Here is a 43,163-nt window from a genome sequence, read left to right on the forward strand (position 1 = left end):
AACGTCATGAATCGTCAATTAGATCGCCTAGCTGCTGAAATGCTTCAAGAGGCACTTGAAGCACGTGGAGTGAGGTTCCTTCTGAATAAACGAACCAAGGAGCTAATAGGACAATCAAGCGTAGAAGGAATACGATTCTCAGATGGTAACTCGTTAGAGAGCGACTTGGTTCTCATGTCGGTAGGGATAAGACCAAACATTGAGCTTGCTAAGAAAGCGGGACTTGATGTTCACAGGGGAGTTATTGTGAATGATCATCTTCAAACAAGTGTACCGAACATATTTGCTATAGGAGAATGCATTGAACATCGTGAAGTCACTTACGGTGGAATTGATCCAATTTATGAACAGGCCGACTACCTTGCAAGGTTGATGACAGGAATACAGGTGAATGGTTATATGGGTTCAACAGTCTCAACGCATCTTCATATTAAAGGAATTAAGGCTTTCTCATGTGGTCAGGTACTTGAAACAGAAGAAACTAGAACCTTTCAGTGGATTGATCCTATTCGGCATATCTACAAAAAAATTGTCACATTCAATGGACGAGTTATAGGGGCTATTCTGTTTGGAGATACATCGGAATCAAAGAGGATCGCAACACTTGTGGAAGAATGGGCTCCGGTATCAGAGATTCCTTCGAATCACCTTTTTCATACAAAAGATGTCAACTCTCAACCTCATCTTAAGATCGTAACGAACAAGCAACCTTCAAGAGTTTCACAACACCATTCATAATCAACACCTAATCTTACCTTGGGAGGATCGTCGACATGCCAGTTCAGGCAGTTAAAATCAATATAGGAAGAGAACGTGATTTTAAAAAAGGAACAGGTACGAAAGTGGATTTATTAAAATTATCGATTGCTGTATTTCATTTGTCAGATGGAACCTTTCGAGCGATTCATAATCATTGTCCAGAAGGGGATGAACTAGTGAGTGGTGTGCTTATTGGTGAGTATGTTTTCTGCCCTTTCCACGATTGTAAAATTCATTTAAAAAGTGGGAAGTTGCAAGGAGAGATTGAAGGTGTTGAAACCTTTTCTGTTGAGCTGCAAGATGGTTTTGTTTATCTTACGTTAGAGTAGGAAGAATGGAAAAACCGCTGTTGTCCTCATATGAGGACAACAGCGGTTTTGTGTCGTGATTTAGTTTGTTTCAGATGCTAGCTTCACAAGTACGTGAGCCATATGCTCGCGTTCTTCTTTGTTCGCCACATTCCATAGCTCGTTAAGTACCTTTTCTTCACGGTTACGTGGCTCTTCGTGATCTGCTAGATAATCCGCTACGCGCTTAGCACCCTTAGAAAGACCTTCTTCACCAAGACCAAGTTTCTCACCTTTATGAACTTGATCGCCTAGATAGTCTTTAAATGATTGGAAATTCTGCATGATATCATCTTTCTTGTCCTCGCTCATTTTTGCTACTGCTTGTTTTGCATCCTTCTCTGCCATTTTACTTCATCTCCTTTGTTTTTGTGTATAGTGAGTATGTTTCCGAAAATGGAAAGTGTTAAACCCAATTAATAACGAATTAGCCTATTGGAGGATAGATGAAACTACATTGTAAGATTTGAGATAAAACTGAAATCTGCATCTATTTTTACCGATAATGGAAATTAAAGGTACGAAACGAGGGGATGAATGGTATGTTATGGGTAGTAAAACGTTAGGAAAGGATGAACTTAGATTGAACCAAGTAGATTATGAAACATTTTATAACAGAGTAGGAAAAAAGAACGGATGGGATTTCAGTTCTTTACAGCTCACGTCAGAAGGAGTTAAGTGGGACTTCTATAATGAAGTTGCGAAAAGAGTGAAGGAAACTGATTTATTATTAGATATTGGAACAGGTGGTGGAGAAAATCTCTTGGAAATAGCCTCTTGTTTACATCTACTAGTAGGGATTGATCTTTCAAAAGGTATGATGGAAACGGCTGAAAAGAATCTACATAATTCTAATGTAAACAATGTGCGTTTTGCTCAGATGTCTTCGAATGCTTTGCAATTTCCTGAGAGCTTTTTCGATGTTGTTTCTTGCAATCATGCTCCTTTTAATTCAAGGGAAGTTTCAAGAGTGCTAAAAAGTGAAGGACTATTTTTAACCCAACAAGTAAGTGAGGCGGATAAGTTTAATATTAAAGAAGCATTTGGAAGAGGCCAATCGTTTGGAGAAGAAGATGGCTCACTAAAGGAAAAATATATCCGTGAATTACAAGAAGCAGGATTTTCAGACGTTCAATCTTTTGAGTACGATGCAACAGACTATTTTCAAAGACCAGAAGATTTGATTTTTCTTCTTACCCATACGCCGATCATTCCTCATTTTGGAGAAGAAAAAACAGACCTCGATAAGTTGAATTGTTTCATCGAAGACAATCTTACCGATAAAGGGATTCGTACGAATTCGAAAAGGTTTATGATACTAGCGAAGAAATGATTAAATTCAAAAGCGACAACGTCCTTATGAGGGGCATTGTCGCTTTTCTAATTAAAAATTGATAAATTCTCCAACTTTTATTGAAGAGTTTTTAATCGATCCAACAGGTAATTCAAGAACCGCATGAGCACCTTTAACTGGGGCAACAAAACGCCAAGGTTTTAGGTTTTCTACTACTTTAATGATTTCATGATTTTTGGTCAGGAATACGACATCAATGGAGATAGACATAAAACACATATGAATAGAGTTGCATGGAATAATTAACAGCCCTTCATCTTTTAGAGGTGTCCGACGAAACATTAATCCTTTAAATCTGGTTAGAAAGGTATCCGCTCTTAGAATGGTATAAGGAACTGTTCGATATAGTGTGTTACCTTCTTCTCTTAACATGACAATTCTCCTAACTTATGACGTTATCTTTACTATAATTGAAGTCCGTTTAATACTCAATAACGAATATATGACTAGTTTATTTGTAAAAAGAAGAAAAAATTTGAAAAAAAGGTATTTACAAATTCTTTATAACGAACTATTATTAACTCAAGGGATGTTCTATAAAAAGAACAAAGTAATCGAAATCGAATACTATATTGAACAATTCCTCAAGCTAGAGATTATTTTGGAACACCTTTGAAAGGGGGAACGGATGGGGAGAAATTTAAATGCTTTTTCAGAGAGATTAGAGGTTAAGTTAGAGTTAAAATCGTTGTCTCCATGATCCTTATCTTGTTCCAACTAGAAACACCTTACTTCAGGTAGTAAATATTCATCATACATGTTCTCCAAAACACAATAACCACAAAATACGAGGAGGAAACAATTATGTTAGAAAAAATGGCGCGTTTGGCAAGAGAAGAAGAAGGACAGGGAATGGCTGAGTATGGGTTGATTCTTGCAGGAGTAGCGGTGGTAGCGATTGTTGGTTTTAAAGCTCTAGGAGTAGAAGTTGATAAGCTAATAGACACTGTAACATCTAAGTTATAAAAGCAAGAATCTCTAGCCCCACTTACCCAAGTGGGGCTAAATTTAAAAACAAAGAGGTACTAAGATGACATACAGTATCCTGGGTATTACCTTACTTATTTCGTTTATAACTGACATTCGAAGCAGGCGTATTCTGAATATCGTCACGTTTCCAGCAATGGCAATTGGATTACTTTACTACACCGTTACACTCGGTTTTCAGGGCTTCCTTTATAGCGGTGCAGGGCTTCTTATTGGATTCTCTCTTCTTCTTATTCCTTACTTACTTGGCGGAATGGGGGCAGGGGATGTTAAGCTCCTTGCAGCTGTAGGAGCACTTACAGGTACTTCATTCGTGCTACATTCTTTTTTCTATACTGCACTTATCGGTGGAGTCATTGGTCTAATCTTACTTATGAAAAGAAGCGGGATTTGGAATGTGTTTAAATCTCCTACTTATACACTTTACTCACTGTTGAATGTTAAAGGGGTCAGCAAAAACAGTGGAGTAACGTACCCTTACGGCGTGGCGATCACACTTGGAACAGTATGTGCTGCAATACTAGGAGGGATAGGATGAAATCTGAAAAGGGACAATCGATGGTTGAGTTCGCTCTTGTCCTTCCGGTTCTCGTGATGCTGTTGTTTGGAATCGTGGATTTTGGTCGTATCTTTCATGCTTACATCACAATTGATCATGCGAGTCGAGAAGCAGCTCGAGTAGCAAGTATTGGTGAAAGTGATTCAAAGATTGTGTCCACGGCCGTTACGAGTGGTTCTAGTATTCACCTTTCTTCAGGTCAGGTTTCTGTTTCTCCAGGAGGGACGAAAACAGCTGGTAGCGATGTTAGGGTGACCATCACTTATCCTATTACGTTCCTAACACCAGTTATCTCCTCGATAAGTGGTCCAATCACCTTATCAAGTTCGGCCGCGATGAGGGTTGAGTGATGAAGGCACTGAGGTCGTTACTAAAAAGCGAACGTGGAAATGTAGCAGTCATGTTTGCGATTAGCATGACTGTTTTGTTAGGAGCAACCGCAATGGTGGTCGACATTGGCAGGCTCTATCACGAGAAAAGAATACTCCAAAATGCAATGGATGCGGCAGCACTAGCTGGGGCACAGGGCTTACTAACTAGTCAAGCGAGTGCTTCGACACTTGCGAAAGAATATGCGAATAAGAATGAATTTCCAATCGGAAGTGGAGATATAACGATTATGGGTAAGTCAATCAAAGTAGCGAAGGAATCAACTGTACCAATGACTTTCGCACGGGTATTTGGTTTCCAGCAAGCATCAGTTAGTGCCACTGCAAAAGCTGAAGTAGGTTTATTAAAATCTGTCAAACGAATAACGCCGATCGCAATAGAGTATACAGCGATCCCAAATGAAACTGAACTTAAGTGTGAGAATACGGGCGTAAACCATGGTAATTGTGGTTATCTCGACATCAATAGCAATGGCGCGAGCGGTTTAGCTACAAATATCGTAAACGGTGTGGAGCTTGCACCTGGAACGAAATTTGTACAAACAGAACCAGGGCAGAATTGGGGACCAGTGAAGAGTGCGTTTCAAACGTTGATTAATAATGATGCTTCAAAATCTCATTGCCAGAGTGCTGCTACAGCGGATAAATCATGTGATCGAATCATTATTATTCCCTTAATTAAAACGTGGGCTGGTGTAAATGGGAAGTCGACAGTTGAAATCGTAGGATTTGCCTCTTACTGGCTTGATCGACTTGATGAACCTAAGCGCATTGTTGGGAAATTTAAAGAAACTGTTTCTTCTGGAGAAATAGGAGGATCCGGTCCTGGAAATGTGTACGGTGTAAAGCTTGTTGAATAATTTTATGGAAAAAAGCAGGGGGTGGGCACATGAAAACCAAACGTATTTGGATGTGGTCGCTTATTTTTGGGGTATTCGCTACGCTAATTGTTTATGTAGGATTATTCACAAATTTAACGGCTGTAACAACGAGTTCAGAGTCAGAAGTGAAAGAAGCAGAGAAAACAGAAGTTCTAACGGAAGCTGAGGAAACCATCGCAGGGCGTGAGATGGCAAACCCTATTGCGAAGGTAAGTGAAGGAAAACGTGCTATCTCGATTAACGTCGATCTCGCTAGTGGGGTTTCAGGATATATTGAACCTAATTCACATGTAGATGTGGTTGCTTATGAACGAGAGGTAGATGAAGAGAAAGAGAAAGAATATAAAGCAGCAGTACTCGTGCTACAGAACATCAAGGTACTAACTTCAGGTAAAGCGCCAGATAGTGCAGGCGAAGCCCTACACTATGAAACAGTGACGCTTGAAGTGACGCCAGAAGAAGGGGTTATGCTTAGCCTTGCTGCGAAGGATGAAAGTGGATTCTATTTAATGTTACGGAATAAAGAAGATGATGGGGTAAGTAAGAAAGCGTTGAAAGAAAAACGTCAGGTCTATAAGGAGAGTAATTAAATGAGCTTACAGTGGTATTTTTATTCAGATACAAATGCTAGAGCTGATGAAATTGAAACGATTCTGACAGACAAGAATCAAACGTTAACGAGCTTTTACCGTTTAGAAGATCTCCTTAAACAGCTTGAAAGCACTCCAAATGCCGTTCTTTTTCTAAAAGCACATGCTACTTACAACGTCTATGAGCTTTGTCAGGAAATTTCGTTTAAATATCCGCACATTTATTTAATTGTTATTTCTCCTGAGAATTTAGAGAATACGAAAAAAGCGATGCAAGTTGGTGCTTCCGATATGCTCACTTACTCCTCAACAGCTGATGAAATAACAGAAGTTGTTTTCCAAGCTCAGGCTTATATGAAGCAACGAATAAGCAGAGAACCTTCCCTTCAATTAACGAAAGAGAATAGTCGAGTGATTGCAGTATGTAGTTCTAAAGGTGGAAGTGGCAAAACGTTAGTTACGGTGAATTTAGCTTCTGAATTGGCCAGGGAAGGAAAGGAAGTAGCTATTATCGATGCCAACTTTCAATTTGGTGATGTGGCTATGTACATTGACATTAAGCCGACAAACTCGATCTATGAGTGGGTGAAAGAAGGGGTTGAGCGAGGGAACTATGGGATTGAGTCATACTTATCTCATCATAAAAGCGGTGTTTCTATTCTAGCAACGCCTCCTAGACCTGAATTTTTTGAAATCATGACAGAAGAACATTTAGAGATTGCTGTGACTGAACTTCGTAAAAGTTATGATGTGATCCTGATTGATGCACCGACATATATCTCGGAAATCCATTTAAAGAGTCTTGCTCTAGCAGACGAGATCCTTCTTCTAACAACAAGTGAGTTGCCTGACCTTCGGAATAGTAAGCTCTATCTGGATATGATCGAAACGCTCCATTTCGATGAGAAGGTCAAAGTCGTCTTAAATCGAGATTCGAAGCACCGAACGGTTGAAGAAAAACGGATGGAAATGATACTACAGAAGCCAATATTTGCAGTATTACCGGATCAAAAGCTGCTTGCCGTTTCTTCAATTAATGAAGGAATGCCACTTGTCATCAAGTCTGCGAGAAGTCCATTTGCTAAAGGAGTCCAAACGCTTGCAACGAAATTGATGCCAACAGTTGAGCAACCGGTGAAAAAGTTGAGACGCCTTGCTTTACTAAGTAGATGAAGGAGGGATTCGGTTGTCACTGTTTAAGCGTTATGTTGACGAAGACACGTCTTCACAAATGGTTGAACGAAAAGAACTGAAGGTTGTTAAAACCGCTGATTACAGTAAATTAGAAGAGAGCTTACAAAGTTATTTACTAGATGAATTAAAGAAGCAACAATTTAACAAGGAAGAAGAATCCCAGAAAATCAGAGACTGGGGAAAGGGGTTTCTAGATAAGGAAGGCGAGCGTTTTACGTTTGAGGAGAAGAAATTGTTACTGGAGACGGTAGAGTACGAATTGCTTGGTTACGGGCCGATTTCTCCCTTATTAGATGATCCGACTGTATCGGAGATTATGGTTAACGGACCAAAGGATATTTACTATGAGCAATACGGTAAATTGAAAAGAAGTGCATCAACGTTCCGTGATGATTCTCATGTAAGTCGAGTTATTGAGCGAATTGTCGCACCGCTTGGAAGGCGCATTGATGAAAGCTCTCCAATGGTAGACGCTAGATTACCTGATGGTTCCCGTGTTAACGCCATTATACCACCGCTCTCATTGAAAGGGCCGTCGCTCACAATTCGTAAATTCTCTGATACGCCTTTTCAAATGAAGGATTTAGTTAGTTATCATACGTTAAGCAGCGAGATGGCTGAGTTTCTTGAGATGTCAGTAAAGTCCAGACTAAATATTTTTATTAGTGGTGGTACTGGTTCTGGAAAGACCTCTTCACTCAATGTCCTATCTTCCTTTATTCCAAATGATGAGCGGATTGTAACGATTGAGGATGCAGCCGAGATCAATCTTTCACAGGACCATATTGTTTCACTCGAGGCACGCCCTCCTAATATAGAAGGGAAGGGTGAGATTAATATTCGCGATCTGGTACGTAATGCACTTCGAATGCGTCCCGATCGGATTGTTGTAGGGGAGGTTCGTGGTGCTGAAGCGCTCGATATGCTTCAGGCAATGAACACTGGACACGATGGGAGTCTAAGTACCGGTCACGCCAATTCCCCAAGAGATATGCTTTCGAGACTTGAAACAATGGTTCTAATGGCTGGTTTCGACTTACCATTACGAGCCATTCGTGAACAAATTGCGAATGCGCTTGATCTTATCGTGCAACAAGTAAGGATGAAAGACGGATCAAGGAAAATCACACGCATTACGGAAGTGTTAGGAATGGAAGAAGACATTATCGTGCTACAAGATTTGTTCGTTTTTAAAGAAACAGGAAGAGGTCCAGATGGCAAAGTTCTAGGGGAATTCCAGTCGACTGGTGTTCGACCGCATGTTTCAGAGTTCCTTGAACAAAACGGCTATCAAATCCCTTCATCCTGGTTTAAAGAGGTGTGGTAACATGAGCGATCTTATTATGATTGGAGCGCTTTTGCTCACTTTTACGATCATTTTCTATTTTGTATCAATGCGCTTTGTAAGAAGGAAGCAGACGAATAAGCGAATTCACACCTTTATTCCACTCTCCATTTCAAGTGAACAGGTTGAGAAGGTAGAAAAAAATAATCTTATAAAAAAATCTGTTTCGTCGGTATCTCGCTTTTTCGAAGGAATGCAGTTAAGTTCTAAAACGAAGCAGATGTTAGAGCAAGCAGGAAGTCCTATGAAAGAGGAAGAGTTCCTGGTTGTTCGACTATTTAGTGCATTGGGTGCTAGTGTCAGTCTTTTCCTAATAGGTATTCCGTGGTATGGAGCTATACCGGCAGCATTCATTGGCTTTGTCATCCCCAGTAGTTATATGAAAAGCAAAGGGAGAAAGCGAGTAAAACTCCTTTCCTATCAGCTTGTCGAAGCGCTTGGAACGATGTCTAATTCAATGAGAGCAGGGTTTAGCTTCCTGCAAACGATGCAGTTAATAGGGAAAGAAATGCCTGATCCGATCGGTCCAGAATTTGATCGCGCTGTTCGAGAAATTGGTATGGGTTTTCCAATGGAAGATGTTTTCACTAGTCTACTAGCCCGCTTGCCAAATAAAGAGCTTGAAGTAGTCGTACAGGCGATTCTCGCTCAGCGTAAAAGTGGAGGCAATTTAGCACAGCTCATGGATACGATGGAGGACACCATCAGGGGGAGGATTCGAGTGCTAGAAGAGCTGAAAACCTTGACAGCACAGGGGAAGTTATCATCCGTTATCATTACGGGTTTACCGTTGGTTATGGCGCTTTATTTATTCTTCGTTAGTCCCGATTATTTTGAACCAATGTTAACCAATTCGCTCGGTATGTTTCTACTTGTTTCTGGGTCGATTTCACTCCTGATTGGCTGGGTTCTTATCCAAAAGATTGTTCGAATTGAGGTGTAGTGATGATACCCTTTTTATTTATGATTTGTGCCTTTCTATTCTTCGTGTTACTGTTTTCCGCCGTTCTTAATACAATCTATCGAAAAGAAATAGCCGTAGAATTTCGTTTCGAACAGTACTTTGGAAAAAGAGAAGAAACGAGTTCAAAAACTAGGAAAAAAGCGAGCCTGTTATCAAGCCCATTAGTCCAGAAATACTGGGAGATTGGTGTAGAACAGGTAAACAAAACCTTCGCAAAGAAAAACCAGAAAAAGTTAGAAATTCTTCTCCATGAAGCTGGATACGGAAACCGATCTCCGGTTGAGTTTCGACTGATTCAAATTCTGATTAGTATCACGGGTGGTTTTCTAACTTTTCTACTGATACCTTTCTCAGAAGGGAACAGTTCCTTTACGCTTTTATTAGTATTCGCAGTTGTCTTCTTATGTTACCGTTACCCACTATTCTATCTTGCTAAGAAAAAAACGAAGCGAATTAAGGTGATCGATAAGGAGATGTCAGACTTCTTCGATATGGTTAGCTTACTTCTTGAAGCAGGGGTAGGACTTGAGGGAGCAATTTCAAACGTTTGCTCAAGAAAGCCAGGCCCTTTGGCAGATGAATTCAAACAGGCACTTGATGAAATGAGACGAGGTAAGTCACGACGTGAAGCTTTCTACAGTCTTAAGAAACGAGTTCCTTCAGAACGTTTTCAAGGTGTTATGATGTCCATCATTCAGGCAGATCACCTTGGAGTTGGCATGGCGAAGGTTATCAAAAACTTAACGAACCGTATTCGAGAACAAAGACGTGAGGCAGCTCGTGAACTCGCAATGAAAGCACCGGTGAAAATGCTCATCCCTATGATTCTCTTTATTTTCCCACCACTTTTCATCGTTATTATTGGCCCTATGGTGGTGAAAATTATTGTGGATGGTTTAGGGTGAATGGGTACGTATAGATTATTTACTGAACATAATCGAAGCAAATGGAAGACACCTTCAAAAGGAGGTGTCTTTTAACATTGACTACAAATTCCAGATCTAATTAGTGATAAGATGAAAAGAAAAGAATAGATGACAATCTAGTCTAATTAGGAGGATATGATATGCAAGTGATTAAAAAAATTGGTGAACGATTCTGGTATCAAACGCCTGTTTCTGAAACGGATCGTCCGATTCTTGGAATGGTTGTTGGTGATAAGCAATCCCTTATGATCGATGCTGGAAATTCAGAAGCACATGCTAATTATTTTCTGGAAGAGCTTAAGAACAGAGAAGTTCCTAAGCCGACACTACTTGCCCTAACACACTGGCACTGGGATCATATTTTCGGTTTATCTGCTCTAGATGTTGTTTCAATTTCATCTAAAGAAACAAAGCAAGAAATGGAGAAGCTAGTTCATCTCGATTGGTCAGATCGTGCGTTAGATGAGCGGGTAAAAGAAGGGACAGAAATTGAATTCTGTGCAGCCGCTATTAAGAAAGAATTCGCGAATCATCGTGATGTTACGATCTCACTACCTGACATGACGTTCAAAGGCCAAATGGAAATCCATCTTGGTGGCGTTACCTGTCTATTGCAACAAGTTGGTGGGGATCATGCTTCAGATTCAACGGTTATTTATATAAAAGAAGAAAAAATCCTTTTCCTTGGTGACTGCTTCTATCCAGATATTTTCTCACCCAAAACGAATTACACTGTGAGTACCACACTCACATTATTAGATAAGCTAGAGGCGTTCGATGCAGAATGGTATATCCTTTCACATGGAACCGCGATTTCGAAAGAAGAATTCATGAAAGAGGTCGCTTTGCTAAGAACAATGGCTTCTTTAACAAAACAATGCAATGGAGATTGTTCTTGTATGAAAGAAGTGTATAGTAATCAAATGGAAAGAGATTTGAATGAAGATGAAACGGAATTGATTCAGGAATTTGTGAATGGGATGGAGATTGAGAACGAAGTAAAATAGTTAACGTTTCAAAAGAAAAGCCTCTCTTATTGGTAAAGTGGAGGACTGGACAAGGTGTGTCACGAAATGATTAATAGACTACTACTTTGTTGTGGTTCTATTATGGAGGTGCTCTAATGACATATAGTATGATTTCTCATCTCACGTGTCCAAAATGCAAAGAAACGTATTCATCAGATTCGATTCAACAACTATGCGCGTGTGGATCGCCATTACTCGTTGAGTACAAGCTAGATGAAGTAAGGAAAAGTTTAACGAAAGAAGCATTAATCGGCCGTCCGTCGTCTCTTTGGCGCTATCATGAACTGCTTCCTGTAAAGAAAGAAGAAAACGTGATTAGTTTCGAAGAAGGTATGACTCCTTTATCGAAACTGCCAGTCCTGGGTAAACAAATGGGAATTTCAAATCTGTACATAAAAGACGAGGGAATGGTGCCAACCGGTTCCTTTAAAGCAAGGGGAGCTTCAGTTGGTATTTCAAAGGCAAAAGAACTAGGCGTGAAGCACCTGGCTATGCCCACAAATGGAAATGCCGGAGCTGCATGGTCTCTATACGCTGCAAAAGCCAAAATTGAAGCCTACATTGTCATGCCAGAAGACGCGCCAGAAATAACGAGAAAAGAAGTGAGTATTTCAGGGGCAAATCTATTTCTTGTAAATGGATTGATCAGTGATGCAGGTAGAATTGTAGCTAACTTAGTGAAGGAGCAGGGCTTTTATGATGCTTCAACTCTGAAGGAACCGTACCGAATTGAAGGAAAGAAAACGATGGGGTATGAAATTGCCGAACAATTGAATTGGGAATTACCTGATGTCATTCTTTACCCTACAGGTGGAGGAGTTGGGTTAATCGGGATATATAGAGCTCTTCTAGAACTTAAGGAACTCGGTTGGATTGATGGACAAAAGTTCCCTCGCTTAGTAGCAGTTCAATCAGAAGGCTGCGCGCCACTTGTGAAAGCCTACCAGGAATGGAAAACAGAGTCAGAGTTCTGGAAGAATTCCGAGACGCATGCGTTCGGAATCAATGTGCCAAAAGCAATTGGTGATTTTCTAGTCCTTGATGCCATCTATCAAACTGGTGGATGTGCGGTTGCTGTTTCAGAAGATGAAATTAGAGCATCACAAGGTGAGATAGCGAGGGAAGAAGGACAGTTTATTTGTCCAGAGGGAGCTGCAACGTTTGCAGCAGCAAGACGCTTAAGGGAAACGGATTGGATCAATGAAAATGATCAAGTCGTTTGTTTAAATACAGGGCTTGGTATTAAGTATCCAGATGCATTTGATGTGGAAGCTCCCTTATTACAACCTTATGACAGACTTTCTTTTTCGGAAAAGAGATAAGAAGTACTAGAAAATTGGTGAAATGTCCTATCCATCTGAATAAATTCCTCCACTTAGGGTAATGGAATAACATAAGTATTTTGAAGTGGAGGATGAAAACAAATGCAGAAAATGAACAGAGGAATTTTAACTGCGATCTCATCGATTGCAATTGCTCAAGGGTTAAAAATTCTAACACATAAAAAAGTGACAGGAGAGTGGGATGTTAAACAGGTTGCGACAACAGGTGGGATGCCAAGTTCCCATTCGGCAGGCGTGTCAGCACTTGCTACATATATAGCCTCAAATAAAGGATCCCGACATACTGAGACAGCACTTGCAGCGATATTTGGTGTTATTGTTATGTATGATGCGCAGGGCATTCGTCGTCATACTGGTGAAATAGCACGTCTCGTAAATGATTTAGAAGATAGTTTTGCTTCTCTATCAGGAGATTTCCCGAGTTTTGAATTTGTAGAAAGAGAGAAAGAGTTGAACGAGATTCTAGGACATCAACCGATTGAGGTTCTTGGTGGAGCTATTCTGGGTGCTGTACTAGGGTTTGTTTCTGCTAAGGTTGAGAATAGAGAAGGTTGAGCACTTAGCTATAGACATGAGAAGGTGTCGAGGAATGAAGATTCCTCGACACCTTCTTTTGTTATTCTAATCGATCGGATCAGCAGATTTCCCGTACCGTAGAACATCGAATACAGCCATACCATCACTTGGACGACCATCGTCGTTTCTGAAAGGCAAAAGAGAAAAGAAAATAAAATAGATTGAGAAATACGTAAACTGATAGAAAAACAATGTGACGGGCATCATTTGAGAAATAATTAAATAGTTAATGACTAGAATGACGATGAGATTAAATAGACTTCCGCCTAAATAAATCGCGATATGAGCCCATGTTTTGTTGTATTTTAATTCCTCATACTGGCACCAGCCTTCCATAAAGTACTTTCTTCTAACTTCTAACGGGCCTATGTGAAACAGGGTGCGCCCTGTACCTATACAAAATTTAACTTTCCCGCCGAAAATTCTCGCAATTAACACGTGACCAGCTTCATGAACTAGCGTTACAATCGGTAAAATAATAAAAAAGTTCACGAGAAACATTGGGATATCATTTAAGGTAAACATGGTTAACCTCCGTGATGTTTTATCTTTTGTTGATGTTGACTCTTGAACAGAACGTTCCCGATTTGGTTTGATAAAAACTCATTTGGAGCAAGAAACATGAAACCGTAATAAAAGAAATAAACTAGATACATTTTTAGTGCTTTTTTTTACAATTGTGGTAAGAGCATTTTGTGCTCCTCTATTTAAAGGAATTGAGTTGTTAACGTGGTAGTGTAAAGTAATAAGGTAGAAAAAATGAAAGGGGATAATAGTCCATGTATGAACTGAAAACAAAGGAAACAGATAATAGTGTCATTGAATTCATTGAGAATGTGGATTCTCCTAAGAAGCGTGAAGATGCGTACCGCTTATTGGATCTTTTTGCTGAAACGACGGGGCATGAAGCAAAGATGTGGGGACCTAGTATCATAGGGTTTGGATCTTATCATTATAAATATGATTCCGGTCATGAAGGGGATGCGCCACTTGTAGGATTCTCACCACGTAAAGCAAAGATTAGTTTGTACTTTGCAACTGGGGACTCAGAACGAAGTAAACTGTTGGAGAAATTCGGTAAACATAAAGCTGGAAAGGCATGCGTGTATATTAATAAAGTAGCTGATGTTGATGAAGAGGTATTGAAACAGTTAATAGATCAGTCTATTACCTTTCTAAACCGTACCTATCCTAATCAAGAAAAATAGGATGAATAAGTTGCTATAAGCTAGACAAGAATATTGTTTAAAAGGATTGATCTGCGACCATTGGTGAACAGCGTAAGATCTTCCTTCAATTGAAGGTGAAGCAATGAATTTATCAGAACTATGCATACGACTCACGTTGACGTTTATAACGCTATTTATTCTCACTAGAATTACCGGGAGGAAAGAAATTAGCCAGATGACTTTCTTTAACTGGGTATCTGGCGTAGCCATTGGGTCTTTAGCTGCCAATATTGCAGTAAATAAGAATCTAAGTATTACTCTTGGCCTTATTGCACTCATTGGTTGGACATTGCTGACTCTTATAGTTGAGTTTCTTGATATTAAAATTAAGAAAACTCGACAGTTAATCATTGGTGATCCAATGGTAGTCATTAAGGAAGGTAAATTAATGGAGGACATCCTTAAGAAAGCGCGATTAGATATCGACACGTTAAGAGCTCTTTTACGAGAAAAAAATGTGTTTCAGTTATCTGATGTTGATTATGCCATTTTTGAGACTAATGGAAAGCTTTCAGTGATAAAAAATGCCGAGAAGCAAATGGTAACGAAAGAGGATATGAATCTGTTTAGTAAACCTAAACCGTTTCCTTTAGCTACTGAAGTCATTTCAGATGGCACAGTTCATACTAAAAATTTGGAAATGATCAATCGAGATGAGAGTTGGTTAGTTCAACAACTACAACAAGCAAATGTAGCATCAGTGTCGGATGTTTTTTATGCAGAAATTCAACAAGATGGAAGTCTCTATATTGATCAGAAAAGGGATCAATCAATAAATACTTAATAAAGAAAGGAGCAGTCAAATCGCTTCTTTTTTTGTATCAGACTACAACTAATTCATTCATTAGTCATAATCGGAATTAAGTTCCAATATACTTTTTGTTCCATTTTGTAGAAATATTTTCCACCTTTTTCACTTCTTTTGTGATTTAATAGATTTGTATATTGAATCTATTAAATGGAGGTTAGGAATGAAGAAGGTTAGTAGCGTCTTAGTTGTCGTTATGATTTTCACATTGCTTTTCAGTCAGTTACCAATGAAAGAAATACAGGCTACAGCTGGAAATGTACCAGAGAATGAGGTCAAATTAACAAGTACTTTTCCTATTGAAGGAAATTTTGACGACAGTGAGCAAGTTCACTGGTACAAAGTCCAACCTTCAGAATCTGAAATTAGGGATTATACTCATTTAAGAATAAAGCTTCAGTCCGAACAGGAGTTAAACGTTACAGTTTACTCAAGCCTTGAAAATGCTGTAGACAATCGTGCGTTTGATCGTTACATGGGATTTTCTTATGAAAATGAACCTGCGATGATTGACTTCCCATTAGCATGGATCGGCCCTTATTACATAAAGGTTGAACACTACGGCGAAGAAGGATATCCAGTAGAAGAGTATGAGGAAATAAATAGTGAAGAAAGGGCGTCATACACGATTTCTTATGACGGTGTTTCGCTTGCTCCATTCGACTATGTGATGACAGAAGAGTGTCCAGCAGAGCTAAGTACGAAAGAACGTGAGAATGGCAAGCTAATTCTGAAAGATCTCCGGTCAATTCGTGAAAACGTACTAGCCAAAACCGACAAAGGTAAGAATCTTTCAGAACTTTATTATAAGAGTGCGCCATTTATCAGTGCGAAAATGGTTTTTAGTCAATCGATGAGAGAAAGTGTTTATCAAGACTTAATTCAATTAAAGGATTTATTTGCTGATGTAGCAGAGAATGGAAGTGCAAGTAGCTATAAAGTAACTCAGCAAGATCAAAAAGCAATTGATCGATTATATGAAACAGCGTATGACTCTGTACCTGCTTTCCTTCAAAAGCAAATCGAAACAACAGGGAAGAGCGTTGGCATCTCTAATCTTACTCAATCAACTATCTCTTCTATCCTCACGAAAGCTGGTTTTGCAGCACCAAAGGCTGGCAATCGTGTAATTGTTAAATTGAAAGACAATCAGAAGGTTTCAAGTATTACCTCTAAAGCACAGTCATATGGTGTTAAAGCAATTGACCCTTCAAAGCGAATGGGGCAGGCTTTGCTAACATGTATGTGATGGAAGTAGGAGTGAGCGCAAAGGATTATCAAGCATCGGCAAAAACGCTTGAATCCGCATCTAATAACATTGCAAAGCTTCCAGAAGTAGACTTTGTTGAACCGGTTCAACAGTATACCGTCTTTACTGAAGATACTCACTATCCTTATCAATGGTCACTTAATAACAATGGGGATGACGGTGGAACAGCTGGAGTTGACATTCAATTCGAAGAGCTTCAAAAATGGACGAATGGAAAGAAGTTAAAGGAAACCGTCATTGCTGTTGTTGACACAGGAGTAGACAACACGTTAGCTGATTTAAGTAAATCTGTTGATACTAGCAGTGCTTATAATTATATCGACCGTAACTCTAATGCGTTGGATGACAATGGGCACGGTACTCACGTTTCGGGCATTATAGCAGCTGAAGCAAATAATCATTATTCCATGGCAGGTCTTAGTTCACATGCTACGATTATGCCGGTGAAGGTGCTTGATGCTTCAGGGTATGGAGATACAGAACAAATCGCTTATGGTATTAAATATGCAGTAGACCACGGTGCACAAATCATTAACCTTAGCCTTGGTGGCTCGTATAGTCGTGTGATTGAATATGCCCTTAAGTATGCAAATGATCATGGTGTAACGATTATCGCAGCAAGCGGTAACGATGGATTCGAGGAGATTTCCTATCCTGCATCGTCAAAGTATACGATATCAGTAGGTGCCACTAATCGACTTGATATTGTCTCGGACTACTCTAACTTTGGTGAAGGTCTGGACCTTGTTGCACCTGGGACAGATATCCCATCTATTATGCCTGATGGTAATGTTTCTTACATGACCGGGACATCTATGGCAACCCCACACGTATCAGCCGTTGCAGGAATATTGCTTTCACAAAACCCTGAATTAACACCGGCTCAAATACATGGGATATTAACTGAAACAGCGATCGACGTTGTATTTGATGAACAAGATAATCCATACAGTGATTATGAAGACTACTACTATGAAGAGGAAGAGCCTTATCCGATTGAGGAGCCAGTTCCTGGATACGATCTTGTTTCCGGATGGGGAAGATTGGACGCATATGGCGCTGTTCGTGCTCTTGATGGAACAAAAGCAACAATGGAACGAATTTCAGGTGCCAACCGATATGAAACAGCGGTGAATGTTTCAAAGAAAGGCTGGAAAAAGTCAGACGTTGCCATTATTGCAACAGGACGGAATTATCCAGATGCACTTAGCGCCACACCGCTTGCTCATCAAAATAAAGCACCACTTCTCTTAACAGATACGAGTACATTACCGGATGCTGTATTGAATGAACTTGATCGACTTGACGTGAAGCAAGTTATTCTAGTAGGTGGTAAATCTGCTATTACAACAAATGTTGAAAAACAGCTAAAAAGCCTAAACATTTCGTTTAAGCGAATTAGTGGAAGTGATCGTTATGAAACTTCTGTCAATGTTGCTAAGCAGCTAGCGAAATCAGAGCAGGCAGTCGTTACAACAGGAGAAGGTTTTGCAGATGCGCTTTCGATTGCTCCTATTGCCGCATCACTTAACATGCCGATTCTATTAACAAAGAAAAGTTCGCTTCCACAATCGGTCGAAAGCTATGTGAAAACAACAACGATGAAGGAGTTCTTCGTAATTGGTGGAACTTCAGCAATTCCGAACAGTGTTGCGAAAACCCTAGGCAAATACGAGAGAATCAATGGAAATGATCGCTATGAAACAAATAGTAACGTCATTCACTACTTTGCAAATAAGCTGAACATGTCTACACCTCTTATTGCTATAGGGAGTAATTATCCAGACGCACTTTCAGGATCTGCTTTAGCTGCATCTAAGGGAACTCCAGTTCTTTTAACACATGCTAAACAAGCTCAGGTGACAACAAAGAAAACGATTTCGAAGTATGGTGCTTTCGCTAACAAATACTACATTGTTGGTGGAAAGAGTGCCCTATCTGATGAGCTAGTTCAATCATTATTTGAGTAATTCAAACGAGAGTCCTGATTATCCAGGGCTCTTTTTATATAAATTGAATTTTTATTATGGAGATAACTATCTGTTATTTGTTTTAAATATTCTAAAAAATGAAACTTTATTCCATTTAAAAACGTAGAAATAATTAGCGTAGGAGGGATATTTTGAAAAAAGTCATTGGTAGGTCATTGTTATCAACGATCATACTAGGTTTAATAGTATGGGCTGCAAGCGCACTCTTTTCTTTTTCGTATCTTGAATGGAGTTTTCTAATTGGTCTCGCGATATCTGTGGTGTTATATTTTTTTAATAGTAGTGGAGGCTTGCTATCAAAAGGAACAAATTTTGAAGCCAGTCAAGCGGGGTGGAAAATTCAAAGCGACAACGAATTGAAAGTGAATGTCGGTGCCGTGTTCTATGGTGCCGTGCTATATACCATTATTAGTTTAGTTGTGACTATTATTACTTACTATTGAACTGTTGATAGACATTAGAATGTGCTTGCTTAACAAATTGTAAGTCCTCTTTGCAGGGTTAGATTAAGAATGATATTCTTCTTTTCCGCTCCCAAACCCTAAATAACAACGGCGCAATCATTATTGCGCCGTTGTTATTTATTATCCACTTATTAATGTTTAGTGCGCTAATTTACTTTGTTGTGATTCAAGCTGCACAGCCTTAATGCCTCCTTCTTTCGTATCTGAAACGAAGGAAAGCTTGTTTTCTCCAGCGTTATATACATGGAGGTATTCGTTATCAAGTTCATTGAAAACAACTTCATCTGGTTCGCCGAATTGACAAACGAGATCGTTATAAGGAACGGCTTCTCCTTCTGACAAAGCATTGTAACGAAGGTTGAATACCTCCTGATTGACTGTTAAGTACGTATACTTAGTGTCAGAGAAACCTGGCAGCCCTTCGTATAGGTCTTTCTCGTAAGACATTGATGGTTTCTCTTGTTTAAGCGCTTCTTCCGTCATTCCCAGGAAAATGGAAGCGTCTTTCAAATGACCTTGTTCCGCAAATTTCATAAGCTCGGTATGAAATGGAGAGGCAGTGCAAGATGCATCAGGCCCTGTTGATGTTAATGGTTTCTGATCCGTCATTGTAAAGCTACCACTAAAATCTACTTCCGCATCGTTTAAACAGGAATCTTCTTTAAACGTAATGACGTCACTTTCAAGTACAAATGTTCCTTTACAAGCTGGATCCTCAGCGTCCTGAAATGTTGCTTCATTGCCAGTGATGGTTGCGCTACCTGTTAGTTTACCTTCGTGACCATCATTACTTATATTGAAATCGAACTGAAAGGAATCAGGGGAAACGTTAGAAATGCTCAAATTTCCTTGTTCAAACTTAGGATCGATGTAGAGCGCTTCCTGCCAATCAGATTCTTTGCTTTCCGTATTTTCTTCAGATTCATTTGAAGTACCCACAGGAATAATTGTATAAATACCTGTGAACGATACAGCGTTGTCTTCAGTTTGACAGTCCTCACTCGTATCAATTGTAATTTGGTCTTGTTGCCATCCAAATGTCGCTTGACACTTTGCGTTATCTGGGTCAGTGAACGTAGCTGTTTCTCCATCTACTTCTGCTGTTCCTGAAAGCTCTCCAACATGTTGGCCATCGTATGCCTGAAGCATGAAGGTAAATGAGTCATCAAGAGGTTCGGTAATATCCATAGCTCCTAAAATGATGTCATTCTCTTCCCATTTGTACGTTCCTTCTTGAAACAAAGAGCTCACCTGACTGGCCGGTTCTGATTGCTTGTCCCCTGTTTCTTTCTTTGCATCTACTTCTTCAGACGAATTCGATGAAGTTAGAAAGTTGCATGACGTTACAAGAAGTAATAAGGAGAATAAGAAGATCAGACGAAGAGCTTTCATACAATTCCTCCCACTATAGATAGATTATAAAATGATTATACACAAGCTTGTTTGAAAGAAAGGACTATTGGTGTCGAGGATGAAAAATTTGCATTGTCTAGTTTAAGAGAATGTTTCTGTAAATTAGTAGACGATTTCCGGGGAAATGATTGGAAGAAGTCGAATGACCAAAATCTCCTATAAATTGACGGTGAGAAAGATCGAAATTTACTCTTTCTATTAGAATTAGAAGCAATCTCCTTATGCATTGTGTTATCATTTTCTTATTAATGTTATTCGGTTATATGAAAGGTAGATGTACTAAATTGGAACTTATATCAGATAATGTTGTGCTAATCGGAGTTTTTCTCCTGATATTTGCTTTATTACTAGCGAAATTCAACAAGAAAAAATAAGACTTGTTAAGAAAGGGGATTCAACATCGTGGGGAAATGTACAATTGATTACTCATATGGGGATGTATTAGCGAAGCTTGAAGATCAGTCAGACTTCATGCCTGATGCACTTGTTCAGAAGATCTATAAATTTCTTCATCAAACGCTTTCACAAGAAACGTTGAATGAGTTGTTTCATCTTTTGAAAAAGTATGATTTAGCTTCAAAGCCTGAAAAAGAAAAGCGAAATCATGAAATTGAGAACATGACAAAAAGATAAGGATTGATAAAGCGGTTGATGCTACATGAGTGAGTTAATTTCTGCTCCAGTCACTGAGTGTGGTTTTTCAATATTTGTTTCGAAAGCAACAATCTTTACGAAAACTGCCTTTATGTCATTGACTTAGGTTTCATTTATGTATCATTGTTTTGAATAACCTAGTATTGTAAGCGTTTTCCCATTATAATTAGATAGAAAATGTTCTGTCATATGACAAATTATTCAGTGGAGCGTATCGATTGATGGCTGTTAGTGTACCCCATTTCTATGAAGAATCATGATAATGGAGGGATATGAGATGAAGCAAGGTGCAATGGAAAAACGAATTGCTGAGCTTGAAGAAACGGTCGACTTTCTTTTGTTCAGGCAGGAGCTCCTTTTCTCAAACACGTCGATAGATCGAGTGCTGTACGAATACGGCATCAAGAGAGACCAGTATGATCGCATTATCACATTGATGACCGAATACGAGGAAAGTATTGTAGAGAGAAAACCAGTCAATCACTATGCTTTTGAACAAGCCATTTATCACATTGTTCCTGAGCAAGCAGGTAACCATCAATTTGCAGAATACTTAACAAGGGTTTTTTGGGAAAATGATTGCTGTGAAAATGTCTTTAAGGAGCTTTATGCAATGGAACTGTATTCATTGTAAAGAGTTTACTATGAATTGAAATAAAGCATAAGGCAGTTGAACATCTCAACTGCCTTTTTGCCTTTCTTTTAGGGAGCTTATTGATAATTTTATAGAAGAAACATGATACGATGATGGATATGAACAAGTACTAATAGAAAGTAGTGATGGAATATGCATCAGAAATTATTCTATGAAGATCCATACATAACAACCTTTTCAGCACAAATAGGTAAACAAACGACGGATGAAGCGGGGCGCCGTTATGTTGTCCTTAATCAAACAGCTTTCTACCCGACTGGTGGTGGGCAACCTTTTGACACAGGGACGTTAAATGGCGTAGCTGTTACGGACGTAGAGGAAATGAACGGTGAAGTTCGACACTTTGTTGAAAAAGAAGTTGAAGAAGAGGTACATGGGGAAATTAATTGGGTGAGACGCTTCGACCATATGCAACAGCATGCAGGACAACATGTTCTATCGGCTGCGTTTGAAGACACGTTTGCATACAAAACCGTTAGCTTTCATCTAGGGCAAGACGTTTGTACGATTGACCTTGATATCTCTTTATTGGACGAAGCAGAAGCAAGGGAAGCAGAAGCATACGCAAATTCAATTATTCAAACGAATCATCCAATTGAAACGAAATGGGTGAATAAAGAAGAATTAGCTCAATATAATCTTCGTAAAGAAGTATCGGTAGCTGAAGATATTCGCCTTGTTATCATTCCTGATGTTGATTATAGTGGCTGTGGTGGCACTCACCCTGCTTCAACAGCGGAGGTTGGTGCGATCAGTATTCTGAAATGGGAGAATCAGAAAAACCATATGCGTGTTCACTTTGTTTGTGGCAATCGAGTGATGGAACAGCTTCATGAAAAACAGAAGGTTGTGCAGGGGCTCACGAATATACTCAATGTCCCGCAAGTAGACCTTGTTGATGCAGCTAATCGTCTCGTCCTGCAGACAAAAGAGTACGAGAAAACGGTAGATGAATTGAATAGTCGTCTTCTTTCATACGAGGCGAAAGAGCTGTTGCAGTCGGCAGACACGATAGATAACCAAAAGGTTGTGCAGCTGATATCCAACGAATATGGGATGAAAGAAATTCAAAAGCTTGCCAAAACGATATTGAGTACAGATCCTTTTGTTGTTGTTTTTCTAATTAGTGAAAAGGAGAATAAACTTCAGATTGTATGCGGCAGAGGCGCAGAACTTGAATTGGACATGAATCGCGCTTTGAAAGAAGTGCTACCACTTATCAACGGTAAAGGCGGAGGAAAGAAAGACTTTGCTCAAGGTGGGGGAGAAGCGATCAGGTCTGCTGAAGAAATATTGATTGAGCTTGTGAAGGTGAGTCTTCAATAGAAAAACCTATAATAAACTTCTAAAATATTGAACGCAAAAAGCCACAGCATGCTGTGGCTTTTTATGTTCTTATTTATTATAGACAGCTAATCGATCAATTAACTGAGAACTTTCCTGATTTACTCCGGTTATCTCCACTTCAATATTATTCTGCCTGAACTTCGCAACAATCTTATCAACTGCTCCAACACCTGAATCATCCCAGACGTGAGCATTCGATAGATCAATTTCTACGCGTTCAACTGAGTCTTTATAATCAAAGCTATTGACTAAGTCGGTTACGGATGCGAAGAATAATTGACCATGAACATGATAGATCTTCTTTTCCGTATAGGCATCTAGCTTTTCTTCAATACGTACTTTAGAAATCTTCGATGCGAAGAAGAGGGCACTTAAGATAACACCTGCAAGGACACCTTTTGATAAATCGTGTGTTGTTACGACTGTTACGACAGTGACAACCATAACTGCTGCATCAGAGCGCGGCATTTTATGAAGATTTTTAACCGATGACCAATCGAATGTCCCGATTGAGACCATAATCATCACGCCGACAAGTGCAGCCATTGGAATCTTAACGAGAAGATCGTTCAGTACGAGAATAAGGAACATTAAGAATACACCTGCAACAAGCGTGGATAGACGACCCCGTCCACCAGATTTCACATTAATAACAGACTGTCCAATCATTGCACAGCCGGCCATTCCTCCAAAAAATCCAGCAACAACGTTTGCCGTACCCTGTCCTTTTGCTTCTCTGTTTTTATCACTATCGGTGTCTGTTAAATCATCTACAATTTGAGCTGTTAAGAATGTCTCAAGTAGTCCAACGATGGCTAAAGCCATTGAATATGGAAAAATAATCGCAAGCGTTTCAAAGTTCAACGGAATGCTTGGGATAAGGAACAATGGAAGAGCCTGTGTTAATTCACCCATATCGCCAACTGTTCGTACGCCACTACCTGTCATAATCGCAACAATTGTAATGACGACAATTGCAATCAAAGGTGATGGCAAAGCTTTCGTGAAACGTGGAACGATGTAAATGATCGCAAGCGCCCCTGCAACCATTGCGTACATCGGCCATGATTCACCAGCAAAGTGAGGCAGCTGTGATGTGAAAATAAGAATACCAAGTGCATTTACGAAACCAACCATAACCGAGCGCGGAATAAATTTCATGAAACGCGCTAATTTGAAAACACCAAGTAGGAATTGAATGATTCCGGTTAAAATCGTAGCAGCAAGTAAATACTGTAGTCCATGATCGGCGACAAGTGTAACCATTAAGAGCGCCATCGCTCCTGTAGCTGCCGAAATCATACCTGGCCTACCACCAACAAAGGCAATGACGACAGCGATACAGAAACTTGCATACAAACCGACCATCGGATCGACACCTGCAATAATGGAAAATGCTATCGCTTCTGGAATTAGGGCAAGCGCTACAACGATTCCGGCGAGCGTATCGTTTTTCACATTCCCAAACCAGTTTTCTTTAATTGAAGTTAAATTCAAAGTGGCACCTCTTTCTAAATCTAGTATAGTAGTGACTTCTAACTCTCATAGAAGTCGAGTCCGTTTACAACAAGATGAATTTTAACATAGAATCTATGAAAATGAAAATAATTATGTAAGCGTATCTCAATGTGCTTTTTCTTATTTATTCTCTATTTTACTCTTAAATACTTCGTTTTTCATTATAATGATTTCACCGCAATTTATTTAAACTTAATAGGATTAGCTAGTTTATAACCTATTTTATTATTATTTGATCTAACTCGTTATAATGAGTTATCTTATTAATGGAGATTCCTTCACAACGTATTGAATTTTGATAGACTATGGAGATAGATTGATAAGGAGCGATACAATGGATAGTGAGCATCATGATATTATGACGATCTCTCAAGTAGCCAAATACTTTCAAATAAGTGAGATGACCACATATAAGCTCGTTCAAGAAGGTAAGATACCTGCTTTCAAAATTGGTAGTCACTGGCGAATTCAGAAATCAGATCTTACAGAATTAATTCAAAAACTTAAGAACGGCGAACGGATCTGATTAGAAGTGGAAGAGACGTTACTGTGAAAAGCCCCGATCGTCTAGACGATCGGGGCTTTTCTATATTTGAGTTAAGCTGAAGCATTGCCTCTAAGGTCATTCTCAATGTCTTCAAGACTTCTTCCTTTTGTTTCAGGAACGAATTTCAATACAAAGAAGAATGCAAGAACGCCAATAATTGCAAAGAGCACGAAGACCCATGCTGTACCAATAGCGCCGAGTAATACTGGGAAAAATAATGATACAACGAGATTTGCGGCAGACAACAGTAGTGTTGTAAATCCTGTCGCCGCTCCCCTTGCTTTCATTGGGAAAAGCTCAGGAAGCATAACCCATACAACTGGTCCCCATGTTGCAGAGAAAAAGACTATGAATAATCCAAGAAAGACAACGGTAAGCCAGGCAACGGTTGTCGTTAATTCAGCAGTGAATAGAATGGTAGCCAATACAGATAGGCTGAGTACCATTCCAACGTTACCGAGCAAAAGCAGTTTCTTTCTGCCTAATTTATCGATTGTTGCAATGGCAACTAGGGTCATTAGTACATTAACGATTCCAATTCCGACTGTCCCGAGGATGGAAGCAGAGCTACCGAGGCCTGCTTTCGAGAAAATAGTCGGTGCATAGTAGATAACGGAGTTAATACCAATAAGTTGCTGAAAGATGGCAATTCCACTACCAATTAGAAGCATTGGGCGAATCCATTTTGACTTCAGCACGTCCCACGTACTTTCTTCAACTTCTTCTATTTTCTTCATCTGTTTCATTTCATTATCTATTTCACTTTGCTCTCGAGTTAACGCCATAATGCGACGTGCCTCGTCTTCACGATTTCGTTTAATTAACCAGCGTGGACTCTCTGGCATAAATAGAACGCCTATCATCAAAATAATCGCGGGTACTGATGCAAGTCCAAGCATCCAGCGCCAGCCTTCCATTGGAGCGAAAGCATAATTGACGAGATAGGCGATAACGATCCCAATCGTAATCATTAATTGATTAAGTGAAGCGAGAGCTCCTCGTGATCGTGTTGGGGCCATTTCTGATAAGTAGACGGGTACAATCGCTGTAGAACCACCAACGGCTAAGCCAAGTACAATTCGTCCAATAATAAGGATCGTCGCATTTGGAGATAGTGCTAGAACGAGAGATCCTATTAAATAAATCAATGCTATGGCAAAGACAACACGCCTTCTACCAAACCGATCAGATACATAACCACTCATTCCGGCACCAACGATTGCCCCGCCTAGTAATGAGCTAACAACAACGCCCTCTAGAAAATCAGAAAGCGGAATATCTTGGTCGATAAATAATAAGGCACCTGAAATAACGCCTGTATCATATCCATAGAGCAGTCCTCCTAAAGCTCCAAAGAAGAATATCCACCCTTTGCTAATGCTTCTGTTCATACACAAGACCACCTTTTCACTACAGTTATATCCTCAAGATTATTTCCACAATAGTAAGGAGAACAAACATCAAAACGTTCGTTTCCGTTAGTAAGTTAATCATAAGACGTTCTTTTTGACATATGACACGGTGTCGCATATAGTTGGTTTGGTGAAAGTATGACATAGTGTCACAAGATATAGAGGTGGTGTTCCCAATGCCGAAACAAACATTTTTTAATTTAAACGAAGAAAAGAAGCAAACACTAATCGATGCAGCGAAAAAAGAATTTTCAAGAGTATCACTGTACGAAGCTTCGATATCAAATATATTGAAAACAGCTGCAATTCCAAGGGGAAGTTTCTATCAGTATTTTGAAGATAAAGAGGATGCGTTCTTCTATTTGCTAAATGAACATGCAAAAGAACGACACGAGCATTTAATTTCGAATTTAAGAAAGTATGATGGCGATCTTTTTGAAGCCATTGAAGATATTTATCATTCGGTTTTGACTTCAGAAGATGCTGGGCAAAGTAATTTCATCCGGAATGTGTTACTGAATATGAATTATAAAATAGAGAACACATTCTCCAAATATTTAACAGAAGAAGCATTAAATAATCGGTATCACGAAATATATGAGCTAGTGAGTACTGAACAACTGAACTTTTCGACTGAAAAAGAATTATTTCATATCATTCAGATTTTGACGGCAATTACGTTTCATAATCTCATCCATAGTGTTTCAAATGAATTAACGATAGAGGATGCGATGAAGAAGTATCAGCTTGAAATTGAACTGCTTAAAGTTGGGTTATGTCGGTAATATCTAATGAAAAATTGAATAGAAAGAAGGGAGAATATGAACGAAACGAATCAACCAGAACAGGGCATCGGATCCTTTAACAAAAAGCCATTGTTACTTGTATTACTATCAGGTGCATTCGCTGCAATTCTAAATCAAACGTTGCTTGCGACAGCATTGCCACACATTATGGTGGATCTTAACCTTGAAGCAAGTACTGCTCAGTGGCTGACATCAATCTTTATGCTTGTAAATGGTGTGATGATTCCCATTACAGCTTTTTTAATAGAAAAATTCACCACGAGAACCTTATTCCTAACCGCTATGGGATTGTTTGCTGTAGGAACGTTAATTTGCGCCATTGCTCCTAATTTTCCAATATTAATGCTAGGTCGTATTATTCAAGCATCAGGAGCTGGCATTATCATCCCTCTCATGCAAACCATTCTTTTTCTCATTTTTCCTGTTGAGAAACGTGGAACAGCGATGGGAATGTTTGGTCTCGTCATATCTTTTGCTCCAGCAATCGGACCAACATTGTCCGGCTGGCTTGTTGAACATTATCCATGGAGGAGCCTTTTTTATGTGATTTTGCCGATTGTAATCATTGATTTTGCTATTGCTTATTTCATCCTGAAGAACGTTACCGAGCAGACAAATCCGAAATTAGATATTCTCTCAATCGTCCTGTCCTCCTTCGGTTTCGGAGGACTATTGTTTGGATTTAGTAGTGCAGGAACAAATGGGTGGGCTAGTGAGCAGGTTATCGTCGCTATGATCATTGGTGGCGTGTCATTAACATGGTTTATCTTAAGGCAGTTAAAATTAACACAGCCTATCTTACAGTTCAAAGTATTTCAATATAAATTGTTTACGCTGACGACGGTGCTTGGCATGGTTGTGTTTATCGCCATGATTGGAGCAGCTACTGTACTTCCACTTTTAATGCAAAATATGCTTGGCTTTACCGCATTGGAATCAGGATTAATGCTTCTGCCAGGGGCTCTTATTATGGGCTTTATGAACCCAATTACAGGAAGGATCTTTGATAAGTTTGGGGCAAGGTGGCTAGCGATTGTTGGACTCGTAATCGTAACTGTAACGACATTTATGTTTACAAATTTAACGCCACAAACATCATTTGCTTATCTTGCGGTCGTAAATGCTTTAAGAATGTTTGGCGTTGCCATGGTCATGATGCCGGTGACGACTGCTGGATTAAATCAGCTTCCTACTCACTTAATTCCACATGGAACAGCAATGAACAATACGATGCGTCAGGTATCAGGTGCTGTAGGAACAGCCCTACTTGTCACAGTAATGTCGACGGCAGCACAGCCTGACCGAGGCGTTGAAGGACTTGTCCACGGTGTAAATGTATCGTTCATTGTGGCGGGAATATCAGCTATTGTTGGATTGGTCTTAGCCTTCTTTATTAAAAACCCTCAGGAAGAAAAAGTGAGCACTGAACAAATCTCAAAAAACGATCCGGTTACTGAAAACTAGATTGACTGAAAACGAAAACAAGATGAAAGTGAAACGAGGCTGGGACAAAACTAAAATACATGAAGGAAATTGCGAATTTTGATTGGTAAGAGTAAGACCTTAGCGTAGCCAACATACGTAGACTCCTGCGGGAACAGCACGAGTCCGAAGCCCCCGCAGGAAAGCGAAGTATGTTGGCGAAGCGGTTGTTTCCTATCTGTAAATTACGAAAGACCCGATCTGATTCAAATGAATTGTTCGGGTCTTTCTCTTGGTTATTTACTTATGTCCCAGCCTCGTTAGTTATATCTCATAATTTCAGGATTGTAATTAAGAGAGAATACTTAAAAATGATTTCCTTTAAAAGGTAATGTTATTATTTGGGAAACTATTATCGTTATGATACGTATTAAGTAAGAGAGATATCGTACTACTTATATGATAAACGGGTATACAAAGGATAACGAATACAAGACTACGTTTTTAAGGAGGGTGAATATGCAAGAAAAGTCGATGACGTTAAGGGATGGACGGAAGCTGGGTTATTGGACTTATGGCGATCCGACAGGAATACCGGTTCTTCTTTTTCATGGAACGCCTGGATCGCGTGTATGGTTTCGAAATGATGACAAACAAGCAAAAGCTATGGGTCTCTATTTAATCACGAGTGATCGGCCGGGTTACGGTTTGTCTGAATTTCAGAAAAACAGAACGATCCTAGACTGGGCAGTAGATATTGAAGAATTGACGTCTTATCTCGGTTTAGTTAGTTTTTCCGTTCTAGGCGTTTCAGGTGGTGGAGCATTTGCCGCAGCATGTGCGTATGCCATGCCCGATCGTGTTCAGAATACAGCGCTTGTCTCATCAGCAGCACCATTTCCTGAAGGGAAAGCCCCAAAAGACATGGCAAAAGAAAACAGAAGAGCCTTTTTCCTTACAAAGCACTTTCCCTGGCTTATGAAGCAAGCGAATCTTGCTCAAAAGAAGGTTATCGAGAAAAACCCAGATAAGTATATGAAATCCATCCTAAAAGGCGATCATCCTCATCTTTCAGAATGGGACCGTGCGCTTCTGAAAGATGAAGACCTTGTGGAGCTAAGTCTCTTTCATGCGAAGGAAGCTTATCGCCAGGGAGTAGAGGGCGTCATATATGAAACCAATCTGTTAGCAAAAGAGTGGGGATTTGATCTGAAAGAAATAAGTGGTCCTGTGCGAATTTGGCACGGTGAAAGAGATACGCTTTCACCGGTGAGTGAAGTGACTAAATTAGCCCAGCAGCTTCCTATTTGTGAGGTTACATTGATTCCAGAAGGAGGTCACTTTTTAACGGAGAATAAAGAGTTATGGACTGAAATGTTAGCTTATTTAAAGGATTGGAAAGAAATTCCAGTGATAACATAGGTCATTGGGGGAAGGGCTTGTAAGAACAGCAAATAACATCTCATGATGCCATTTGCTATAGTTCTATCCCTAGTTCCCCTTGCCTGTCAGTTTTTCAGGATAATCGAAAGGAAGGCTCATCATGGGACTTACAATATTATTTTAGAAACCTACGAACGATATATTAATTAATAATGCGAAATCACTTAACCATATTTATTATATAATAATAGTATCATGTAGGCATATAGAACTAGCAGCTAACATAGAGTATCCAAGATTTATAGTTTTATGTAACTATTAACCCTATTTGATTTCCTGTTATACTTGTGACACAGAGCGAAAAAATCTTACATATATTTTGAATACTGTGAAAGGGGTGAACAATATATGGCATTACAGGAACAATTACTTGAATACTTAGATGAGAACCTCGATCGATATTTGCATAATTGGAAGTCCAAAATTCGAATATCAGAATCTGATGTTCATCAGGATAAAGTAGAAGCGAACGGTGTCATGATGTATCGCCTTGTTCAAAAAAATATAGAAGCCCCGATTAGCATGGATAGAATTGTCGCACTTGCAAAGAAAGTAGCACTCGAACGGGTAGAAGCGAACGTCAACATAGGTGACTTTATCTTTAACGTGAACGCTGGTAGAAGTGTGATGATGAAGCATATGACGTATGCAGGAATCGAAGTAAGCGAATTACAAAGTGTGTTGGACTCCATTAATGAATTGTTTGATCAATTTTCTTACCATGCTGTTACGGAATACACGAGAATGAAGAATAATGAGCTTCAAGAGAAAATCTCATTTATTGATGAAACACATCAGGAAAAACTATCAATTCTGGGACAAATGTCTTCAAGCTTTGTTCACGAGTTCAGAAATCCGTTGACGGCTATTATGGGATTTGTGAAGTTATTGCAGAAAGACCATCCAAATTTAGAATACATTGATGTTATTGATCATGAATTACAGCAACTCAATTTTCGTATTGCTCAATTTCTACATGTGTCTAAGAAGGAAATCGATGTTGGATGCGAAGAATGGTTGGACGTGAAAACTATTCTTGGGGGGATTGTTGAATTTATCTATCCAAGTATAGTGGATTGCGATGTTACGATACAAAATAATATCCCGGAGGAATTGTATATCTTTGGCCAACAGGATAAGCTCAGGCAGGTCTTCTTAAATATTATGATGAACTCACTTGATGCTCTTAAAGAAACGGCTGGTGCAAGACAAATCGAGCTGCATTGTGATCAAGGTGAGGATATGATTCACGTGCATATATCAAACAATGGTCCAAAAATTCCGAGCGAAACGTTGAAGACGATATTCGAGCCTTTTTATACAACGAAAGAACTTGGAACAGGGATAGGTTTATACGTATGTCGAAAGATCATTCAGAATCATAAAGGTACGATAAGCTGTCATTCGGTTGACGAGAAAACGACATTCACTGTGAGCCTACCGCTAGCAGATAAGGATGACATTTCGTCATCGTAACCCCTTTAGGTTTGCTACCCTTAAAGAAATCCTAATATAATAGGCATAATTGAACTAATGGGTTAGTGAGGGGAGGGAATATCATGGTTACCAAAAATGGTAGCAAGCTTAGTAAAACTTATTTTAAATCCTATATGCAGTTAGTTATAAGCTCTAGAGGATTCTCTCTAGCTGAAGCAAGAGATTATGCATTTGAAGAAATTTTTCAAAATGATAAAACGATGAACGGTGCATACTCATTCGAGCAATTCGAACAAGCTTATAAGGAAATGGCGTCTGAAGAGGGTGCAGGGAACTAAGTGAAGTAAGGTAGAAATGAGACTTTAATAGTCTCTTTTTTATTTGCAGTCGTAATGATTTTGTTTATAGGAATAAGTGAGTGGTGGCTAAGAAAATAGAGGTTATGAGAAAAGGACAGGTAAGAACCTGTCCTTTTGTGTTAGAGCATTTTATATTCTTCGTGTCTGACAACCACACGCTTTTCTTCGTCTTCTGAGTATTCTTCCCATTCTGCTACAATCGTGTTGTTTAATAGGCTACAGACTTTTGCTCTGCGATTATCGATTTCAACGACACTACCGATTTCAGGGAGAATGATTTCCTGTTCTTCCTCCATGTAAATCCCTCTTTTCTCTTTAAACTGATTTATATAATAACATAATTCATTTCGGTTTCCTAACAATCTGAAGCATTCTCCTGACATTTTTTACGGTAATTCAGAGTCATAATGAAGCGCTTACCAACATAATGTGAATTATAGCCTATTCTCTCCCCCCTCTTCTTGAGGGGATTTTTGTTGGTATCCATCTTTTTATATAGCTTGTTAGAATAGAACTGTCTAGTAGGCAGCTCTTTTTTGGTGTTTCGAAAGGTATAATGTGTAAGAAAGGATTAGAGAGGTTATAGACATGAAAAGGCTATGCCAATACATATAGAAACGAGAGGGATCACATGTGAGGGAGAACCTATTCTTGATTAATGCTTTTACGAAAGAACTATTTAAGGGAAATCCAGCTATGATCGTGCTTGTCGATGAAGAGCTGTCAGAAGAAGTAATGCATAGATATGCGAAGGAGTTTAATCAACCAATCACAACGTTTGTTAGAGTAGGCGAGGAAGTTGTTCATCTTAGATGGTTTACTCCAACTCAGGAAATTGATTTGTGTGGACACGGAACGCTTGCTGCTGCACATGTATTATGGAGCGAAGGGCATATCCCTTCTGGTCAATCCATCACCTTTTCAACGAAAGGTGGAAAACTCCGTGCAGAGCAAGTAAAGAACAAAATTCTATTAGGGTTCAACCAAATAAGAGCGGAAATGGTTAATATAACTAAGGAACTGAGAGAAGTTGTTAATGTCGATGTGAAAGCTGCGGCATGGGCGAAGGATCGTTACATTTTGGAATTCGAACAAGAGGAAGACGTTATTCAAGCTATTCCTGATTTATCTAAAATGGACCATTTGCCAGGTGCAGGGGTTGTCATAACGAGTAAAGGAACGACGTCTGATATTGTATCTAGGTATTTTGCGCCAAAAATTGGCGTGAAGGAAGATTCAGTGACAGGGTCTGCCCACTGTGCGCTTGCTTCTTATTGGAATCAGTTGACGGGGGATACAAAGTGGAGTGCCTACCAGGCATCTGAGCGGGGTGGGTTCATTGAAATGGAGCTTGATGGGGCAGATGTTACATTAGGCGGTGAGTGTATAGTACTGATGAAAGGTCATCTTCAATAAACAACACACTGAAAGAGGTTCTCTCGTATGAGGAGAACCTCTTTCAGTGTGTCGTTCTGTTTTTTACACGGATTAAGAGTCACAACAATATTTACGAAAGAGGCTTTTAATAAATAGATATAGAATATCACTCAAGAAAAGTATTAAACAGGCAATAAGCTCATTCATTGCTCATATACTGCTCGTGAAAAGAGGTGAAACAGTGGAGAGCGAACATAAAGGACCATGCAATCTTCCTAATTGCGCACAAACTACCGATAAGGCCCCTTCCTTCCGAGCGCAGGCGTTTGATCCGAAAGATAAAGAAATCAAGGAAGTAAGTCTTGAGGATTATCGAGGTAAATGGGTGATTCTCTTTTTCTATTCAAGTGACTTCACGTTTGTTTGACCAACGGAACTTGCAGCGGTCGCTGCTATTTATCCTCAGTTGAAGAGTATGAGTACAGAAGTACTTGGAATTAGTACTGATAGTGTCTATGCTCATAAAGTGTTTACAGAGGTTTCTCCTGCTGCTTCTAAGGTGAACTATCCCCTTGTGAGTGATCGAAATCATATGATAAGCAAAGCGTATCGTGTCCTTAATGAGCATGCAGGTGCTACTTATCGAGGTACAGTTATTGTCGATCCTGAGGGAGTAATTGTGACGAAGATGGTCTATCCGGTTGAAGTAGGACGGAATGCGTATGAGATTCTAAGAGTAATGCAAGGGTTACAATATAACGAGAAAACGGGTCAGGGTGTTCCGGCTAATTGGGTACCAGGGCAGCCAGGTATTGTTCGTAACACGATGTTTATAGGAAGAATTTGAAGGACAGTTGCGGAGTATGCCCGCAGCTGTTTTTAAGTTCGTAGACGGGTTACTGAACGTTCTCTTAACTACTTCAAATTAACAAAATTATACCGTAAAGAAATTTATTTCCAGTAAACGATGTCTAGTTGAGTCGATTCTTGTCTTTTTCTGGAAAGATGTTACGAGCATTAGTTTAATGTGATTTAATAGAAGTGATTGATGGTAAGGAAAGATAGGCTCAGTCCATACATAGCAATTTCGTCATGATTTGATTAAATAATAATTATGCATTAGTAAGTGGTAGGGAGTCTAAATGGCATACTATAAATAGCAAATTCCCTTCTTTTAAATGATCTGGACTGACAAACAGCCATCAGTGTACCAAGAGGTAGTTACCGTTTGGTTACAAATTTATTACAAAAGTGTTACAATACACTTATTATTCCAAATGAAAGTGTGGCTATTATTATGTGTGGTTTTGTTGGAGTGTTACGTACAGAACCAGAGAAATACGATCGTCAAGATCATTCTGATTTCGTACGAAGAAATCAAGTTATTACACATAGAGGTCCTGATGATGAAGGGTATTATACAGATCAATTTATATCTCTAGGATTTCGAAGGTTAAGTATCATTGATTTAGAAAGTGGTCGTCAGCCCTATCATTATGAGAATGAGCGTTACTGGATGGTGTTTAATGGTGAAGTATACAATTACGTTGAACTTCGAGAGCAACTAAGGAAAGAGGGTTTTACGTTTCAAACGGAATCTGACACGGAAGTCGTTCTTAGTCTTTTTGTCTACAAAGGCGAGAAAGCGTTTGCTGATTTACGGGGGATGTTTTCCATTCTAATCTGGGACAAGCATGAGAAAAAGCTGGTTGGAGCTCGTGATCCGTTTGGAATTAAGCCGCTTTATTACAAACAAGATGAGGAAGAAATTATTTTTGCCTCTGAGAAAAAGAGTATTACTCTCGTTGAAGAGTCGGAGAAGGTTAATCCAGCTGCATTGCAGCACTATTTAAGCTTTCAATATGTACCTGAACCGTTAACGATGACCGAAGGAATTAAGAAGGTAGAACCCGGCTATTATTTTGTTAAGAAACATAACGAACCGATGGTATTTAGACGCTATTTTCATGCAACATTTAAACCGATTACAACTGAACGTAACTGGACAAAATCCATTCAGGACGTCCTATATGATTCTGTAGGCATTCATATGCGAAGTGACGTACCGGTAGGTTCTTTCTTATCAGGTGGAATAGATTCTTCCATTATTGTATCAATGGCAAGAAAGGTTAATCCACAAATCAAAACCTTCTCTGTCGGCTTCGAGCATGAAGGTTATTCAGAAGTTGATGTAGCGAAAGAAACAGCCGAAAAGCTAGACGTTCCAAATTATGCTTATATGATTTCAGCGAAGGAATATGTGCAAAAGCTTCCTAAAATCATGTGGCATATGGACGACCCACTTGCAGACCCTGCATGTGTGCCGCTTTATTTCGTTGCAAGAGAAGCACGAAAACATGTGACAGTTGTTCTTTCTGGAGAAGGAGCAGATGAACTCTTCGGCGGTTATAATATCTACCGCGAGCCGCGTTCCCTTGGTCTTTTCAAAACAATGCCAACCATTATGAAACGGATGGTCAATCAAGTAGCAAGCGTACTTCCAGAGGGAATGAGAGGAAAGAGCTTCCTTGAGCGTGGCTCAACGCCACTATCGGAGCGATACATTGGAAATGCGAAAATGTTTGAAGAGGAAGAAAAGGAAAAGTTGCTCACTACTTACTTTAAGAATGAGCAATATCAGAAAATCACTAAACCATTTTATCAAAACGTAAAGCGTGAAAATCCAGTCAATCAGATGCAATATATTGATATTCAAACATGGCTTCGAGGAGATATCTTATTAAAAGCTGATAAGATGACGATGGCAAATGCTCTTGAACTTCGTGTACCATTCCTTGATAAAGAAGTATTTCGTGTAGCTCGAGAAATTCCAATACATGAGAAGATTGCGGATGGAACAACGAAGTCGATCCTTCGAAAAGCAGTTCGAGGAATTGTTCCCGATCACGTTCTCGATCGCAAGAAGCTTGGATTCCCTGTACCGATTCGACTCTGGTTGAAAAACGAGTTATACGAATGGGCAAATCAGCTAATTCATGTGAGTGAAACAGATTACTTAATCAATAAGTCATACGTGAAGGGCTTGTTGAATGCACACGCAGTTGGGAAAGCTGATTACTCTCGTAAAATTTGGACCGTGCTTATTTTTATGCTCTGGCATCAAATATACGTAGAGGAGATTTATTCGTCTGAAGAATTGCGATTAGAGGATGAAATTGTAAGTAAAGTTGCTGCGTACCGCTACTAATAAATAGAAAAGGTGACCTACGTAGGTCACCTTTTCTATGTTGAATTAGGAGTGTTGTTCTTCAATATTGAGGAGTCTCTTTTCAATTGGATCATAGTCTTCTTGGTGGTTCGTAAAGACTGCGAGATTGTAGAGCTTTTGCAAAAGATAGTCACGATCAAGATCATAAATAAATTGTTTTGGGATGTGGTCCATTGAGTTTTTTGCAAAGTCCCACACGATGTCTAGCTTGTCTTTACTAATTGATTGCGCGACCATACTAAGCGCAATAATAATCTCCGTAATGATGGGGTAGTTATCTCCTGCATAGTGTCTTAAGTAACCAAAACCTCTATATAGGTAGTAGCCAAAGTCCTCTGCGTCCATAATGACTCGAACTTGTTTGTTTTGGTCGGCAAGATAGGGAGTAAATGTGATGTCTCGTTCAACTTCGAGAAGGAGATCAGCCATCTGATGTATAACGGTGATTGTGGTCTGTGGATCATCGTTGCCAAGCGATTTTACACCGATTTCTGATAGTTTGGTCATTCCCATTTTGATATCTTGAATTTCGGTTTCTTTGTATCCTACTTCGATAAAAGCCTCGTATTTATCGGGAATTACACGTTCTGCACCTGGACCCCAGAAAGAAAAGAAGCGATTATCTTTAAGTACATAATCTCCAACTTTATTATGGAGTCTGATGATGATTTGATCTTTTTCAGCTTCATCAATCATGGATTTAAAATCAATAAGTTGAATATAACCAGATGCATTTGCTGTGATTAGCGTCTCAGTATTTTGTTCCTTTTCCATAAGGTCGTTTGGCTCTTCACAACGAAACTGTTCAAGATCATTGCGTAGTGTTTTTCTGACGATCGAGACCGATTCCTCTTTCATATGTGTTGTGATATTATGCACCTGCATCCAGCTTGTCGCATGGTTCATAAAAAAAATGAATGTAATGACCGTTACAAAAGCAAGAAATACGGTCATCCCAGGAATGGCTACGAAATATTCATTTTCTTTACTAGTAATAAATAAGAAAATGACGAGAACATACACAAAGCTAAAATGAAAAATGCCAATAAAGTGCTGGGTTGTTCTGTCTGCTACGAAATTCATTAGCATTCGAGGTGAGAACTGACCACTAAACGTTGTGAGAACAACGAGTAAGGAGTTAAGTGTAAAGGCGCTGAGAGTTAAGATACCGCCAATTAGAGCGCTAATTAACAGGCGAGTTGGTTGTGCCGTTGTGCGGAACATTTCAGGAACATATCTTGAAAGTTCTAACACAGTATCCAAATATAGTGTGATGCCCACGAAAATAAAAGAAGCGATGATATAAAGACCTGGCATATACCAAAGTGTAGACTGTAATTCATGTTTACGAATGCGTTTTGGCATTTCAAAGTATTTTCGTAGCTGCCAGGGTAGAAATTTTTTTAACACAGCAGGAGCTCCCTTCTGATTCTCTCTCTCTTTAACACTTTAGAATTACCCTTGTCATTTTGAGTTAAACCGTGAAGAAAAAAATTTTAGAATTTATTTGTATTGTTTTATCTGAAATGGAGTATCATGTCCCTGCTATTTGCTTTTTACGCTCGTTTTGATTGAAATAACTGATTGTGACAAATACTTAAAGAGAATGAAGAAATAAATAGTAAGTAGATGTAGGTGATGATAATGATGGATCAGAAAACTATGTTATGGATGTTGGCTGCAGTTGGAATCTGTTTACTCCTATTTAATCTAAGGAAACGTCCATTTAAGGATCGGCTGATCGTCTTTCTCATAACAAGTTATTATTCGTCCATACTGGGTATCATGGTTGTAGAAGAAGGGATGCTGTCTTATCCTGTTAACTTATTTAATAATCATTTCAGATCTAGCCTGACGTATGAATATATCCTGTTTCCATTACTTGGTATTTATTATTATCAAACGACTTCTTATTCAACCTGGAAAGGAATAGTAGGGTGGTCAGCTCTTTATTCAATGGGAATCACGGTTATTGAACTAGCCCTCGAGAAGTATACGGGATTTATTAAATATGAGTCATGGACGTGGACATATACGTTTATAAGCACGTTTATCTTCTTTATTATTGTTCGTTATCTAATGAAATTTATTACATTCGAAGATCACCAGGAACCATGAGCGTCATGTATGTTTTCCACCTATTCAATAAATACTATCTTCAGATATTCAATAAGGAGGTAGTAGCTTTGAAGAGAACATTTATGATTGGCTTTTGCTTGTTCATATTCTTACTTGTGCCCGTTTCTTTTGCCTCTGCACAGATCCCGTCCTACGCAAAATGGGGAAAGACAGCGATAGAAGAAACCACCAAAAAGTATCCTGAACAAAAGGTAACAGACTATCGTTATGATGGAAAAGTTTTCATTTCCGATGTGCGTGAGCAGTATGACTTTGAATTCACCCTTAAAAAAGAAAATGGTCAATTAAGAGAAATTAGAGTCTATGTTCTTGTGAATCCTAAAGCTGATCAGGTAATTGATGTTAAATATGATGAGATTGAGGAATTTCAATAATTGAGATTGAAAAGAAGGTCAGCAAGTGTGCTGACCTTCTTTTCTATGTGGGAGAGGAAAGAAGGATTTTAACGTGTTAAATCGAACCTATAGTATCTATAGAGAGAAGCGAGACCTATTTAGCAGGAGGGAGAGGAGAACCACGATGATCATTAAACGGAAACGAGATGCGGAAGCTTTTCTTTCAGATTTTCAACGCATCGCAGATTACGACAAAGCGGGAAACAAACATTACATTGTATTTGAGGATTTTGTGAGGAATGGACAATGCACTATTATGAAATATGATGATAAGTCTTTTTCGATACACGGTAAGGGTGAAAGCTATTGCGATGAGAATGAACAGTTTTTATCAACGGATGAACTAGTTTCTTTTTTATGGAAACACCGAAAAGCCGTCAACCACTTACTTAAAAATGTACAGAAAGAGAGCGTATCTTAGGGCGCTATAATCGAGAAATTCAAAGAACAGCGGAGTTCATTATGAGCTTCAGCTGTATTTTTTAGGCTATTTTCTAAAAAATTGTTGCTTTTCAAGGATTTTTTCTATAGAGAACCCCATATCATAGCTGATTAGAGCGGAAGGATGCTCGACTCCTGCTGGCTCACCACCCGCCCCGCGGAAAGCGAGCATCCTGTAGCGGAAATCAACCACTACCTTTATAGCAACAGTGTTTACGAAAAGAGCCATTTTTGTATTATGAAAGAGGTAATAGTGAGCAAAAAACAAGCGTGATGCCTGAAGTGATGTTCCATTTCATGTAGACTAGTAGAGGTAACGATACTCATCAATGATTTGAGGGACGCTTGTGATAGGTGTATTTGTAGACATTATTGTACCTGTTTTTATCCTGATAGGTATTGGAGTAGTGCTTCACCGTGTGTTTCATTTTGATTTATACACACTTGCAAAGGTAAACATTTATTTTGTAGTACCGGGATTTATTTTTCTTAAGCTTTACGAAACAGCCTTCTCCCTATCGCTATTTCTATCAGTGCTATCATTTTTCTTGATTCTTATTATTGTTCTTTATCTTATTTCTGCAGGAATTAGTCACGTGTTTGGCTATAGCAAGAGTGTACGGGCCACTTTTACTAACAGCATTTTATTCTATAACTCTGGGAATTATGGTGTACCTGTTAATGATCTCGTTTTTAAACATGATCCATATGCGATGTCAATTCAGGTAATCATTCTTACGTTTCAAAATATATTAACGTTCTCATGGGGGATCTTTGCGCTTAAGACAGTGGAGGGAAACAAATTGAGCGCGGTGCTTGGCTATTTCAAAATGCCTGTGCTTTACGCCATGGTTATAGGAATTGGCTTAAATCTACTGAACGTTGAAGTTCCAGAATTCGTCCTCATTCCAGCTAATTACATTGCAGATGCCATGGTGGCGCTAGCTCTTGTTACGCTTGGGGCTCAAGTGGCTCAGCTTCGCTTTAAGAAGAATCTTTCTGTTGTTTATGTTAGTTTAATTCTGAGATTGGTTATGGGACCTGCCATTGCACTTGCTATTATTTACATCCTTAGTCTTGATGGTGTTATTGCTCAAGCATTACTCATATCTTCCGCTATGCCAACAGCTGTGAATAGTGCGATTATTGCGCAGGAGTATGAAAATGAGCCAGAACTAGCTGCGCAAATTGTACTTGCTTCTACTGTGTTTAGTATGGTAACAGTAACGGTTGTGATATCTGTTAGCAGACTATTGTTTTAACGGGAAGTGGGAGAGCTTAATTCTACAGGAATTTGAATTGGTAACTGCATCCATTGATCTTCTGATGAAAAAAGTGTAAAGTATGATCATAAGCAACACCCATTTCCTGCAACGCACGTTTACAACGGTTGTCTCAAACCGATGCTAGTTTTCCGGGAACTCTACATCCAACTGCTGATAGCAAGCCGGCCTTCTGAGCGGGACGTTAAAGGTAGTTGTGCGGGTACCCACCTGCTTTTACGCGGGCTTTGAGACACTTATAGTGACGACGGAGCGGGTATGGGTTATATTTGCTTATTGGATTGTTTATAGAGCTTAATGGAGTTATATACATAGAAGGTGAACGTGAGAAAAGCATGTGGGCTTTTAAAAGCCCGCATGCTTTTTTTTGCATTTTCATTAAGATTCGACATCAATCGAGTTAAAGCGGGTGGTGACAGGCACCCGCGCTTTTTACGTGAAGTACTCGAGCTTGGCGTCTGGGAAGAACTTGTCGATGTAGCCACCTAGGGTGTCTTTCATATCCTGCTGCTGGTCTTTTTGGTAGACGTATTTCCCAATGCCGTATTTTCCCCATTTGTACATACGATCTTCTTCTTCCATTTCAAGTTTGGACATGGGGTAGTTCTTTTGGATAACGCGCTTCGCAGGTTTGGTGAAGCGGTGTTGAATGAGCTCAAAGGTTAGATCCTTCGTTGCGCTTTTCGGAAGTTTGTCTTCAAGCTTCTCAAATAATTCAAGGTACCCCTGTTTCCAGTCTTCATATAAATATATAGGTGCAACAATAAAACCAAGCGGATAGCCTGCAGCGGCAACTTTAGCTGCAGCTTCAATTCGTTCATCAAGCCTTGAGGTACCAGGTTCAAGGAACTTAATGACGTAATCGGCGTTCATACTAAATCTGAACCTTGTTCTTCCCTGATGATCTGCATCAAGAAGGTGGTCGACATGGGCAAACTTTGTTACAAAGCGTAGTCTACCAAGATCGGTCTTACCGAAATACTCAATAGCACGTTTGAGGGTATGCGTTAAGTGATCAATTCCAACGATGTCTGATGTACAGGATGCCTCAAATCTTGTTGGTTCAGGTGCTCGTTCTTGCATATACTTCTCTGCTGCATCAAAGATGTCTTCTGTGTTTACATACGTGCGTATGTATGGCTTACTTCCCATTGTTGTTTGCAAATAACAATAGTGGCAGTGTCCCATACAACCTGTTGCGAAGGGAATTGCATATTCAGCAGATGGTTTTGATGTATCAAATTTAAGTGTTTTACGAACGCCAACGACGAGTGTCGATTTGGCGACACGGTACTGCTGAAAATGGTTGTCGCCAGGAAGGTTGCGAACCTGGTTATGAGAAGTTGTTTCTCGAATCTCGATTCCCATTTTAGTGAATTTCTCATGTAGCTCTTTACCTAAGGGATACTCTAACGCGCGGGGCTCCATATAAACAAGCTGCGGAACAAATGGTTTAACCAATTGAAACCCCCCTATTCAGCAGAGCCGAAGTATGTGGCGTATGCCTGCTCAGCCTCTGCTTCTGATTGGTAAATCGCAATATCTGAGTCAAGTGGATAGTACGTTTCATACAGAAATAGAGCCAGTTGCCCTGGCTGGTCCGGATCATTAACGACAGCTGCTTCTTGAATATTGGCCACATTGTATGTGTGTGGATTTCGATACATGACGTACACAACATCCCCAGCTTGATAACCTTGTGGCTGTTGTAGAGAATCATAAATATCCATGCCTTATCACTCCTTTATTCGCTTCTTCCTCATTGTTCCACAATAGACAGAATTCCTTGCTGGTAATTTACGCCTGTTTTCATCATATCGAGCGAAATGCTGCATATGATGTTCTGTTGACTCAAAATTAAGGAGGTGCGTGAAGGCGTGCTAAAATATCTCATGAAACTCTTGCCTTCACAGAGCTATTGCGACAGAACTTTTTCACGTTTCAAGGTTTATAGGAAAATGAGAGGCGGCGTCTGGTATAAGGTGTCAGACCGTGTGATGCCAAAACGGAGTCTATGGGTGAGGAAGATTGTAAACCCTGAAGCCTATTATGTGTGGAAACGAGAGGTTCACTAAAGGAATAATCAAAAGCACAGGAGCATGTCTGCTTCTGTGCTTCGTTATGACATTGTTCGACATAAAGCGGGTGGTGACAGTGGTTGACCCCCTTATAATGGACACATAAGGTATCATAAAGATACGAGACAAGTGAGTCTAAGGGGGAAAAAGGTAATGGCGAGAAAACCACATTCTACATTTGAATTAAGAAAAAGAGCTGTTGAT

General features: G+C 39.4%; 46 protein-coding genes and 1 other RNA gene (1 of these 47 only partly in view). 37 read left to right on the forward strand and 10 right to left on the reverse strand.

Translation table 11 applies throughout. The annotated features are described in order from the left end of the window. Together JI666_RS17500 and JI666_RS17505 are read left to right on the forward strand one after the other, a co-directional pair. Positions 1-738, forward strand: partial view of an NAD(P)/FAD-dependent oxidoreductase gene (locus JI666_RS17500; RefSeq protein ID WP_206894248.1) — the 3' portion only. Its footprint begins 528 nt before the window's first position; 738 of the gene's 1,266 nt are visible here — the last part of the coding sequence; its start codon lies beyond the left edge, outside the window; its stop codon occupies positions 736-738. 35 nt (positions 739-773) lie between these two features. Continuing rightward, a complete protein-coding gene (locus tag JI666_RS17505) occupies positions 774-1,088 on the forward strand; it encodes a Rieske 2Fe-2S domain-containing protein (RefSeq protein ID WP_206894249.1) in 315 nt (104 codons plus the stop codon). A gap of 60 nt (positions 1,089-1,148) precedes the next feature. Here JI666_RS17505 and JI666_RS17510 read toward each other — a convergent pair whose 3' ends face one another. Then, positions 1,149-1,454: a DUF3243 domain-containing protein gene (locus JI666_RS17510; protein ID WP_136945989.1), complete on the reverse strand. Its 306-nt coding sequence runs from the start codon at positions 1,452-1,454 to the stop codon at positions 1,149-1,151. 235 nt (positions 1,455-1,689) lie between these two features. Here JI666_RS17510 and JI666_RS17515 point away from each other — a divergent pair, with 235 nt between their 5' ends. Beyond that, entirely contained in the window at positions 1,690-2,439 is a 750-nt protein-coding gene (locus tag JI666_RS17515) for a methyltransferase domain-containing protein (protein WP_206894250.1), read from the forward strand. A gap of 51 nt (positions 2,440-2,490) precedes the next feature. On the opposite strand, the gene JI666_RS17520 is transcribed toward JI666_RS17515, so the two are convergent. After that, a complete protein-coding gene (locus tag JI666_RS17520; RefSeq protein WP_206894251.1) occupies positions 2,491-2,832 on the reverse strand; it encodes a DUF192 domain-containing protein in 342 nt (113 codons plus the stop codon). A gap of 432 nt (positions 2,833-3,264) precedes the next feature. On the opposite strand from JI666_RS17520, the gene JI666_RS17525 reads away from it, so the two are divergent. The 12 genes from JI666_RS17525 (at position 3,265) to JI666_RS17580 (ending at position 13,221) form a co-directional block, all read left to right on the forward strand. Continuing rightward, positions 3,265-3,426, forward strand: coding sequence for a Flp family type IVb pilin (locus tag JI666_RS17525; protein WP_206894252.1), 162 nt, complete (start codon positions 3,265-3,267; stop codon positions 3,424-3,426). Positions 3,427-3,490: 64 nt separating this feature from the next. Then, positions 3,491-3,985 carry an A24 family peptidase gene (locus tag JI666_RS17530; protein ID WP_206894254.1) on the forward strand — a complete coding sequence of 165 codons (495 nt, stop codon included), beginning with the start codon at positions 3,491-3,493 and terminating at the stop codon, positions 3,983-3,985. Continuing rightward, positions 3,982-4,356, forward strand: coding sequence for a TadE/TadG family type IV pilus assembly protein (locus JI666_RS17535; protein WP_206894261.1), 375 nt, complete (start codon positions 3,982-3,984; stop codon positions 4,354-4,356). The genes JI666_RS17530 and JI666_RS17535 overlap by 4 nt, the downstream gene beginning before the upstream one ends. Next, a complete protein-coding gene (locus JI666_RS17540; protein ID WP_206894263.1) occupies positions 4,356-5,255 on the forward strand; it encodes a pilus assembly protein TadG-related protein in 900 nt (299 codons plus the stop codon). The genes JI666_RS17535 and JI666_RS17540 overlap by 1 nt, the downstream gene beginning before the upstream one ends. Before the next feature lie 29 nt (positions 5,256-5,284). Continuing rightward, positions 5,285-5,866, forward strand: coding sequence for a Flp pilus assembly protein CpaB (gene cpaB, locus JI666_RS17545; protein WP_206894264.1), 582 nt, complete (start codon positions 5,285-5,287; stop codon positions 5,864-5,866). Further along, entirely contained in the window at positions 5,867-7,039 is a 1,173-nt protein-coding gene (locus JI666_RS17550) for a CpaE/TadZ family protein (protein ID WP_206894265.1), read from the forward strand. Positions 7,040-7,052: 13 nt separating this feature from the next. Next, positions 7,053-8,387 carry a TadA family conjugal transfer-associated ATPase gene (locus tag JI666_RS17555; RefSeq protein WP_286170932.1) on the forward strand — a complete coding sequence of 445 codons (1,335 nt, stop codon included), beginning with the start codon at positions 7,053-7,055 and terminating at the stop codon, positions 8,385-8,387. A 1-nt stretch (position 8,388) separates the two neighbouring features. Further along, positions 8,389-9,348 (forward strand): type II secretion system F family protein, encoded by a 960-nt coding sequence (locus tag JI666_RS17560; protein WP_206894269.1) that lies wholly within the window; start codon positions 8,389-8,391, stop codon positions 9,346-9,348. Positions 9,349-9,350: 2 nt separating this feature from the next. Continuing rightward, on the forward strand, positions 9,351-10,274 hold the full coding sequence (locus tag JI666_RS17565) for a type II secretion system F family protein (protein WP_206894270.1): 924 nt from the start codon (positions 9,351-9,353) through the stop codon (positions 10,272-10,274). Positions 10,275-10,435: 161 nt separating this feature from the next. Then, positions 10,436-11,302 (forward strand): MBL fold metallo-hydrolase, encoded by an 867-nt coding sequence (locus JI666_RS17570; RefSeq protein WP_206894274.1) that lies wholly within the window; start codon positions 10,436-10,438, stop codon positions 11,300-11,302. Between the two features lie 116 nt (positions 11,303-11,418). Then, a complete protein-coding gene (locus JI666_RS17575; RefSeq protein ID WP_206894275.1) occupies positions 11,419-12,645 on the forward strand; it encodes a threonine synthase in 1,227 nt (408 codons plus the stop codon). Positions 12,646-12,747: 102 nt separating this feature from the next. Further along, positions 12,748-13,221: a divergent PAP2 family protein gene (locus JI666_RS17580; protein WP_136945975.1), complete on the forward strand. Its 474-nt coding sequence runs from the start codon at positions 12,748-12,750 to the stop codon at positions 13,219-13,221. 66 nt (positions 13,222-13,287) lie between these two features. Here the strand turns inward: JI666_RS17580 and JI666_RS17585 are convergent, their stop codons facing one another. Continuing rightward, positions 13,288-13,767, reverse strand: coding sequence for a site-2 protease family protein (locus JI666_RS17585; protein ID WP_136945974.1), 480 nt, complete (start codon positions 13,765-13,767; stop codon positions 13,288-13,290). 254 nt (positions 13,768-14,021) lie between these two features. Between JI666_RS17585 and JI666_RS17590 the strand changes: the two genes are divergently transcribed. The 5 genes from JI666_RS17590 to JI666_RS17615 all read left to right on the forward strand — a co-directional run bounded on the left by JI666_RS17590 (position 14,022) and on the right by JI666_RS17615 (position 18,983). After that, positions 14,022-14,450: a DUF1801 domain-containing protein gene (locus JI666_RS17590; protein ID WP_206894276.1), complete on the forward strand. Its 429-nt coding sequence runs from the start codon at positions 14,022-14,024 to the stop codon at positions 14,448-14,450. A gap of 103 nt (positions 14,451-14,553) precedes the next feature. After that, on the forward strand, positions 14,554-15,255 hold the full coding sequence (locus JI666_RS17595) for a DUF421 domain-containing protein (protein WP_206894278.1): 702 nt from the start codon (positions 14,554-14,556) through the stop codon (positions 15,253-15,255). Positions 15,256-15,442: 187 nt separating this feature from the next. Then, positions 15,443-16,528 (forward strand): hypothetical protein, encoded by a 1,086-nt coding sequence (locus tag JI666_RS21830; protein WP_286170933.1) that lies wholly within the window; start codon positions 15,443-15,445, stop codon positions 16,526-16,528. Continuing rightward, the gene (locus JI666_RS21835) at positions 16,519-18,519 is read left to right on the forward strand and encodes a cell wall-binding repeat-containing protein (protein WP_286170934.1); all 2,001 of its coding nucleotides are present in this window, start codon (positions 16,519-16,521) and stop codon (positions 18,517-18,519) included. The genes JI666_RS21830 and JI666_RS21835 overlap by 10 nt, the downstream gene beginning before the upstream one ends. Positions 18,520-18,671: 152 nt before the next feature. Next, positions 18,672-18,983, forward strand: a complete 312-nt coding sequence (locus JI666_RS17615; protein WP_211201545.1) for a hypothetical protein — start codon at positions 18,672-18,674, stop codon at positions 18,981-18,983. A 159-nt stretch (positions 18,984-19,142) separates the two neighbouring features. On the opposite strand, the gene JI666_RS17620 is transcribed toward JI666_RS17615, so the two are convergent. After that, positions 19,143-20,396, reverse strand: coding sequence for a hypothetical protein (locus tag JI666_RS17620; RefSeq protein ID WP_206894280.1), 1,254 nt, complete (start codon positions 20,394-20,396; stop codon positions 19,143-19,145). A 423-nt stretch (positions 20,397-20,819) separates the two neighbouring features. Between JI666_RS17620 and JI666_RS17625 the strand changes: the two genes are divergently transcribed. From JI666_RS17625 to JI666_RS17635, 3 genes are all read left to right on the forward strand, one after another. After that, positions 20,820-21,050, forward strand: coding sequence for a group-specific protein (locus JI666_RS17625; RefSeq protein WP_206894281.1), 231 nt, complete (start codon positions 20,820-20,822; stop codon positions 21,048-21,050). Positions 21,051-21,348: 298 nt separating this feature from the next. Continuing rightward, complete coding sequence (locus JI666_RS17630) at positions 21,349-21,705, forward strand: DUF1878 domain-containing protein (RefSeq protein WP_206894282.1); 357 nt, start codon at positions 21,349-21,351, stop codon at positions 21,703-21,705. A 153-nt stretch (positions 21,706-21,858) separates the two neighbouring features. After that, entirely contained in the window at positions 21,859-23,052 is a 1,194-nt protein-coding gene (locus JI666_RS17635; protein ID WP_206894283.1) for an alanyl-tRNA editing protein, read from the forward strand. A 69-nt stretch (positions 23,053-23,121) separates the two neighbouring features. Here JI666_RS17635 and JI666_RS17640 read toward each other — a convergent pair whose 3' ends face one another. Further along, on the reverse strand, positions 23,122-24,570 hold the full coding sequence (locus JI666_RS17640; RefSeq protein ID WP_206894284.1) for a SulP family inorganic anion transporter: 1,449 nt from the start codon (positions 24,568-24,570) through the stop codon (positions 23,122-23,124). 355 nt (positions 24,571-24,925) lie between these two features. On the opposite strand from JI666_RS17640, the gene JI666_RS17645 reads away from it, so the two are divergent. After that, on the forward strand, positions 24,926-25,117 hold the full coding sequence (locus JI666_RS17645; protein WP_206894286.1) for a helix-turn-helix domain-containing protein: 192 nt from the start codon (positions 24,926-24,928) through the stop codon (positions 25,115-25,117). 71 nt (positions 25,118-25,188) lie between these two features. On the opposite strand, the gene JI666_RS17650 is transcribed toward JI666_RS17645, so the two are convergent. After that, positions 25,189-26,529: a sugar porter family MFS transporter gene (locus tag JI666_RS17650; RefSeq protein WP_206894288.1), complete on the reverse strand. Its 1,341-nt coding sequence runs from the start codon at positions 26,527-26,529 to the stop codon at positions 25,189-25,191. Positions 26,530-26,726: 197 nt separating this feature from the next. Between JI666_RS17650 and JI666_RS17655 the strand changes: the two genes are divergently transcribed. The 5 genes from JI666_RS17655 to JI666_RS17675 all read left to right on the forward strand — a co-directional run bounded on the left by JI666_RS17655 (position 26,727) and on the right by JI666_RS17675 (position 31,996). Further along, positions 26,727-27,335: a TetR/AcrR family transcriptional regulator gene (locus tag JI666_RS17655; RefSeq protein ID WP_206894291.1), complete on the forward strand. Its 609-nt coding sequence runs from the start codon at positions 26,727-26,729 to the stop codon at positions 27,333-27,335. A gap of 36 nt (positions 27,336-27,371) precedes the next feature. Continuing rightward, on the forward strand, positions 27,372-28,820 hold the full coding sequence (locus JI666_RS17660) for an MDR family MFS transporter (protein WP_206894292.1): 1,449 nt from the start codon (positions 27,372-27,374) through the stop codon (positions 28,818-28,820). Positions 28,821-29,297: 477 nt separating this feature from the next. Further along, positions 29,298-30,200, forward strand: a complete 903-nt coding sequence (locus JI666_RS17665) for an alpha/beta fold hydrolase (protein WP_206894294.1) — start codon at positions 29,298-29,300, stop codon at positions 30,198-30,200. Positions 30,201-30,569: 369 nt separating this feature from the next. Further along, a complete protein-coding gene (locus tag JI666_RS17670; RefSeq protein ID WP_206894295.1) occupies positions 30,570-31,697 on the forward strand; it encodes a sensor histidine kinase in 1,128 nt (375 codons plus the stop codon). An 83-nt stretch (positions 31,698-31,780) separates the two neighbouring features. After that, positions 31,781-31,996, forward strand: coding sequence for a hypothetical protein (locus JI666_RS17675; RefSeq protein WP_206894296.1), 216 nt, complete (start codon positions 31,781-31,783; stop codon positions 31,994-31,996). Positions 31,997-32,136: 140 nt separating this feature from the next. Here the strand turns inward: JI666_RS17675 and JI666_RS17680 are convergent, their stop codons facing one another. Next, complete coding sequence (locus JI666_RS17680; RefSeq protein WP_206894297.1) at positions 32,137-32,313, reverse strand: hypothetical protein; 177 nt, start codon at positions 32,311-32,313, stop codon at positions 32,137-32,139. Between the two features lie 355 nt (positions 32,314-32,668). On the opposite strand from JI666_RS17680, the gene JI666_RS17685 reads away from it, so the two are divergent. The 3 genes from JI666_RS17685 (at position 32,669) to asnB (ending at position 36,602) form a co-directional block, all read left to right on the forward strand. Continuing rightward, positions 32,669-33,433 carry a PhzF family protein gene (locus JI666_RS17685; RefSeq protein WP_206894298.1) on the forward strand — a complete coding sequence of 255 codons (765 nt, stop codon included), beginning with the start codon at positions 32,669-32,671 and terminating at the stop codon, positions 33,431-33,433. A gap of 202 nt (positions 33,434-33,635) precedes the next feature. Next, positions 33,636-34,241: a peroxiredoxin gene (locus JI666_RS21840; protein WP_349769357.1), complete on the forward strand. Its 606-nt coding sequence runs from the start codon at positions 33,636-33,638 to the stop codon at positions 34,239-34,241. Positions 34,242-34,691: 450 nt separating this feature from the next. Continuing rightward, positions 34,692-36,602, forward strand: coding sequence for an asparagine synthase (glutamine-hydrolyzing) (gene asnB / locus JI666_RS17700; protein WP_206894338.1), 1,911 nt, complete (start codon positions 34,692-34,694; stop codon positions 36,600-36,602). A 45-nt stretch (positions 36,603-36,647) separates the two neighbouring features. On the opposite strand, the gene JI666_RS17705 is transcribed toward asnB, so the two are convergent. Continuing rightward, the gene (locus JI666_RS17705; protein WP_206894301.1) at positions 36,648-38,033 is read right to left on the reverse strand and encodes a DUF2254 domain-containing protein; all 1,386 of its coding nucleotides are present in this window, start codon (positions 38,031-38,033) and stop codon (positions 36,648-36,650) included. Positions 38,034-38,267: 234 nt separating this feature from the next. On the opposite strand from JI666_RS17705, the gene JI666_RS17710 reads away from it, so the two are divergent. From JI666_RS17710 to ssrS, 5 genes are all read left to right on the forward strand, one after another. Continuing rightward, entirely contained in the window at positions 38,268-38,741 is a 474-nt protein-coding gene (locus tag JI666_RS17710) for a CBO0543 family protein (RefSeq protein ID WP_206894303.1), read from the forward strand. 68 nt (positions 38,742-38,809) lie between these two features. Then, complete coding sequence (locus tag JI666_RS17715; RefSeq protein WP_206894306.1) at positions 38,810-39,136, forward strand: DUF3889 domain-containing protein; 327 nt, start codon at positions 38,810-38,812, stop codon at positions 39,134-39,136. A gap of 145 nt (positions 39,137-39,281) precedes the next feature. Continuing rightward, positions 39,282-39,578: a hypothetical protein gene (locus tag JI666_RS17720; protein WP_206894307.1), complete on the forward strand. Its 297-nt coding sequence runs from the start codon at positions 39,282-39,284 to the stop codon at positions 39,576-39,578. A gap of 367 nt (positions 39,579-39,945) precedes the next feature. Further along, positions 39,946-40,860, forward strand: coding sequence for an AEC family transporter (locus JI666_RS17725; RefSeq protein ID WP_206894308.1), 915 nt, complete (start codon positions 39,946-39,948; stop codon positions 40,858-40,860). Between the two features lie 100 nt (positions 40,861-40,960). After that, positions 40,961-41,144, forward strand: a non-coding RNA gene (gene ssrS, locus JI666_RS17730) — 6S RNA. A 169-nt stretch (positions 41,145-41,313) separates the two neighbouring features. On the opposite strand, the gene splB is transcribed toward ssrS, so the two are convergent. After that, on the reverse strand, positions 41,314-42,342 hold the full coding sequence (splB, locus tag JI666_RS17735) for a spore photoproduct lyase (protein ID WP_206894309.1): 1,029 nt from the start codon (positions 42,340-42,342) through the stop codon (positions 41,314-41,316). Between the two features lie 11 nt (positions 42,343-42,353). Continuing rightward, entirely contained in the window at positions 42,354-42,611 is a 258-nt protein-coding gene (locus JI666_RS17740) for a transcriptional regulator SplA domain-containing protein (RefSeq protein WP_206894310.1), read from the reverse strand. Between the last annotated feature and the right edge of the window lie 552 nt (positions 42,612-43,163).

This window comes from Bacillus sp. NTK071 (genome assembly GCF_017303315.1).
In the GTDB taxonomy this organism is placed as follows: domain Bacteria; phylum Bacillota; class Bacilli; order Bacillales; family Guptibacillaceae; genus Guptibacillus.

Bases quoted from the DNA above. Each gene is read 5' to 3' on its own strand.
- JI666_RS17505 (WP_206894249.1), top strand. From the start codon at position 774: ATGCCAGTTCAGGCAGTTAAAATCAATATAGGAAGAGAACGTGATTTT.
- JI666_RS17510 (WP_136945989.1), bottom strand. From the start codon at position 1,454: ATGGCAGAGAAGGATGCAAAACAAGCAGTAGCAAAAATGAGCGAGGAC.
- JI666_RS17520 (WP_206894251.1), bottom strand. From the start codon at position 2,832: ATGTTAAGAGAAGAAGGTAACACACTATATCGAACAGTTCCTTATACC.
- JI666_RS17525 (WP_206894252.1), top strand. From the start codon at position 3,265: ATGTTAGAAAAAATGGCGCGTTTGGCAAGAGAAGAAGAAGGACAGGGA.
- JI666_RS17530 (WP_206894254.1), top strand. From the start codon at position 3,491: ATGACATACAGTATCCTGGGTATTACCTTACTTATTTCGTTTATAACT.
- JI666_RS17535 (WP_206894261.1), top strand. From the start codon at position 3,982: ATGAAATCTGAAAAGGGACAATCGATGGTTGAGTTCGCTCTTGTCCTT.
- JI666_RS17540 (WP_206894263.1), top strand. From the start codon at position 4,356: ATGAAGGCACTGAGGTCGTTACTAAAAAGCGAACGTGGAAATGTAGCA.
- cpaB (WP_206894264.1), top strand. From the start codon at position 5,285: ATGAAAACCAAACGTATTTGGATGTGGTCGCTTATTTTTGGGGTATTC.
- JI666_RS17550 (WP_206894265.1), top strand. From the start codon at position 5,867: ATGAGCTTACAGTGGTATTTTTATTCAGATACAAATGCTAGAGCTGAT.
- JI666_RS17560 (WP_206894269.1), top strand. From the start codon at position 8,389: ATGAGCGATCTTATTATGATTGGAGCGCTTTTGCTCACTTTTACGATC.
- JI666_RS17565 (WP_206894270.1), top strand. From the start codon at position 9,351: ATGATACCCTTTTTATTTATGATTTGTGCCTTTCTATTCTTCGTGTTA.
- JI666_RS17570 (WP_206894274.1), top strand. From the start codon at position 10,436: ATGCAAGTGATTAAAAAAATTGGTGAACGATTCTGGTATCAAACGCCT.
- JI666_RS17575 (WP_206894275.1), top strand. From the start codon at position 11,419: ATGACATATAGTATGATTTCTCATCTCACGTGTCCAAAATGCAAAGAA.
- JI666_RS17580 (WP_136945975.1), top strand. From the start codon at position 12,748: ATGCAGAAAATGAACAGAGGAATTTTAACTGCGATCTCATCGATTGCA.
- JI666_RS17585 (WP_136945974.1), bottom strand. From the start codon at position 13,767: ATGTTTACCTTAAATGATATCCCAATGTTTCTCGTGAACTTTTTTATT.
- JI666_RS17590 (WP_206894276.1), top strand. From the start codon at position 14,022: ATGTATGAACTGAAAACAAAGGAAACAGATAATAGTGTCATTGAATTC.
- JI666_RS17595 (WP_206894278.1), top strand. From the start codon at position 14,554: ATGAATTTATCAGAACTATGCATACGACTCACGTTGACGTTTATAACG.
- JI666_RS21830 (WP_286170933.1), top strand. From the start codon at position 15,443: ATGAAGAAGGTTAGTAGCGTCTTAGTTGTCGTTATGATTTTCACATTG.
- JI666_RS21835 (WP_286170934.1), top strand. From the start codon at position 16,519: ATGTATGTGATGGAAGTAGGAGTGAGCGCAAAGGATTATCAAGCATCG.
- JI666_RS17620 (WP_206894280.1), bottom strand. From the start codon at position 20,396: ATGAAAGCTCTTCGTCTGATCTTCTTATTCTCCTTATTACTTCTTGTA.
- JI666_RS17630 (WP_206894282.1), top strand. From the start codon at position 21,349: ATGAAGCAAGGTGCAATGGAAAAACGAATTGCTGAGCTTGAAGAAACG.
- JI666_RS17635 (WP_206894283.1), top strand. From the start codon at position 21,859: ATGCATCAGAAATTATTCTATGAAGATCCATACATAACAACCTTTTCA.
- JI666_RS17645 (WP_206894286.1), top strand. From the start codon at position 24,926: ATGGATAGTGAGCATCATGATATTATGACGATCTCTCAAGTAGCCAAA.
- JI666_RS17650 (WP_206894288.1), bottom strand. From the start codon at position 26,529: ATGAACAGAAGCATTAGCAAAGGGTGGATATTCTTCTTTGGAGCTTTA.
- JI666_RS17655 (WP_206894291.1), top strand. From the start codon at position 26,727: ATGCCGAAACAAACATTTTTTAATTTAAACGAAGAAAAGAAGCAAACA.
- JI666_RS17660 (WP_206894292.1), top strand. From the start codon at position 27,372: ATGAACGAAACGAATCAACCAGAACAGGGCATCGGATCCTTTAACAAA.
- JI666_RS17665 (WP_206894294.1), top strand. From the start codon at position 29,298: ATGCAAGAAAAGTCGATGACGTTAAGGGATGGACGGAAGCTGGGTTAT.
- JI666_RS17670 (WP_206894295.1), top strand. From the start codon at position 30,570: ATGGCATTACAGGAACAATTACTTGAATACTTAGATGAGAACCTCGAT.
- JI666_RS17675 (WP_206894296.1), top strand. From the start codon at position 31,781: ATGGTTACCAAAAATGGTAGCAAGCTTAGTAAAACTTATTTTAAATCC.
- JI666_RS17680 (WP_206894297.1), bottom strand. From the start codon at position 32,313: ATGGAGGAAGAACAGGAAATCATTCTCCCTGAAATCGGTAGTGTCGTT.
- asnB (WP_206894338.1), top strand. From the start codon at position 34,692: ATGTGTGGTTTTGTTGGAGTGTTACGTACAGAACCAGAGAAATACGAT.
- JI666_RS17710 (WP_206894303.1), top strand. From the start codon at position 38,268: ATGATGGATCAGAAAACTATGTTATGGATGTTGGCTGCAGTTGGAATC.
- JI666_RS17720 (WP_206894307.1), top strand. From the start codon at position 39,282: ATGATCATTAAACGGAAACGAGATGCGGAAGCTTTTCTTTCAGATTTT.
- JI666_RS17740 (WP_206894310.1), bottom strand. From the start codon at position 42,611: ATGGATATTTATGATTCTCTACAACAGCCACAAGGTTATCAAGCTGGG.